Consider the following 56400-nt stretch of genomic DNA (forward strand, 5'->3'; position numbering starts at 1 on the left):
GTGGCATACGCCACCGCAAGCCTTTCATTCCGGTATGGTCTCGATCCCGATAACTTCGGAATCCCTGTCATCACAAGCCTGATCGACCTGATTGGTGCAGCCGCGCTCGTGACGGCGATAGGCCTGCTGTTGTAGTGAAAGAATGGAGAACGACGGTTAACAAACCATGATGGAACATGAATATCAGCCGATCAGCTTCAAAGATGTCCTCATAGAGATGAAAGACGTCTCCGAGCTGATGGTCGACCTTTCTTATTCAGCGATCCTCTTCGATAGCAAAGAGATAGCGCTCGAGGTGATCAACCTCGAGGAGAGGATGAACAATCTGGTCTACCAGGCCAGAATCCAGAGCGTCCTCGGCGCGAGAAGGATCGAAGAGGCCGAGGCGATGAGCGGCATGCTCCAGGTGGCCGAGGCTGCGGAGAGGATTGCGAACTCGGCCTCGGATATAGCAAAACTCATCTTAAAAGACATCCGGTTCCCCGCAAAACTCAAGCGCGTCTTCCCGGAGGCCGAGGAAATCGTCACCCGGGTTATCGTCAGCCAGGGAAGCGAGGTTGCCGGCCGCACGCTCGGCGACCTCAAGGTCCAGAGCACGACAGGTATGCAGGTGATCGCCATCCGGCGCGGAAAGGGCTGGATCTACGACCCCGACAGAACCACCCGGGTGGCGAGCGAGGACATCCTGATCGCGCGGGGACCGGAGGCCGGAGAAGAGCCCCTCTCCATGATGGCGGGGTCCGGGGAGCGTCCCCGGGTCGAGGCCTCGTCCGCGGGCGAGGTCGACGACCTCGACCGGGCGGTTCAGCTGATCATCGAGATGAAGAACCTCTCGGAGCTCTCCGTCGGGCTGGCATACACCTCCCTCCTCTTCAACAACATGGAGGTGGCGCACGAGGTGGTCGCTCTCGACAGCACGCTTGATGATATGCGCTGCGACCTGGACCTCTGGGTCCTTGAAGCGGCACGGAAGATCGAGGACGTGCGCTACCTTCGCGGCCTGTTGTATATGTCTTCGTTCGCGCAGGCGATCAGCGATTCGGCTCACTCGATCGTCGACGTCCTGCTACGCGACATCGAGATCCCGCCGATCTTCAAGAAGATCGTCCGGGAGTCGGACGAGATCATCACGCGGATGACCGTGACGCCGTCGTCGCCGCTTGTAGGCAGAACACTCAAGGAGATGTCGCTCGCGACGGTTACGGGGATGATCGTGCTCGCCATCAAGCACGGCGACCGATGGGTCTACCGCCCGGGAAAGAGCGTCAGGCTGGAGAGCGGGGATACCATCATAGCAAAGGGCAGGCGGGATGGTGAGTGCCGGCTCTACGAACTTGCCGGACACACCGCCGAGGTGTCCGAAGAATAAATCGGAGTATTACTATGGGAGATACGGAAGATACAATTGTTTACCGCCTCGGTGCGAACTGCAGTCTCGACGAGGTGGAGGAAGGAAAGACGTACCTCGGACGGGTGCAGGGATTTGCCCCGTTCGGCGTTTTTGTCCAGTTAAACGACCGGGTCAAAGGGCTCGTTCATAAGAGCAACGTGAAGGTGCAGCATAGCGAGCGCGACCCGATCATCGTTCACGTCCTCCAGATCCGGAGCAACGGCAACATCGATCTCGAGGAGGTCACGCCGACCGTCTACCAGACGGAGAACGTGACCCGGACGACGACGACCGTGCAGATTGCCGATATCGGGAAGAAGATCGGCAGGACCGTGCTGATCGAGGGCGAGATTGCCCAGATCAAGCAGACGTCGGGGCCGACGATCTTTACCCTCGTGGACGCATCAGGCACCGCGAACGCCGCAGCGTTCGTCGAGGCGGGCGTCCGCGCGTATCCCGAGGCGGAACTCGGGGATATCGTCGCCCTCACGGGCGAAGTGATGCAGCGCAACAACCAGCTCCAGATCGAGGTCTCGTCCATGACGGTCATGGAGCCGGAGGATGCGGCACGGGTCAGGGAGCGGATCGACGCGGCGCTTGACGAGCGTGCGGAGCCGCCCGACCTCCCGTTCCTGGTGGAGAGCGAGGTTCTCGAGGCCCTCCGGCCGCAGATGCGCAAAGTGGCAAAGGAGATCAGAAAGGCGGTCCTGACCGCACGGCCGATCATCCTCCGGCACCATGCGGATGCGGACGGCATATGCGCCGCCGTCGCCGTCGAGCAGGCGGTGACCGCGCTGATCCGGGAGAGCGGCGGGGACTTCGACGCGGAGTTCTTCCTCTTTAAGCGGTCCCCATCTAAGGCTCCGTTCTACGAGATTGAGGATATCACGCGGGATCTCGACTTCGCCCTCAAGGACAACGTCCGCTACGGGCAGAAGATGCCGATGATCCTCCTGATGGACAACGGGTCGACCGAGGAGGATATGCCGTCGCTGAAGGTGACCAGGATCTTCGGTCTCCCGGTGATGGTCGTCGACCACCACCACCCCGACGAGATCGTGGACGATTACCTGATCGGGCACGTCAACCCCTACCACGTGGGCGGCGACTACGGGATCACGGCCGGAATGCTGGGCACAGAGGTCGCCCGCATGGTCAACCCGGCGGTCGAGAACCAGATCCGGCACCTGCCGGCAATCGCGGGGCTCGGCGACCGGAGCGAAGCGCCGGAGCGTGCCCGCTACCTCGCGGTGGCCGCGCCCGAGTACTCGGAGGACGACTGCCGCGACATCGCGCTCGCGCTCGACTACGAGCAGTTCTGGCTCCGGTTCAGCGACGGAAGAGAGATTGTCAAGGACATCCTGAACCTCTCCGGCGAGCCCGAACGCCACGAACGGTTCGTTCACCTGCTGGTCGAAGAGGCGAACCGGGCGATCGAGGAGCAGGTTGAGACCAACATGCCCCACGTCGAGAGCCGGATGCTCCCGAATGGTGCTCACCTCTTCATGCTCGACGTGGAACTCTTCGCTCACCGGTTCACGTTCCCGCCGCCGGGTAAGACCTCGGGAGAGGTGCACGACCGTCTGGTCCGGCAGCACCCGGGAGAACCGGTCGTCACGATTGGGTTCGGGCCGGACTTTGCCGTCCTGCGCTCCCGGGGCGTCATGATGAATATCCCGCAGATGGTGCGCGAACTCCGTAGCGAGATCGTCGGCGGCGGCGTGAACGGCGGCGGCCACCTCGTCGTCGGGAGCATCAAGTTCGTGGAAGGGATGCGCGACGTGGTCATCGACAACCTGATCAAGAAGATTGGTGAAGCGCCAATCTGATCGCTACTTCTTTCTCGACGTGTTGCGGCCGGGCTGCTCGATCTCATCCGGAGTCCCGTCCGGGATCGGCTGCGTGCGGGCCCTTCGGGCGCCGGTGCTGCACTGTCGCTTCGTTCTCTTCTCAGGTAATCGCCGCTATGTTGTGAGTCACACCGGGCAGTTAACCGCCGATGCGATTTTGATAGTGACCGAAATATAAAAATAGGTTAATTTCCTACGGGAGTCCTCATGGCAGGAAACCGATGGACATGGAGAACGCTCCTGGTCGTGCTGCTCATGACGGCAACGGCCATTGCGTTCCCCGCAGCGGCCCAGAGCACGGCATCTGCGGAACCTCTGACCTGGACCCTCCCTCCGACACCCCCCGAAGAGATTCTTGAAGAAACTCCGGAAGAGACCCCGACGGAGACGCCTGAGGAGACCCTGGATGAGGAGACACCCCGGGAAACCCTGGAAGAAGAGACGACCCTGGTGGACGACGAGACCCCGATAGCGACCCTGGATAACGAGACGCCCCGGGAAACCCTGAACGATACAACCAACGAAACGACCAATGAGACGGTTTTCGAGACGACCAACGAGACCGGACCCGTCGTAATCGGGACGGATGAGGCAACACCGGCAGCGACGACGGAAGCAACACCTGAGAATACCTCCACGGCCGACCTGCCGACGTTCACGCCGCTACAGGCGGCACAGGTCAACGGGAGTGCGACACAGGCTGCCCCCCTCTCGCTCGCCGCCGTCGTCCTGGCCGTTGCAGTCGCCGGACTCCTCGTTGTGATCGGAAGGAACAGGAAGTGATGGCGGAAGCGGGGAGAACGGCAGCCGGAGCATGAGGCCAACCTATAGGGGGCATCGGGTGCGACCCGTCCCCCTCGCCCCGTACCTGCGCTCGCGGCGGCAGCCTGCACCGTCCGGGTTGGAGATCATGCTCCTCGCCCGACCGATCGACACGACGATGCCCACTAATATACAATGATTTGTATACTCTTCTTAAGATTCTACGATCGCAAATGGGTAGGTATAAATATTGATCTGGACAAAAAGCACTTGCTCACGAGGGAATCAGTCGATGTCGACAAAAGATCGTATCAAAGAGAAATATAGCGACACCCAGCGGAAGATCCTGTACCATCTCAAAACCGGGCTGCGAGCCGGCAAGTCTTACTTTAAATCCAAGTACATCGCAACCGATCTTGGCCTTTCCGCAAAAGAGGTCGGCATCAACCTTGCCATCCTCTCCGAGATCTGCGATGAGCTGGATATCAGGCGCTGGAGTTATTCCAACAGTACGACGTGGCGCGTCACCTCCCGTGCATCATAATTTTATCCTGGAACGCTCTATTTTACGGCATGAAGATCATTGAGTTCGAAGCACCCGTTGAGTTTGTGGCCAATATCAATGACCACAAGGATTGTCTCATGTCGCAGGACAAGAACTACGAAAACCCGGAGGTGCTCTGGTTCAACATCGATGTCCCCAAGGGGCACGGCGTGCAGGCCGGAGACCGGGTCAGGGTGACCGTCGAAAAGATCTGAGACACCATAACTACAACCGCATCGCCGGACATGCTCCGGGTTTCATCCGAGAGGGGTAAAGAAGTATTCAGGGAGCGTCTCCAGGGTGATGCGGTACGAATCCACTTCATCCACGCTGACGATGAGGTAAAAGTCCTTTCCTCCCCTCTCGACGTTTTTGACGATGCTTCCGGGGTAGTGCAGGTCGGCTCCCTCTACGATGGTCCCGCTCTCGAGTTCCACGAGTGCCATCCTGAAATGCGCCGCCTCGGGCCTTATCGTCGAGGAGACACTGCAGTTAATCCTCCATACCGCGTAGGGCACGTGGAAGACCTCGGTGATGCCGCCTCGCTCCTCCTCGATGTAAGCGAACGCAATGACCTTCTGATTACCCTTCCATGGCGGGTCGGAGCCTCCGTAGAGCGTGAGGTTGCCGGGGAGGTGGCAGCAGGGGTAGTCCCAGACCCTGGTTGCGTAGGAGAGCCTCTGGGGTTCGAGCGGCGCGGCCGGGGTCTCTGTGGGGAGAACGGTAACGGGAGGCGTCGGGGTGGGGATCTCGGGGATCTCCGACCCGGCCTCCGCTACCGGCGGCCGAAAGACCAGTGCCAGCACGGAGACGATGATCAGGGCGGCAAGAATGCTGAAGACGTCGCCTTTATCCACAGTTTTAAAAGGATGTACAGGGTAAAAGTTCTTCGGGTTTGGCTTCACGCTCCCGCCCGGAGATCGGCGGGTGACGCCTTTTGAGGGTTGAATTTATCCGGTTTTTTAGTAACCCTTCTCATGATTGAGGTTCGAAAACGGAACCGTTAATATGAAGCCGTGACTACGCTCCAGTGAGAGCATGGAAATCACTGAGGTGCGCACGTGGGTGATATTTTATCTGATTTCGTTCGTGGTGCTCCTTGCGGCGACCTTCATCACAACCCAGAGCGGTAGCCAGCTCTGGATCAGCCTGATGCTCATCATTGTCGTCGTCGGCGTAAACTTCTACCTGCTCTTCTCCGAGTTGAAGCGTCACAAGGCCAGGAAAGTCTTCATGCACCGGATGTCGCAGTTCGAGGAGACCGAGACGGACGTGGAATCCGGCTACCTCTGGTGACGTTCAGGCGGCGGCCCTGCGCAGTATCTTCTGCATGCTGTTGTACGGCACAAAGAGGTGCTCCACCTCTCTTGCCAGGTACTCGGTCTTGCCCATGATATAGTAGCCGTCGACGGCAAGCGCAGAGTAAAAAAGATGGGTAAGGTCGTTCTTCTGCTTCTCGGTAAAGTAGATGGTGACGTTGCGGCAGGTGACGGCGTCGAGGTACCGGGCGATGGGGACGCCCGACATCAGGTCGTGCTCCCGGAATTTAACCAGGCTTTTGATATGAGGGCGAATCTCGAACGTGCCGTCATCGTGGCTGATGAAGTGCTTGCGGAGTCTCTTCTCGTCGACGTTCTCAAGCGCCTTTCTGTCGTAAACTCCGGCGATGGCTTTCTGCAGCACCACGGTATCGATATCGGTCGCGTATATCGTTACGGTGACGTTTTTATGGAGAGTCATCAATTCGTGCGCGAGGATGGCGAGTGAGTAGGGTTCTTCACCCGTGGCGCAGCCGGCGCACCAGATCCGGATTGATTCTCTGCGGCGGGCGAGATCAGGCAGTATCTCCCGGCGTATCACTTCGAAGACCTCCGGGTCGCGGAAAAATTTTGTGACGTTGATGGTGAGGGCGTTCCTGAGCAGATCGAGTTCCTGCGGATTCGCGAGGAGGTACCTGTGATACGCCTCAAAATCTGTGGTGTTTGTCAGGCGCATCCGGGAGAGGATACGCCGCTTGATGTAATCTTCCTTGTAGTTCGAGCACTTGATCCGAACCAGTCTCTCGATGCTTCTCTGGAGCGATGCGAATTCATCCATGGAACAGTTTACTCATGCCGGGTGCTGGTTTACGGAAGCGATCTAGTGGTTTCCGAGATCGCTGCCGAGATCGCCGATTACTTTCTGGACGTCGAGCCAGATGATGAGGGTCTTTGCCTTCTCGTCCTCTTCGTCTCCTATTTTGATGATTGCCTTGACATAACTGCTGATAGACGATGTGATACCGTCACTGATGCGTTCGATCTGGTCGTTCCGGACCGATACGACGCTGTGAACGTCGTCGACGATGATCCCTACGTTCGACCCGTTCGTCACGTCCGGCATCAGCACGACGATCTTTCGGTTCTCGGACTCCTCCGATCCGGGGAGCCCGAGCAGATCGCGGAGGTCGATGATGTTCGTGATCTCGCCTCGCAGGTTGATGATGCCTGTAAGGTATTCGGGGGCACGGGGAAGGGGAGTGATCGGCATCATCTCCACGATCTCTCGTGCTATCTGGATGTCCAATGCGTAGTGCTCCTCCCCGAGCTGGAACTCCACCACGTCTACGGATGCTGCCATCGTTTCCTCCCTAGTTCAGCTTGAACTGCATCATTACCTTCTTGAGCTGTTCGGCCATGCTTGCCAGTTCGTGGGATGCGCTTCCGACCTCCTCGGTCGATGCGCTGACCTCTTCGGCGAGTGCCGCCATATCCTCGGTGCGGTCCAGGCTCTCCTTGGTCATGTGGGTGGACTCGTCCATCTTCTGCATGACGTTGTTGGTGGAGCCCGCCTGGTCTTCGGTGGCCTTGGTGATCTCGCTGATGCCGCGGGTGACCACCTCCACGCTGTCGACGATCCGGTTTAAGCCCACGATGACTTTGTCGACACTCTCAAGGCCGGCCTGGATCTCCTGGTGGGATGCCTGCATCGAGTCGGTGGTCTTTTCAGTGCTTGCCTGGATCGTCCGGATCAGGTCCTCGATATCCTGGCTCGCCCGCTTGGATTCTCCGGCAAGGTTTCTGATCTCGCCGGCGACCACGGCGAACCCGCGGCCGTGCTCCCCGGCACGGGCGGCCTCGATCGCGGCGTTCAGCGCGAGGAGGTTGGTCTGGTTCGCGATGTCGGCGATCAACTTGACGATGTTGTTGATCTCCCGCATCTGGTTGTTGAGGGTGCTGATCTCCCCCACGGTCTGCTTGGAGATCTCCTCGACGAGCTGCATCTTCTTCGTCGCGACTTCACCGAGCGTTGCCGCCTCGTTTCCTTCCTTGGAAGCCTTCGAGGCCTGCTCCATGACCGACTGCGACGTGCTTGCAATCTCCTCGATGGATGCCGAGAGGTCGTTGATATCCATCCCGATCTCTTCGATCTTCTCAAGCTGGCGGCGTGCGTCCTCGGACGACTGCTGCGTCGAGACGGCGACCTGCTCCGTCGCCCGGATGATCTCGTCGGTGCTCTTGCTGACCTCCTTCGTCGTCATGTCCACCTGCTGAGCGGCTTTCGCCACGTCGGCGAGAAGCGCGCGGATAGCGGTCAACGAGGCGTTGTAGTCGGTCTTGACTTCCCCGAGAGGATCGTCGGTTTCCGATTCCACGAACGCCGTCAGGTCGCCCTTTGCCATGGCGGCAAGCGCGTTCCCGAGTTCCCCGGCGCTCTCTCCAAGCCTCTCGCTCTCCCGCTTCGCGGTCTCCATCAGGTCGCGGATCTGGTCCTCCCTCTCCCGCTGCTCGGTCCAGTCGTTCCAGACGTAGAAGGCCAGCTCGATCTCGCCGTTCCGGTCGAGGATGGGGATGGCGTTTAAGGTGAGGTACTTCCTGACGCCGTCGGGCCACTTGACCATGACGTCCGTCCGGGCGAGTTTCTTCGTCTCGTAGCAGGCGTAGAAGTGGTCGCCCTCAAGGATGGTGATATCGTAGTCGTAGAGCTTCTTCGCGAGGGTCTCTTCGCGGGTGCCGCGCCACATCCGGGCGTACTCGTCGTTGATGTCGATCCGGCTCTTGTCCGCGCGGAGCGTCGCGATTGCGAGCGGGTTCTGCTGGATCATTGCGTCGACCCGGTGCTCGGTATCCTTGACCTCCTCCTCCTTCGCCTTGAGGTCGGTCCAGTCGTTCCAGACGTAGAAGGCCATCTCGATCTCGCCGTTTGCATCGAGGATGGGGATGGCATTCAGGGTGAGGTATTTCCTGACACCGTCGGGCCACTTGACCATGACGTCCGTCCGGGCGGGTTTCTTCGTCTCGTAGCAGGCGTAGAAGTGCTCGCCGTCGATGACCGTGATGTCGTAGTCGTAGAGTTTCTTTGCAAGCGTCTCTTCGCGGGTGCCGCGCCACATCCGGGCGTACTCGTCGTTGATGTCGATCCGGCTCTTGTCCGCGCGGAGCGTCGCGATTGCGAGCGGGTTCTGCTGGATCATCGTGTCGACGCTGTGCTTGAGTTTCTCGGCTTCTTCTTTCTCTACCTGCAGGTCGGTCCAGTCGTTCCAGACGTAGAAGGCCATCTCAATCTCGCCGTTTGCATCGAGGATGGGGATGGCGTTGAGGGTGAGGTACTTCCTGACGCCGTCGGGCCACTTGACCATGACGTCCGTCTGTGCCCGCTTCTTCGTCTCGTAGCAGGCGTAGAAGTGGTCGCCGCCGATGACGGTGATGTCGTAGTCGTAAAGCTTCTTCGCGAGGGTCTCTTCGCGGGTGCCGCGCCACATCCGGGCATACTCGTCGTTGATGTCGATCCTGCTCTTGTCCGGGCGGAGGAGCGCGATGGCAAGCGGGTTCTGCTGGATCATCGTGTCGATGCGATGCTGCATCCTCCGGATCTCGTCTTCCTCTTTGCGCTTTTCGGTGACGTCGTTATAGACGTTCAGGATCCCTGTCAGCTCGTTCTTCTCGTTCAGGAGCGGGATTCCGTGCTGTTCCAGGATGTAGGTGCCGGAGGGGAACTCGACCGTCACTTCGCCGGAAACTCGCATCTTCTCGGTGAGCACTTTCTTGATCCCGTCTCCTTTCTGATTGAGGACCTTGAAGTCTCGCAGGGTCATCGAGGTGATGCGCGACTGATCGATGCCGGTCAGTTCGAGGTATGCTTCGTTGGCCGTGACGATCTTCAGCTCGGTATCGACGACCAGGATGGGCATCGGGTTTTTCTGGATGATCGTCTCGGATCGACGCTGCAGTTCGGCGATTTTCTCCAGCTGGATCTGGATCTTTTCCTCTTCCTCCCGCTGCCTGGTGAGATCGTTATAGACGATGAGGATGCTCTCGACCGCATTCTCGTTGTCGAGCAGCGGGATGCCGTACTGCTCGAGGATATGGGTGCCCGAAGGCAGTTCGACGACGACCTCGGCATATACACGCTCCTTCCCCCGGATCGCCTGCCGGAGGCCCGAACCCTTCTGTGATGTGATCTTAAAGTCTCTCAGGCTCCTGCCGAGCACCTGATCCATCGGGATCCCGCTCATCTCGGCGTAGGCCGTATTTGCCATGGTCACCTTGAAGTCCGGGTTGACGACCAGGATGGGCATCGGGTTCTCCTGAATGATCGTATCGGATCCCTTCAGAAGCATCCTGGCCTCGTCCAGCCGGTGCTTGAGGCGCTGCTTCTCCTCCTGCTTCTTCTCGAGCAGCGCGTTGATCGAGGTGGCCAGCGGCCGGTAACTCTCCGGAACGCCGGCAAGGTCGATCTGCACGGAGTTGTCGCCGTCGATTCCTGCATGGAGTGCGGCCTCGATCGCTTCGGGGAGTACCGCTGCTCTCTGCTCCTGTGCCTGTCCTGTCATACCCGGCACGACCGGCCCGGTAAATAGTGCTTTCCTTCCAGGTTTCTCGTTCATCTATTACACCTCTTCATTATGCTTCCTGTCCTGCCCGGTGAGTGCAGTTGCTATCGCCCGGTATTTCCTGCCCGCGTCGCTCTCGGGTGCATAATGAGAGATTGGGAGGCCTTTTTGCTGTGTCTCGTAGATCACAGGAGAGTACGGGACCAGGAACACCTGTTTGAACGCTTTTTTTACCTCGGACTCAAACGCCTTCAGCCGCTCTCTTTCTTTCTCCTCTTCTGCGGATGAAGCGGGTGAGAAGATCCGCTTCAGGAAAAGTGCAAGCCCACCTGTTCCGGCCGCCGGGTTGCCCGACCCTTTCCAGCGGGTCAGGATGGCGAAGTCTGCAGCGACGTCTTCCCCGAGCATCTCCCTGATATCCCCAAAGACCGTAGAAAGGGCTTCCATGCCTTTCAGGGCGAACGTGCCGGAATCAAGGGTGACAACGGTGTGATCCGCTGCGACGAGCCCGTTGATGACAAACTGGCCCATGCTCGGAGGCGTGTCGATCAGGATGAAGTCGTAGGTGTCCCTCACCTGTGCGAGCGCACCCTTGAGCAGCCCTGCCCGGTTCTCGATACTGTAGAGATAGGGTTCAACCCCTACAAGATCCAGAGTTGCCGGAGCGAGGTGGATCCCCGAGGCCGTGGAGACGATCACATCGGTTATCCCGGCGTTGGGAAACCCTTCAAAGACGCTCATGAAGACGTCATACATGCTCAGTTCAAGGGTTGCGGGGTTGACCCCGAGCCCCGTGGTGGCATTGGCCTGCGGGTCGCAGTCTACGATCAGAACGCTCTTTCCATCTTTCTGGAGGTACCCAGCAACGTTGAGACATGATGTCGTCTTTCCTGTGCCACCTTTGTGGTGGGCGAACGCTATAACCGTGATATCCAGCACCCCTCAATACCTCTATTTGAAATAAGTATTATTAAACCTACTTTTATGCTGCTATATGTATTCTGGTCGTCTGGCGTTTTTTCGAAATATTCTTTCGTCCAGGAAGGTGAATTGAAGGTTTTTTTGCCATTGTATCCATGGGGATCCGGAGGCGGAAATAGAGCGTCGCATAAGCCGATCGCTGCCGGAAGATTTGACGCATAATGGAAAAACGAATTTTAACGAGGGAGATCGCCGTCGGTGGGGCATACAGCGGGTTTCCGGTCTCCGGGATCAATTGCGGCCCGGAGCCTCTGCACACGCTCTGAGATCGACGGCCGGTAGTCGGATTCGGAACGAAGAATTCCTGGGATCATGCCTTTACGGTGGGAGGACGACGCGCCGGCCAGTGGACAGGATAGGAGGTTCTGGAGGAGAACTCCGGGATCCCTGACCCGGTAGCAGCACCTCATTGCGTCGGCGGCGTACCGGTCGGCTACGAACTCTTCATCGCACATACGGTGGTAGTACGTCCGGTAGGCGAAGAAGGCGGTCAGGAGAAGGAGGGCGATGAAGACCGGCTTTGCAGCCGGAGACCCTCCCGCCTGCAGGGACGGGTGTCCGAGGAAGGCGAGGCAGAGGAGGATTGGGAGGGCCGGAAGGACTGAGAGAAAAGGTGAACCCTTCCTTACGTGTCCCTCTTCGTGGAGCAGCACAAACCGGAGCGTGTCGTCGCTTGCCCCCGAGAGGTTTCTCTCGTAGAATGAGTGCCGGTAGCGGATGCAGTTGAGCGCCGGGCATCCCCGCATGGAGACGGTGAGGGGGCATCTCACCAGCCTCCTCCTGCGGTCAATCAACCCCTTCTCCTGAAGTTCCCAAAATATCCGGTACAGGCGGGAATTGCGGTCGGCCTCACTCATTATAGTATGATTATAATAATGAGTATATATTAAATGTTGCTCCTGGACGAATCGCCGTTATTCCGGTAATTTCCTGATTTTACCCTCGATACTCTGTGAATGTGAGTTCCTCCCGGCGACGTGCCGGCCGGTCACCTGCGGAGAACGAACCCGGACGTGCGCCTGCACGGTCTCCATGAGCCCGGGCGAATTCCGTACCGCGTCCCCCGGTATCGAGTCCGGAATCTGAAACATTTGCAATCTCCGTTTTTTTCACAATATTTTAATAATAGCAACCAAAATTCTGAATGAATAGAGTGGAGGTGAATCTGGAGAACGGGAGAGGCCATACGGCCGTGCTTGCGCCGGCACGGCGTACGGCTCCCCGGTTCTCCGAGCGAATGCCCAGAACATATACGATTCTTCTGATACTGGCCCTTGCCGCCCTCGCCGGGGCTGCCGGCTGCCTCTCCACGTCGTTTGGGGAGGTGACCTACAGCGGCGACGCCCTGCAGGTCCATGTGGAGAACCCCGGCGAGCCCGTCGAGAACGCTGTGCTCCAGGTTACGATCATGGAGGTGAGTGCGCTCGAACAGCACGAGGCCTTCTCCGAAGCGCGGTATATCGACCTTGTTACGGGGGAGAACGAATACACGATCCGGGCAGACCTGCAGCCCGGCTCATACAAGGCCTTTCTGACCATATTCGTCGGCAGCGAGCGGAGAGCATCGGTCATCCGCGACCTGGAGGTAACAGCCTGACCCCGGCGGGACTTGCGGCGGCGCGGGGGCTCGAACCCGCGGATGCCGTCTTCTCCGGAGCGGAAGTCTTCAATCCGTTCGCGTGCTCCTGGGAGCGCGTTGACTTCGCGGTGAAAGACGGCCGCATCATCGGTTTCGGGGAGTACCGGGGGACGCGGGAGTACGACCTCTCGGGCGCTTACGTGGTGCCCGGGCTGATCGACGCTCACGTCCACATCGAGAGTTCGCTCCTCGCGCCGGCGGAGTACGCCCGGCTCGTTCTCGCGCACGGCACGACGACGGTGATCGCCGATCCCCACGAGATAGCAAACGTCTGCGGGGCGCCGGGGATCGAATACATGCTTGCCCAAGGAGCGCGGACGCCGCTCGATATCCTGGTCATGCTCCCCTCCTGCGTCCCGGCAACGCCCCTTGATATGGGCGGCGCCGTGCTCACGGCCGCAGACCTCGCCCGGTTCCGGGGGCGGGAAGGGGTCGTCGGGCTTGCCGAGGTGATGAACGTCCCCGGCGTCCTCTTCGGCGACGAGGACCTCCGGGCGAAGATGGATCTCTTCGAGGTCATCGACGGCCACGCGCCGTTCCTCTCGGGTAAAGACCTGAACGCCTACATCTACGCGGGCGTCCAGAGCGATCACGAGTGCACGGCGCTTTCTGAAGCGCGGGAGAAACTCCTCCGGGGCATGTACATCATGATCCGGGAGGGTTCGACGGAGCACAACCTCTGCGATCTCCTCCCGCTCGTCGACGCCTGCACGGCGCCGCGGTGCTGTTTTGCCACCGACGACCGGCACGCCGACATGCTCGCCGGGGAGGGGCATATCGATGACTGCATCAGGAAAGCGGTCTCAGGCGGCCTCGAGGTCGAGCAGGCGCTCCGTATGGCCACGCTCTCCGCCGCCGGGCGGTTCGGGCTCCATGACCGGGGCGCCCTTGCCCCGGGAAGGCTTGCCGACTTCTGCGTCGTCGACGACCCCGACCGCTTCGCGGTCATCCGGACGTTCAAGCGCGGTGTTGAGGTCATTGACGCCGGCTACCTGCCCCCTGCCTTCCCGGAGTCTCCCATGCACGCCCGCGTGCCGGAGCCCGGCGATATCCGGATAACCGGACGGGGGGAGGCGCGGGTGATCGGGATCGTGCCCGGCCAGATCACGACCCGGAACCTGCGCTGCTCCGTAGAGGCCGCCGGGCTCCCGGACCTCGACCGCGACATCCTCAAAGCGGTCGTCACCGACCGCTACCGGGGAAGCGGTTCCGGCGTCGGGCTTGTGCATGGGTTCGGTCTGAAGGAGGGGGCGATCGCCGGTTCGGTCTCCCACGACTCCCACAACATCGTCGCGGTCGGGGCCAGCGACGCCGATGTCGTCCGTGCCGTTGCCGAAGTGGTCCGGCTCGGCGGGGGCCTCGCGGTCGTCTCCGGGAGTAACGTAACCGCGCTCCCCCTCGAGTGCGCCGGGCTGATGTCGGCCCTTCCCTACGACGAGGTCGTGCGGCGGCTTGCGGCCCTCGAGGAGCATGCCCGGCGGCTCGGCGCGATCGCGAATCCCTTCATGTACCTCTCGTTCCTCGCGCTGACGGTCATCCCCGAGGTCCGGGTCACGGAGCGCGGGGTCTTCGACGTCGGGGCGTTTACGGACGTGCCGCTGTTTGAGGGGTAAGGGAGGGAAGTAGAGCATCTGGTGGTGCTCTTTTACCTGCCTCTCTTACCCTCCCCGGGATCCCGTCCAGAGCGTGCTGCCTCTGCCGCGGGGGGCTGAGCGTCGTCCGCATGGAGACTCGTCAGCGCGGGACAGGCCTCGGTCTGCGCTTCTACCACCGCCGGGCAGGTTCCTGTGCGCCAGTTCCTGATGGCGGAGGTGGCGATGGCCACCCCCAGGATCAAGATGATGACGGCCAGCGAGACCTCCACCGGGACGTGGTAGAGATCGGCGGCCAGCATCTTGATGCCGATAAAGCTGAGGATACCGGCCAGGCCGTACTTCAGGTAGCAGAAAGCGGCCATGAAGTGCGCCAGCGCAAAGTACATCGATCTCAGGCCGAGGATGGCAAACGCGTTGGAACTGAAGACGATGAACGAGTTGGTGGTGATACCGAGGATGGCGGGGATGGAATCCACCGCAAATACGATGTCGGTGGTCTCCACCACCAGCAGGGCCACGAGCATTGGGGTGGCCCAGATCACCATCCTGCCGTCCGCATCAGGCTTCCTGACGAAGAAACTGTCGCCTTCGTAGTCCCCGGTAACCGGCATGATCCTCCGGAATCCACGGACCAGAATGTTCTTGTCCGGTTCGACCGGTCTCTCTTCCTTTCCGGTCACCATCCTGATACCGGTGAAGATCAGGAAGGCGCCGAAGATATAGAGGACCCAGGAGAATGTCTCCACCAGCGCCACGCCTGCCATGATGAACGCCAGACGGAAGACCAGAGCCCCGATAATGCCGTAGAACAGCACCTTGTGCTGATCCTTTCGAGGTACACAGAATGCTGCGAAGACGATGACGAAGACGAAGAGGTTGTCGACGGAGAGCATCAGTTCCATGATGTAGCCGGTAGTGAACTCCAACCCGGACTGGCCCATCCAGAGATATATCCCGATATTGAAGAGCACCGCGGCGGTGACGAAGACGGCGACCTGCAGGAGCGCCTCGCGCGGCTTTATGACATGTGCTCTGCGGTTGAAGACGCCGAGGTCGAGTGCCAGGAGCGCCACTATGCTGACGATGAATATGATCCACGCTGTCTCTGTTACTGCTGTCATAAGTTCACCCTGTTCAGGATGTCTCGTTCTGGATGTTCCTGGATCACTTTACCCTGATCGGGCCACATCCCGGCCTTTCGTCGGTCTGTCCGTGCCCTGTCTTCCCGGATCATCTCCGCTCCAGTGATTAATTCCTTCTGCCGGTGGCCTGTTCCCCGTGTGGAGATAAGCGACTCTTCGAACCCTAAGACTGCAGACATCGATATCCTCCACGCGACGTTCTGCGCTGTGCTGAGGGTACATGCCATCCATACGGTTCTCACCAAAACCCCACCGCACCCGGCGCCAGCACCGCGATCAGGAGCAGGACCACCGGCTGGTGCAGGAAGTAGATGACGAGCGAGTGCCGGCCCAGGAACTCGAGCGGCCGGGCAAACGCCGGTTCCGCAACCGGGATTGAGATGTTCCGTTTTCCGTCCGGGTAGAAGAGACGGCCGCAGGCCATCCCGACCAGGACGAGGCCGAACCAGGGGAGGAGCGGGACGTAATCGAGGCTTGAAAAAGATTCCGGCCGGATACCGAGCCAGAGGAGCGGCCACGGGCCGGAGACGAGGCTTGCCGCGTAGCCGGCGATGAGGCAGGCGATGCTCGCGATGAGGAGTTTCTCCGTATCGAGCCGGACGAAGAGCGGCGCGAGCAGGATCGCAAGCCCGATGAAGTGCAGGATGCCGAAGACGATGTAGACGTTCGGTAGAAAGAGCCGGGTGACGGCGGTGATGATGAGGCCGTAGCCGAAGATAGTGAGGCCGCGCCGGACGTATTTGAGCGCGAGGCCGCGTCCATCGGGCCGTCGTGCTGCCCTGGCATAACTGATGGTGAAGGAGAGCCCGACGAGGAAGATGAACGTCGATGCGGTCAGGTAGGCGAGCGTCCGGAGAAACCCGCCGGAGACGTCGAGCGGCAGGACGCCGAAGAAGTCGAGGTCGAAGGCCGAGTGGAAGACGATCATCGTCACGACGGCGACGCCCCGGGCGAGGTCGATCTCCCAGTAACGCTCTCCCGGCATGATTCTCCGTCAGAAGAGCCTTCGCCGGACGGGGGCGCCGCAGGCGGGGCATGTCTTCGTATCGGTTATCTCCCGGCTCTGCTCCTCGGTGGGCTCGTTGTAGAGCCGGGAGAAGCCGCACTCCCTGCTGCACTCGATCACGACGAACGGACTACAGATCCTGCCCATCTCCTCTCACCCCGCCTTGATGCTGTAAGCGTATCATGAATTGCCTACAATTTCATGGTGGATTCATCCGATAAGAGTTTACCCCGGGGCCGGGGGAGGCACCATTATTCCACTGCCCGTTCTACTTCTTTCATGAGCGACCGTGACGAGCATATCGTAGAGGCCGCCGGCAGGTGCCGGGTCGTGATCCGGAACGGGCGGGTGGTCGAGGTCGGGACGCCGCAGATACAGGACTGCCCGCTGGCACGGCGGTTCGCCTGTCCTGTTCCGGAGATGACGCCGGAGGCGATCAAACGAAACATCGAGGGGCGTATCAGGTCGTTCGGGATGTGCACGCCGGAGCGCGAGGTCCTTGCCGGGCCGGACTTCGTCATCTTCGGGGCGTCGGAACTCCTGAGCAGCGCCGTCCGCCGGGGGGACCTCGACGCCGCGGTGATCGCTTCCGACGGGGCGGGAACGCTCGTTGCGACGAACCCCTCTCTCATCCAGGGGATCGGCGGCCGGATGTCGGGGCTCGTGAAGACGAGCCCGATCCGCGAGGTTATCGCGCGGATCGAGGAGAACGGAGGCGTCGTCCTCGATCCGGCAACCGCCGCGATCGACCAGACCGCCGGCGTCGCCCTGGCGGCAGAACTCGGCCATCGCCGGATAGCCGTGACCACCGCCGTTGCCGCCGAGGCGGCGGCCATCCGGGAGCGGTTCCCCGGTGCCGTGATCGTCGCCGTCCACATGACCGGGATCTCGCGGGAGGACGCCGCCCTGATGGCCCGCTCGGCCGATCTCCTCACCGCCTGTGCCTCGCGGCACATCCGGGAGGCGGCGGCGAAGACCGCGCTCCTGCAGGCGGGGACGTCGATTCCGGTCTTTGCGATGACGGCCGCGGGGAAAGCAATCATCCTTGGTAAAGTCGCGGAGACCGACCAGCAGATCATCGTCCACGGAGCGCGTCTCCCGGTGCCGGGCTCGCAGTCGCCCTCGCCGCTCTGTTGATCACCGGCGCGGTATGCCCACGTGGCCCGTAAGTTCGGCGAACTCGGCCAGAACGATATCGGCCTCTACATCTGCCGGGCTGCCGTCGCGCCAGTCGCCGTAGGCGGCGAACGCGGTCACCATCCCGAGATGCCTCCCGGGAGCGATATCGCGAATCAGGCTGTCGCCCACCATCATCGCCCGCGCCGGAGCCGCATCGAGCCGCCGGAGGGCGTAGAGGAGGGAGTCGGGCTCCGGTTTCCGCCTGCCCGAGACCTCCGGGGTCACCACGGTCTCGAAGTAATCGATGAGCCCGGTCTTATCGAGCCGCCGGCGTGCCTGGGATGCCTCCGCGTCGGTCACGACCGCGAGAGAGATCCCGGCGTCCCGGAGGCACCGGAGCGTCTCCTCGACGCCCGGGTACGCCTCGACCAGGCCGAGTTTCACGTCCTCGTAGGTGCGGCAGCAGACCTCGAACGCTCCGGGCTCATACATCCCGAGATCGCTCATGTAGTCGCGTATGTTCTCGTGATCCTCGAACCCGTGAATTCCCCGGAGGAACTGCGAGAAGAGTGCTTCGGGGTCGCCGGTTCCGAGATAGTCGACCACGCACCGGCACGCCTCCCGCTTTGCTCGCACAAAGTCAAAGAGGGTGTTGTCCATGTCGCAGAGGACCGCCTCTACCGCGTTATGCCGAGTGCCGTCAGGTTTCTGCATATCTTGAGTTCCCTCATGAATGCACGGTACGCCTCGTCGTCCCGGAAACGGACCTTCAGTTCGTCGAGGTCGTTGCCCTTCCCGCCGTACTCCCCGAAGATCGTGATGCCGTTGCAGTCCACGAACCCGAAGACGGCGGCGATGTTGAAGAGCAGCCGCCGGAACGCCTGCGCCGTGCAGGCTGTTGCCTCCAGTCTATATGGGCGGTCGAAGTAGAAGTACTCGAGCCCCTCGGCCATGCAGAGGTCGGCCATATAGATGTCGGCGGTCAGGAGAACCGGGAGGGCATACCGCTCATCCTCGAATTTCCGGAGCGCCCGGACGATATTGCGGTCGTTCTCCTCGGAGAGATGCGTATGCGGGCCCGGCGCCGCGATCTCCGTTGCCCGGTCGCGGATGGTGCGGTACTCCTTCAGCGCGAGGTACGCCGCTTTCCTCGACCGTTTCATCCGTTTGTTCTCGAGCTCCACGATATATTCCCGGCAGTCGGGCGCCAGTTCCGTCATCTCCCCGATCGCCTTTGCCGGGTACTTGCGGTTGATGGCATACGCGATCTCGTCCCGGACGGTATCGACGATCAGGTAGGAGGCGTGATCGATCCCGGGGTTGTTCGATGCAAACCCGTGGTAGAAGAGGTTCGTATCCAGGCCGAAGAAGACGGCTTTCTTGAGCTGCCTATACGATGCGAGCATCGATTCAAAGGCGGCCTGGTTCACGTAGCGGGCGATCCCGCTTGCGAACATGCACTCCTGGAGATCGGCGTAGGAGGGAAGTTCCGCGGAGACCGGCTCGTATTCGGCGAGCCAGTCCCGGAAGGTCTCGCGGGAGGCGGGCAGTTCGAGCGAAAACCCGGTTCCTTCGGGACGTGCGATCAGGATATCGCCCTCGTAGAGCGGGTACGTGACGCGGATCTCGTCGAGGCTGTTGATGAGAATCTGCAGATGATCTTCTTTGATGACCGCATCGTTCATTCCCTCGCCCCCGCATCCTCCATGATATCCCGGATCTGCTGGATCTGGCGCGGGATCATCATGTAGGGTTTTGCAACGTCGTCGGTGTTCTTCATGGCGAGATAATAGATGTGCCGGATATCGAGCCCCGCGACCGAGACCGCGATCAGCGCCCCGGCGACCGTGACCTTCCTGCCCGAGGTGATGTCGATCGCCACGTCAAATCCCTGCCGGATGAGGTCTCCGGCAAGCGACCGGATCGTCTGCCCGGCCCGTACGAAGTCCGCTTCGGGCAGGATCTCTGTTTCGATCGCAGGGGCGAACCCGTATCCTTCCGAGACGGTTCCTATCGCTTCGGCCGCGATCGATGCTTCCTGCGCGTAGGGTTCTTCGGTGACGATAACGACCCGTTCGGGGCGCAACCCCTTCTCGTGCAGGACTGCGTGGTAAGCGTTGACGAGCGCCCATGTCGAGCGTCCGAGAAGTGCTATGTAGGCGTCGCCGGAGGCGGGTGTCACGGGGTCGATCACTGCTTCAAGACTCACCCCGATGCTATATAGGCTTTGTCGGAGCCGCTCTCCCGGGATCGGGGTCTGCAGCCGGTATTCCGGGCCATGTGCTTCATAATTTTTGGATTATTGGCCCTGTACCCGCTTCCCCGGGAACTGCGCCGGGGTTCTTGCCTGATCATGACGGCATTTCACTTCCCGGGCTCCCTGAATACGCCTTTAACGCCGAATAAATCGGAAAATACCTCGAAATATTTGGTAAATATTTTAAGATCGATATCCCTATAGTGGTATAGAAGAGCGCGAAATTACCCGGAGAGATATGACCCATGGAGATACAAAAAGTGCGATTGCGGACACCGGAAGACATCTGGGGGTTGGCCGACCCGGAGCAGCAGAGGAAGACACGCCAGGACGCCATCGATGATGGGGATCTGATAGAGATCACCCGGATGGGGAGGGATCTGGGCATCACGTTCCCCCTCGCGGTCTCGGCACGGGCCGCACAGAGCATGGTTCCGTTCCCGAACATCCCGCAGGAGACCGTTACGGAGAACCTCTGGGACACCCTTCATGCGTTCAGGGACAAAGCCTGCACGACGACCGAGGGGGAGTTCGAGTTTCAGGTCAGCCTCTACCAGAACGGCCTTGTTCCCACACTGACCTTCAAGGCCGCGGTTTCGCCCGGGGACGACGGCGAACCGGTCATCACCATCATGCTGCCGGACGAGGACTGGGAGACGATCGGGTGCGGTCACCGCCACAGCACAGGCGACGCGATGCTCACCGTCGAAGACGTAGCCTCGACCCTGAACTTCACCCCCGGCCGTATCCGTGAGTTCATCCGGGAGGAGCGGATTCCGGCGGTCAAGTGCGGAGGCACCTGGCGGATCAAGCGCTCGGAACTCAACCGGATCATGAACGAAGGGTTCTGATCGGCTGTTTGGGGTTTTATTCGGGCGTCGATGGGTTCATTCGGCAGCAAGGCCGCACACCTGTGGGGGTCCCCGTTATGCCGCAGGTAGCGGTTGGTTGGTCACGGCGCTGCAATGATACAGGGGCCTCAGCCGCCGGGCGGTTATCCGTGGCAGGCTTACGGTCCTTGCTGCACCGCATCCGTGACCCCCGGCCCGGTGCGCCTCACCGGTGCGGTGCGGGCGCTGCCCGGGAACCCCGGGGCCCGGGAAGCTAATATTCGTTCCTGAAACAGGTGATATATAAAGATTTTTTTTATTTTCCCGGCAAGAGAAACAAACATATTTAATTTTTAGACGTATAGTTTTCATTATGTGCATCGAGGCCCGACGAGCATTCCCGGACAGCCAATCCGCCGATCCGGCAGCCGGAATCCGCGATGTAATGATGGTGTTGCCGGTATCTGCGGGCGGGTGCGTGCCCGGACCCGGTGACGACCGTTCGCCGTCTCAGACGTTACGTTACCTGATCTGCGCAATCTTCGGGATCATATGCCTTCTCCTCCTGCCCGGTGCGGGAGTGCCGGGTATGCCGGCGGTTGAGTCCGTATGCCCCATCGTGGCTCTGCCCGGGCTCTTCGGACCGAACGGCTCTTCGCTTATCAGGCACTGGATAAAGAGAGACGCCGAAGAGAGCGATGAAGAGGACGACCCAAAACCCCGGGTTGCCGGTGTGTCCGTCGAGGCACCCCCGGACGGGCATGTCCCGGCCGACAATAGGACGAGCGTCCTTGTGAGGCTTGAGAATGTCCCCGATGCCCTCCAGCGGTTCGATGTTCTCGTTTCGCCGGACGGGACGGCTGCCGCCCCTTCCCCGGCGGAGCCTCCCGTGGACTTCGCCTCCCCGGACGAGATCGATGCTCCCGTCTCGGCGGAGGGAGCAGAGGCTGAAGGAGTCTTCCCTGACTTTTCTCTCCCGGATGAACCGCCGTCGCTTGCTTCCGATGACCTGCCTGCCCCGTATCCCGGCTCCCTCAGCGACGAGGAACTCATGCAGATTCTCGAGTTCGACGACGATGCCTCCTCGCCCGGGATCGCCGAACTCGATCTGCCGGAAGAAGAGCCGGTGCCCGTGACCGCCGGGGGCGATGAACGCCCGGTGGAGTCGCTCATCAACGACCTCGGCAGTGACGATGCCGAGGTTCGCGGGCGTGCCGTCGGGGCCATCGCAGAGCGCGGGGCAGACGCCGTAGAGCCTCTGGTCCGGGCCCTTGCTCTTGCGGACGATCGGCGGCGATGGTGCGTCGCCGAAGCCCTCGCCCTGATCGGTGAGGATTCGATCCCTGCGCTGATTGCTGCGCTCGGGGACAGTACGGCGCAGATCGGGGCGGCAGCCACGCTCGTGCGCATCGGGAGTCCCGCCGTGCCGCCTCTCGTTGCAGCGCTTGCCGGCGATGACGGCGAGGTGCAGTTCGGTGCTCGCTACGCGCTCCGGGAGATCGGCGACGAGGCAATTCCCTCCCTTGTTGAGGCCCTCGATGCGTCCGAGCGGAGCATCCGAAGGTCGGCGGCTTCCGTCCTCCGGGAACTCGGGTGGAAGGCCCCCGACGACGCCGGGGCGATACGCTACCTCGTCGCCGACGAAGCGTGGCTCGATGTCGCGGATTACGGTGAAACTGCGGTCGAACCCCTCATCCGCATCCTGAAGTCCCCCGATAAGGAGGTGTGGTGGAACGCCGCCCGGACTCTCGGGGAGATCGGCGGAGCCGCGGTCGATCCCCTGGTCGGGTTTCTGCATGAAGCGGACGATGAGATCCGCCCGCTGGCGGCCATGGCGCTCACGGAGATCGGTTCTCCTGCGGTCGAACCGCTCATCGGGATGCTCTCCGTCCCCTCCCTCCGCGGAACGGCGGCGGCGGCCCTGGTGAAGATCGGCGAACCGGCGGCGGAGGCGTGTATCCGCGCCCTGGACTCCACGGACGGGGAGGCGGAGGAAACGCTTCGGAACGTTCTCGGTGCGCTCGGCGAGCCGGCGGTGCCGGCCCTGATCCAGTCGCTGACGTCCGGGCAGTCCCGTATCCGGTCCCGGGTAGCCGAAATTCTCGGCAGAATGAACTGGGAACCCTGGAGCGACACCGAGCGGGCCTGGTACCTGATTGCCCGGGAGGAGTGGATGGAACTTGCCCTGATGGGCCGGCCGGCCGTCGAGCCGCTGATCCGGACGCTCAACGGCGACGACGACCGTGTACGCTGCGAGGCTGCGGCGACGCTCGGCGAGATCGGCGATCCGGCGGCGCTAGGCCCGCTCGTGGATGCCCTCGCCGACGAGGCCGTCGCTCCGGTGGCGGCGGATGCCCTCGTTGCCATCGGAGAACCGGCCGTGGCGCCCGTTCTCGAGGTGCTCGAAGATGGGGCCGGGGCCGCCCGGGAGAACGCCGTCGAGGTTCTGGGCAGGCTCGGGACGCCCGAAGCGGTCCCGGCCATCGTCGAACTCGTCAGGACCGGCGAGGATCGCCTTCACCGGAAGGCCGTCGACGCCCTGATCGGCATCGGTGCGCCCGCGGTAGACGCTCTCATCCCCCTTCTCGGTGAGGAGGGCGACGGGCAGGCGGGGGCGACGGCCGCTCTCACCGGGATCGGCGATCCGGCACTCGAACCGCTTACCGGCGCACTCGGCGGCGAGAACTCGTCGATCCGGATGGGAGCCGCAAGAGTCCTCGAGAACCTCGAGTGGGCTCCCGAAGGGGGGACGGAGCAGGAGATCGTCTACCTGATCGCGCTGCAGCGATGGCCGGAGGTCGTGAGTCTCGGTGCTCCCGCCGTCGATCTCCTGACGGCGCGGCTCGGCGACCCCGACGAGGCGGTGCAGGCCGGAGTGATGGAGGCGCTGGCCGGCATCGGCGCTCCTGCGGTCCCCTCCCTGATCCGTCTGCTCGGCAGAAAGGAGCTCCGCGAACCGGCGGAAGAGACGCTTGTCGCGATCGGGGAACCGGCGGTGGAACCGCTGATCGAGGCCCTGGACAAGACCCGGCTCCGCAAGACGGCCGCCGGCGTGCTGGTCAGGATCGGGAGACCTGCAGCCGGCGCGCTCGTCCCGGTTCTCGGGCATCCCGAGATCGGGCAGACGGCAGCCGGGATATTCGAGGCGATGGGGGAGGCGTCCTTCGATGCGCTGGTCGAGGCGCTCGGGAACGACGATGCCTGATCCGGCAGCGGGCGGGAGATGTGCTCGCCGGTCTCGGGGAAGCGGCTGCGGCACCGCTCATCGGGGCGCTGGGGCATCCCGACGATACCCTCAGGCTCGGGGCGATCGATGCCCTCACCCGATTCGGGGACCCGGTCGTCGATCTGCTTACGCAGGCTCTCAACGATGAACGCTACCTGGTCCGGCTGGGCGCGGCTGAGGTCCTCGGCAGAGCCGGATGGGAGCCGCGGACCGAAAGCGAGACCGTCTGGTACCTGATCGCGAAGGAACAGTGGGCTTCCGTCGCCGGGATCGGGCCCGGTGCGGTCGAGCCGCTGATCCGGACGCTCAACGACCCCGACAGCGCCGTCCAGGTGGGTGCGGCACGCGCGCTCGGGATGATCGGGGGGCCTGCGGTCGCGAGGCTGATCTACGAGCTCCGCACGGAGCAGGACGGCACGCAGAGAAAGGCGGTCGAAGCGCTCAAGATGATCGGCGAACCGGCGGTCATCCCGCTCATCGACGCACTCCAGGACCGCGACTGGCAGATCCGCCTGGGTGCGGCGCGGGCTCTCGTTGGTATCGGCGATCCGGCCGTCGAACCGCTGGTCCGGGCGCTCCGCGCCGCTCCCCCGGCAATCAGGATGGGATCGGCCGCGACGCTCGGCAAGATCGGGAACCCGGCAGCCATCGAACCGCTGACCGATGCGCTCCTGCAGGACGACTGGCGCCTGGGGCGCGTCGTGGTGCGGGCGCTCGGCATGATGGGCGAGCCGGCGGTCAGGCCGCTCCTGCGCGTCCTCAGGGACGGGAACGACGCGTCCCGGAAGAGCGCGGTGGCGGCGCTCGTCCTGATCGGCGAGCCTGCGTGCCGCCTGCTCCCCGGTGTGCTCACCGACGAGCATTTCCGCGTCCGTGCCGGGGCCGCGGACGCTCTCGACCGCCTGGAATGGTCGCCCGCGACGGGAGAAGAGGCGGTCGTCTACCTGATCGCAAAGGAGCGATGGGGCGATCTCGCCCGGGCAGGACCGGCCGCGGTCGAACCGCTGCTTGCGGTGCTCGACGACCGCGACGACAGCATCCGGCGGCGGGCGGCGAAGGTCCTCGGGGAGATCGGCGACCCGCGTGCGGTTCCGGCGCTCATGAACCTCCTCCACGACGACTACTACAGCGTCCGGCGGGAGGCCGCGGCGGCAATCGTCGCCATAGGAGCCCCGGCGATGGAGCCGGTCGTAGCCGCACTCGGCGACCCGGACGGCGATGTCCGGAAACGTGCGGCGGACGTGCTCGCCGAGATCGGGGATGCACGGGCGATTGCGTCCCTCGAGGGCATCTTCGACGACGAGGACTGGTATGCCCGGAAAGCCGCCGAGAACGCGGTGGAGAGGATCCGGGCACGGACTGGAAATGAGACCGGCGACCTGTAGGTCGGCCCGGACTCTTTTCCTGTCGTTTACGGGTTTTTAGCGGGTTGGTTGCGAAAGATGCCGCTTCCTCATATCCGGTGTCGCGCTATTTCGCAACCATTATCTCTCCGGTTATGTGATCCTCCTATGATCCACCGTGAAACCCAACAGAGCCTTAATTGTCGCGATAACTCTGTCTATCACAATTTTTGCTGTCATTTCTGCAGGCTGCAGCGCGACCGGCGAGCAATCGCCGGAATCATCTACCCCCACTGCGGTTGCGGCACCTGCCGCCGAATGCCCGGCGCTCGTGTTTACGGACCGGGAGTTTGCTTTCGAGTTCCAGCGGACACTCGGCGCCTCGTATTCGGGCGAGGCCGATATCGGTGAGTGCCTGGCCACTGCGTCCCGGATCAAAGAAGGGGACTTCGAGAGCTGGTACTGCGAATGGAAAAAGACCGCGGACAACTTCAGGGCAGCGGGTGACGAGAGTCTCGCCGCCGGGCACAGGGTCACCGCAATGGAGGCGTACTACCGGGCCGCGACGTATTACCGCACGGCCGAGTTCTTCCTGCACGGCAACGGCACCGATCCCCGCATCGTGGAGACCTGAGGGAAGAGTCGGGAAACGTTTCGCGATGCGCTCGCACTCGACGTCGTCCCGTACGAGATCGTCGCCGTTCCGTACGAGAATACCACGCTGCCGGGTTACTTCTATGCGGTCGACGACTCCGGCAAACCCCGGCCGCTGCTCATCGTCCAGACCGGTTTTGACGGCTGCCAGGAGGAACTCCATCCGTACGCGATGGAAGGGATCAAACGCGGGTACAACGTCCTGACGTTCGAGGGGCCGGGCCAGGGCGAAGTGATACGGGTCCGGCATATCCCGTTCCGCCACGACTGGGAGAACGTGATCGGGCCCGTCGTGGACTACGCGGTGAGCCGGCCCGACGTCGACGAGGACCGGATTGCGCTCTGGGGGATCTCGCTCGGGGGCTACCTCGCCCCCCGCGGTGCCGCATACGAGCCCCGGATCACGGCGCTGATCGCGGACGGCGGCACCTACGATGTCGGACTGAATCTCCTCGCGAACCTGGAGGCCGGCGGGGGAGCGAACCTGACGGAAGTCGAGCTGCGGGAGTGGTTGCAGACGGATCCGGTCGAGTTCAACGATGCCATCCGCGATGCCATGGCCCATGATACCGGCACCCGATGGCTAAACGAGAACGGGATGTTCGTCTTCAACGCCGGTTCGCCGGCACGGTTCTGGGCGAAATGGATGGACTTTTCACTCGTCGGGGTTGCCGAAGAGATACGCTGCCCCACGCTGGTTTGTGCCGGTGCGGTCGACCACTTCGACCCCGACGGGGCGCAGGCAACGGCACTCTACGACCACCTCACCTGCGAGCGGGAACTGATGGTCTTCTCCGACGACTATGGTGCCGGGTCGCACTGCCAGCTTCGGGCGTTCGCGCAATCGTTTGGTGCCAAGTTCGACTGGCTTGACGATAAGATGGGGATGACGGATTTCCGTCCCGGAGAAGAATAGGGGTATCGGCCCTCTTTTTTTGAGTCTTACTTACCGGCGAACACGGTATCCGGCTGCCGTAAGACAACGGATGACGGCGTCATCCCATTCCGTGCCGGAGAGCCCGTTCAATGTCGGCTGCACCTCCTCCCAGAGCCGGCCGAGTTCGTCGGTGTCCGGGAGGAACGTTGTTTGGTACATCACGCGCCCGGCTCTTCTGCCCTGTGGATCGAGGATGAGAAGACGCCAGCAGCAGTAATCGCGGCAGATCTCGGGACGTGTCAGGTGGACGGTGCACCATGCCTTTCCCTTCTTCCCGTCGAATGCGACGTTCCCATGGGACGGAGCAGGAGAATCCCGGGGGGTTTCGAACCTCAGGAAGGGGCATGCGTCCGGCAGTTCCGCGATGCTGCTCGCATCCTCGAAGAGGGCGATCTTGTCCGGGTCGACCCGCACCTCCTTCACGTCCCCGCTGTAGGCGTTATACACGACAAAGGTGTAGTTGCCGCGCTCTTCGATGACCGTGTGGACGTTTCCCATGTTGCTGCAGCAGCTGCCGCACTGGCAGCACCTACATGCCATGGCGGGCGTCTCCCCGAACACCGGGCGGTTGGTGTACGAACATGCTCGTTATTCGATATTACGCATCGCAACGATGAAATACCTGCCGGAAACCCGCCCGGCCCACGTCTGCAGCCGGACCGTTCCGGATCTGGGGGAGCAACCCGGGCGCTGGCAGGTTGCCTGGTTCTTGGAAAGAAGAAAAATTCTTCCTGGAAGGACCCATAGCCTGGCGTCCTTGACTATCTGGACTGCCCTGGCACTGAACCCCTCCTCGATCCGGTTCGAAGGAGTCGAAACTGGCCCCTGGCTCACGGTTTGTGAGTATTGAGCAATATACAATCAGATTCTCGAACCGAAGACTGCGCTGCACCAGGAAAGATGCAGCAAACGGGAGCCGTTTCTGCGAAACAGGGGTTAGATCTTATTAATTCGTGAAAATCGAACCCTGCATGACCGGCAGGTCTTTCCGTTACAGTTATTATAGCCTGAGTAAATTCACTTGCATACTTTAAACCGGAGTTTCTTTTTCTAATGTCCCTATCCCCAGGTACCACGGAGAAGCGAACCAGTCTCACCAACCGCGACGAGAAGCAGGGCAACGCCGCCGAAGTCGAACGGCTCATCCGCGAGCGGACTGCAGAGCTCCGGGAAGAGAATGACGCGCTTCGGCGTGAAAACGCAGAACTCCGCCAGATCGAGATGATCTACGCCTCGGCGCCGGTTGGTCTGTGTCTGCTCGGCACGGATACCCGGTACCTGCATGTCAATCAACGGTTCGCGGAGATGGACGGGTTCTCCGTCGAGGAGCACATCGGCAAGAGAGTCCGCGAGCTGGTGCCGGACCTTGCGGATGCGGCTGAAGAGCTCGCCCGGGCGGTTGTCGCGACGGGGAAACCCGCGCTTGATATTGAGATACGGGGGGAAACACCGGCACAACCCGGGGAGCAGAGGCACTGGAACGAGTCCTGGCGGCCGGTAACCGATAATCAGGGACGCGTCATCGCGATCAGCATCGCCGCCGAGGACATCACCGAGCGGAAGCGGGCCGAGGAAGCCCTCCGGGAAAGTGAGGAACGGTTCACAGCGTTCATGGACAACAGCCCCGCAGTTGCATTCATGAAGGACGAACAGGGGCGCTACATATACTTGAACAAATTCGACGAGAGTCATTTTAATCGTCGACAGGGAGACTTGCGCGGTAAGACGGACTTTGAGTTATGGCCTTTGTATGTCGCCGAACAACTCTGGAAGAACGATCAAACCGTCCTCAAGGCAGGCAGTGCTATTGAAGTCGTGGAAGAGATGCCCAACCCGAAAGGAGGCATTACCTATTGGTGGACTTGCAAGTTTCCCTTCAAGGACGCGTCCGCGAAGAGGTATGTTGGAGGTATCGGAATCGATATCACCGACTGGAAACAGGCTGAAGCGGCCTTGCAGGAGAGCGAGGAGAAGTACCGGAACCTCGTGGAACTTGCGCCGGAACCGATCGTGGTGCACCGCCGGGGTGACGTTGTCTACGCCAATCCTTCCTGTGTCGCTTTTTTCGGGGCAGAAAAGCGGGAGGATCTCGTCGGCAAACCGGTCCTCCAGTTTGTCCACCCGGACGACCACGAAGTATTCAGGAAACGTAACCGCGAGATGACGGAGAAGGGTACGACCGTGCCCCTGCGCTCAGAGAGGTTTGTGAACCTCGACGGTCAGGTAGTCGATGTTGAGGTTGTTGCTACCCCCATCATGTATGAAAACCTGCCTTCGGTGATGGTCCTCTTCCGGGACATCACCGAGCGGAAGCGGGCCGAGGAAGCGTTTCAGCGATACGCCAAGAATCTGGGCCTGCTCCACCGCGATCTGGAGATCTCGAACCGGGAGGCGAACCTCTACCTGGACATCCTTACCCACGACATCGGCAATACCGAGAACGTCTCGAACCTTTATGCCGACCTGCTCATCGAGTCCCTTGACGGAGAGGCAGCCGGATACGCGAAAAAACTGCAGCGCAGCGTCCAGAAGAGCATAGAGATCCTGGGCACCGTCTCTACCATCCGCCGGATCCATCGGACAAAGACCGAGCTCAAACCAACGGACCTTGATGCCGCAGTCCGGGGGGTGATGAGCGATTATCCCACCAGTATCTTCCTCTATAACGGGGCAAACTACCAGGTTCAGGCGGACGACCTTCTCCCTGTGGTCTTCGACAACCTTATCGGCAATGCAATCAAGTTCGGCGGTGCTGACGTCGAGATCGCCATCCGGATTGAAGAAGATGATGGGTTCGTCCGGGTGTCAGTCGAGGATACCGGCCCCGGTATCCCGGACGATGATAAAAATGAGATCTTCCACTGCTACGAAATGAAGAAACGGGGCGTCGGCAAGGGACTTGGACTCTATCTGGTGAAGATCCTGGTCGAGCGATACGGCGGGACGATCTGGGCCGAGGACCGGGTGCCGGGCCGCCCGGATGAAGGCGCGGCGTTCAAGTTCACACTGAAACCCGTTGAGCAGGCTAGCGCCAACGGTTGGTGCCGGCACTGACATCCGCACCCCAAGAAACATCAGAGCGATTCTAACCTGATCTTCGGCTCCCACATTTTTGCCTGTTATCTAGGATCCGGAATCCGCATGCGGAGTCATAGGTGTCTTGAAAAAGTGCAACCGATGACCTACGATTGACAGACCGATTAAACGATTCCAGATGGTCTCGCGCCACCGTCTCCTCCACCCGCCGAAGGAGGGCCGGATCGGGATTGGTGCGGCTTTGCAGGACGTCCGCTTGAGACGTGGTCCCGAGCACGGTCGCCGGCGCCTTCGCCGTGATCTCCTCAGACCCGGTGCGGTTCTCGAGCATCGAGAGGATCCGCTTCCGGGAGGACCCGTCCGTCTTGTGCGCCGGGGGATCTCGATCCGGCAGGAACGGCTAGAATAATCGGAGAACTTGAAAACGGAGAGAATATGGCCCAACTAAATGCGAGGGGTGAGATTCGAACTCACGAACTCCTACGAGACCAGGCCCTCAACCTGGCGCCTTTGACCTGGCTTGGCAACCCTCGCCTGTTCTTCTCTATACAATGCGCTGCAACCAGAAATATCTTGCTCTGCCGGAACCCGGGCTTTCGCGGGCGCGGGACGGGGAGCCGTTTCCCGGGCGGATCCCTCCTGCTATACCTGTACCCCAGCGCATCGGAACCGCCTTCGATGTGTATTTATGCGCCCGGATCCAACGATCCCGCATGTGGGCTGACATCTCACGGGAGTTTGCCGATTCTCCGTCCCAGGGCAGGGTAGTCCGGTTTCTGCTGGAGAACGGGTTCGGCATCAACGAAGAGGGGCGCATCGTCTGCAACGGGATCGAGATCCCCGCGACGCACATCGGCAGGGCGATCGAGACCGACCGGAGAGTCGTCGACGCCACCGCCCGCCGCATCCTCGAGAATCCCGAACTCCGGGAGGTCTTTCTCCGGATGCGGGCCGCGCCCGACCTCACCCGGGTCGCCGAGGCCCTCGGCCTCTCGGTCATCACGCTCTACCCCAAGGACGCGCACCAGAAAGGGATCGTCGGCGCGGCGGTGGAAGTCCTCGTCGAGCACAACCTCTCTATCCGCCAGATCTTCGTCACCGACCCCTACCTCGCGGAGGAGCCCAGACTCGTGATGATCGTCGACGAACCGCGGATCCCGGCATCGGTCTACGAAGATATGCGGGCTCTTCCGCAGGTAAAACGGCTGGTCATCTGAAAAGTTCCATCTCCTGCGCGAGCCTGCGGATCCGCTCCCTCTGCCTCCGCGGAAGGGCGATTGCGTGCTGCAGCCGTTCTTCGAGCGCGATGACGCGGGTTCCCTTCACCAGGTTGTCCGCGTGAGCGACGATCTTCTCTTCGAGCGTGCGGGGCATGCAGTCGCGCGGGACGAGACCCAGCAGCGAAGACTCGTCGGCCGTCAGCCCGGCCCCGATGTGCCGTTCGACGATGGCGGCGACTTCCTCATCAAGACCGAACGACCGGCATATCTCGCCGCCCGCCCCGGCGTGGCGGAGGTCGTGTGTCACTCCCCGGCCGATGTCGTGGAGGAGGGCGCCGGTCTCGACCAGGTCGCGGTTTACAAGGGGATCGGACGCGTAAGCGAGCGCAAGGTCGCGCACCGCCCGGCAGTGTGCGATGACCCCCTCGGAACATCCCGCCCGCCTGAGAAGACTGATGCAGTCCTCTTCACGCACTCCCGAGGCTCTCCTTGATCCTGTCGATTCTCTTCCTGAGAGCGACGGCGAGGAGTTCGTTGTCGAAGTGTTCGAGCATCTCCTCGCAGTTCGGACACTCAAAGTTCCAGTTCGCCGCGTCCGTGAAGGTGTAGATGACGCTGCAGTTCCTGCACATGTAGAAGTCGTTCTTCTCCTCGTAGGCGAGCCGGGCGTCGAGGTGCTCGAGCGCGTCCCGGACCTGCTCTTCGAGCACGTCGTGGATACGGTCGAGGCGGAGGTGCCAGAGGTAGGTGAGCCAGCCGGTCTCGGTGTTCTTCAGCCGCCGGTACTCGGCGAGGCGCCGCTCGTAGAGCGTGTAGAGGGTGTGGCGGACGGTGTTGAGGTTGACCCCGGTCATCTCGGCAAGTTCCTCGTCACTGTGCTCTCCTCCTTCGGGGAACCGCCTGAGAAGTTCGATTCCCTCCTCCCCGATCATGCGCAGGATATAGGCGTTGATTGCCGGATCATCCAACAGTTCAGTGACGGATACCATGGTCAAATCTCTCCTGTAATTGGATAAACGTATAAGAGTATATATACCGCATCGATGTCTACCATACTCTGTTCTTAATCTTTAATTCACTTTTCCCGTCCTGGGGGGGCGGACTCATTGGCCGATCAGTCTTCGGGCGGCCGCGGTGTTCCTCTCGAGGTCGGCGTACGCCTCCTCTTCCGTCTCGCCGCAGCCGTAGACGCTCACGACGGCGTGCCCCTCCTCGAACCCGGTTCCGGGCCAGGGGATATCGGCGACGCGTGGCGCAAGGCCCGAGAGGTCGGCATCGAGGCGCATATCCCGCTCGGCAAAGAGGATCCGCCTGACCGCGACCTGCCGCGGCGCGGGCACCGCCGCCGGTATCACCCCGCGGCAGGCGTTCATGTGCATGGCAAAGACGCTCTTTTTGGTCGCCATCTCGACGGTATCCAGGGTGGCCTGGAACCGGGGATTGATCTCGATCGCCCAAGGTTTCTCCCCTGTCACAAAATCGATCCCGATTGAGCCCACGCACCCGCTTGCGGCGGCAATCCGCTCCGCCGCCGCGATCATCTCCCCGGCAAGGGGATGGGAGAACGGGGTGACCGATCCGGCAAACCCGTGCGCGGATTCCCCCCCGCCACGGAGGATCTGCCGGTTGACCGCGATCGCCCGCGCCCGCCGGCCGTCCGCGACGCAGGAGACGCTTGAGGGGATCCCGTCGACGAGGGCCTGCGCGATATAGGGCACGTCCGGCCAGGCATCCTCCCACCGGCGGAGTTCTTCCTCCGCTCTCACGACCGCGTTCCTCCATCCCCCCGCGCCGCGCCGCGGCTTGATCATCGCCGGGTAACAGTCGTCCCGGGCGAGGGGGGGAACCGGCACGTCCAGCCCCTCGAAGAACCGCTGGATCTCCAGTTTGTCGAGGAACCGCTCCACCTTCGCGGGCGGCGTGCCGCAGAGCGGGATCGTCGTCCCGACGGCCTCCGCGCCCGAGGCGACGACCAGCGCGTCGACCGGATGGCGGGCGGCGAGTTCAGTGATCTTCTCCGGGAGTTCGTCGAGTTCGTCGAACGAGATACAGTCCTCCGTGTACCAGCCGAGATCCTGGTCGCAGAAGTGGTCGACGGCGTAGACCGTGTAACCGGCCCGGCGGGCCGACTGCGCCACATGCCGCGTGGCGAACCCCGCAACCAGAACCCGGCCCTTCACCGCTCCACCGTCTTCTTTCCGATCTTCGTCGGTTCGATCCGGATCTTTGCGTCCGGGTACTCCCGGTTGAGCTCCTTCCCCTCGAAGAGGTGGTCGAGGAAGAGAGCGAGGCTCGATATCTCGGAGTGGGGCTGGGTGGTCACCGAGACGTTGTAGTCGGCGAGCCCGTAGATGTCGCCCGGCACCTTCTCCGCCCCCACCACGACGAGCACCCGCTCCTCTGTGCGGATCTCGTCGATGACGTCGGTCATCCGGAGCCCGTACATCGTGAGGTGGGCGACCTTGCCGCCGGCGGCCTTCCAGTCCTGGATGCACCGGCGCCACTTCACGTCGTTCTCGATGAAGAAGTCTCCTCCCCACCGGTCTGCCACGTCCGTTATGCTCGAAGCGACACCGGGGTCGTCTGCGGCGAGGTACATCCCCCGGGCACCGAGCGCCCGCGCCGCGAGCCCGACGTGGGTCGTCACCCGCTGGTCGCGTTCGGGCCGGTGGCCTATCCGGAGCACGGCTACTTCGGGCATGCCGCTCACTCCTCTCTCCTCGTCGCCCGGATGACGCCGTTTTCGATGACGAACGGCAGGTCTTCTCTGGTATGGCGGCACTGGCACTCGATCAGCGACTCCTGGATGGAGAGAAGGCGCACCGTCTTCCCCGACCGTCTGATGAGAAGATGATGTTCAAGACGCTCGAGCGATGCCGTCACCGCACCGGGTTCGAATCCGGTGGCTGCTACCAGGTCTTCGACCGTAATGCCTTCGGTTTCGGGAATCCGGTGATATACGGCCCAGTCCAGATCTTCCTCACGCACACCTATTCTTTTTTCCGGGGAGACCGATATAGTTATTCATGCACCGTTCCGGCTCCGTTAGCCGCTATCGGCGCGGTTTTTTTGCCGGTGCGCGATGAAGGTGCAGGTGGGAACCGGGTATGACCGACTATGTGGAACTGGCGGAACTTGCCGACAGCCTCTTTGAGGCAAGCGACGACGACGACGAGCTTCTCGCGAAGATACTGGATACGCTTGACGAAGAGACCCGGAGAGCGCTTCTCTCCTCCGACCTCCTCAACGCGTACCAGGTCTTTTACTACTACTTCCGGGAGACGCCGGACGAGTTGACGATGGAGCGGTTGCAGCTCCACGCGGCGTCCGACCTCGCACGAGGGCTCGTCATCGACGAGGTCGACCTCTACGAGGTGATCTTTTCGATGGAAGACGGGGAGCCGGTCGTCATCCTCACCGACGGGGAGAATACGCTCGCACGGTTCAGCGGCCCGGAGGCATACGCGAAGATTGCCCTCTACATGGAGGAATGCCTCTAGCCCCAGTACTTCGCTAATTTCGGCATCTGCAATTGACTCATGCAGCCTCGCATAGCGACCTAACCCGGGATCGGCAGCACCCGGGCACCGGACTTCGCGCTCTTCGCGCGAGGCCATATTACTGTCTTCGCCCATTAACTCACGCGAAGCCGCGAAGAACGCGAAGGGAGGTCGATGGGTTGACCTCTTGAAGATGACCTCAACCGTTTTAGCGAAGTACTGAGCCCGGCAACTTGCCGGCTGTGATCAGCCGCTCGTCCACTTTTGCCCGCACGATCGGCGGAAGATCCCCCCACCGGACGACCGCGTCGCCGATGACGGCGAGCACGCCCGAAACACCGGTTCCCGTGAGGGCGTCGAGAACCGAGGTGTCGTCCCCCGTGATACGGTTGCAGATCGCCGTCGCCCATGCGTCCGCGGCGGCGACGTCGGGGGCAAAGACCGTCACGGCGTCGGCGGTGCCGAAACTGATCGACGGGCCTACCGTCGCCGACGAGGTGCAGATGCCGAGGGTCTCATTCTGCGGCGGGAGCAGGAACGCGAACCGTCCGCTCAGGGGTGATGCTCCCGCATAGATGCCGATCTTCACCTCGCGGTCGCTCACGAGAGCGATATCCCCGCCGTTGTCGACGAGGCCGAACGCCGCGCCGGCCCCGACCATCGCCTCCACCCCGGCCCGGGCTATGGCGCCCGCCACCGCCGCCATCGGCCCGACCCCGGCCTCCGCGGCTGCTCGGGCCATGCTCGCCGGGACGTTTGCAGGGTTCTTCGGGGTATACGGCTCGAGCGTTGCCGAAAAATAGGGATCTTGGGCAATCTGCCGCTCGACTTCCTGCCGGGCGGCCAGCATGCCGGATTTCGCCGCCTCGATATGCCCACGATCGTCCGCGAGGATCGTCGTGATCGTCTGCCGGAACTCAAAGTGCTCCCGGATCATCCCTGTTGCGAGAGGGCGCCGTGCGGGCACGCCCGGATGCACTTGCCGCAGAGTACGCAGCGTTCGGAATTCACCCGGAGCCGCCAGTCTTCGTCGAATGAGAAGACCTCCTGGGGACAGACGCTGATGCATGCCCCGCAGTCGACGCACTCCTCCTCGTCGCGGACGACGGCGTTCTCCATCACGCGGACGGTGACCGCCATCTCCTCAAGGCGCCGCCGGACCAGGTCGGCGTCCTTATCCGGGACGTCGATCAGCATCTCGCCGGCCATCGAGTCGATGTTGGCCTTCTCGACGTTGATGAGGACGCCGGTTTCCTTCACCACCCGGGCGATCACCGGTTCTCTTCCCGGATCGGTTTTCCCTTTCCGGGAGAACGCCAGCAGGAGTTTCATCGCCGCCGCCTCCCGCCGAAGAGTTTCCCGAGGTCGATCGCCGAGAGGATCCCGACCACCCGGTTCGTCGCGTCAACCACGGGAAGGGCGCTGATGTTGTTTTGCTCCAGTTTCCTGGCGGCGATATCCACCGGCTCGTCGGGCGTCGTCTTGATCACCTTCCGGGTCATGATGTCCTTCACCTGCTGCAGTTTCCCGTCCGTCACCACCGCCTTCGAGACGTCGTAGGTGGTGATGATCCCGACCAGTGCGCCGCTGCCGTCGAGGACCGGCAGGTGGTTCGTCTCGTCTTTGAGGAGCCGCTTTGCCGCCACCCGGATCTCCTCGTCTTCCGTGATGCTGATCACCTGCCGGTTCATGATGTCGCGGACGCGGGGAGTGACGGCGGTCTCCCGCATCGGCCTCGCACGCTTTGCCGGGTCGATCCGGCGGGTGGGGAGCGCAAGTTCCATCTTCCCCCTCTCGATCCAGTCCTTGAGTTCCGTCGCGACCGCCCGGGCCCGGCGGTAGCTGGAGAGCGACGACGTCCGGACGGTCTCGCCGCCGATCTCGACCGATCCGCTCTTGAGGTCGGCGTAACTGACCTTCGCAAGCGACGGCCGGTCACGCCGCGGCGTGCCGAAATCGATGATGTCGGTCAGGATATCCTCGTCCCGCACCGCGGTGCTCCGGACGATCCCGGTATCGAGGACCGGTATCGGGATGCCGACGCCGACGTACATCGTCACGCCGTAGCCGTTCATCACCGCGGCGCGCAGGAACTCCTGGCGCATTTGCTTCATGTCCCCGGACACCATCAGGTTCCCGAATCCGCCCCCGGCGGAGTGCTGGGTGCCTTCTCCGACGATCATGCCCTCTCCCCCGGCAAGGAAGATCGGGACGCCGCTCCCGATGACCCGGAAGCCGGGGTCGTTAGCGAGCGGCGAGAGGGTTCCTGCGCCGGAGTAGGAGACGTTGCCGCACCGCGGGAGGAGCGTCCCCATGTAGGTGCTGAGCGTCCGGTCGGTGGCGTTCGAGGCTGCGTTGTAGCGCTGGAAGGCGTTTCTCGGGTTGACCATGACCGCCTGGTTCATGTCCTCGAGCAGCAGCTCTGTGGTGATGCTCCGGCGCGGGTAGCAGTCGGTCCCGCGGGAGGTCGCCCGCAGTTCGACGGTGCCCCCCGCGACGAGTTCCTCGAGGACGTGGGCGCCGCCGTAGAGGCTGTCTTTGGATTCTGCCTCCTGGGTTGCGCCCAGGTAGGCGTCGACCGCCGCGATTCCTGCGTATGCTTCCACGTCGTTGAGCCAGACGCGCTCCATCCGGATGGGGGGGTCGGCGTGCCCGAAGTTGAAGAAGGCACCGGTAGAGCACATTGCCCCGAACGTCCCGGTCGTGACGACGTCGACCTCCGCCAGTGCCCCTTCCTCGCCCAGTTCGTCGACGATACCCGGCATCTCTTCGGCGGTAACCACTCGTGCGGTACCGTCGCGTATCCGGGCATTGATGAGGTCGAGGGACTTTTCCATGAACGTATATTCATTTTGGAATATTTATAGGTGTTGATTATTACTTTAGGTAATATTTTGTCGGGATAATGAACCCTGCCGGCAACGATCCGTCGGGGAGATTCGCGACTCTCGAAAAAAAGTGGGTTTTTTGTGTTTCAGTCCCGCCTGCGCAGCGCAACGAGGAGCCCGAGGACGCCGAGCGCGCCTATCGCGGCAAAGGGCGCCACGCCCGCGTGGGGAGCCTGGGTCGGCACGGGCGAGAGCGAGGCCGAGGCCGAGGCGGTGCTTCCGGCACCGACCTGGACGCTGGTCGACCAGTCGCCGTAGCCGCCGAGCGCCACCCTGACCGCATGGGTGCCGGTGGCAACGCCGTCGACGGTCAGCGGGGTGATACCCTTATAGGCGTTGTCGATGTAGACCTCGGCCCCCGACGGGGAGGAGGTGACCGAGATCGAGCCCGTCGAGGTCGGCTGGCCGGGCTGGAGCGTCGCGGTGACATGGCTCGTGGTCGCTCCGCTGACGACGACTCCCGTCGTGTAGTCCTGGTAGCCGGAGAGAGCAACCCTCACCGTGTGAGAGCCGACCGGGACGTTCGAGACCGTGTACACTCCTGCCGTGGGGGTCTTACCCTGGTACTTGTCGTCGAGGAAGACGTCCGCGCCTGCCGGGTAGGAGACCACGTCGATGGCGCCGGTGGTCTCGGAGGGAACGGACGTCAGGTAGGCGTTGACGTAGCTGGTCACGCCGGGGCTCACGGTCACGCTCGACTTCCAGTCGTAGTAGCCGGAGAGATCAAGCTCGATGTTGTGTTTCTTTGCCGAGACGCTCGTGAGCGTCAGGGGCGTCCGGCCCTTGTAGGTTCCGTCCATGTAGACGTAGGCACCGGACGGGCTGGAGGCGACCTTGATCGCGCCGTACTGCTCGATCGGTGTCAGGGTGAACTGGATGTTCGACTGCTGCCCCGCTTTAACCGTGACGGTGCTGTGGTCGGACTGGTAGCCTGACCGTTCGGCGTCAAGGGAGTAGGTGCCGGGGACGAGGTTCTTGATCGTGAGCGGTGCAGTGCCCTGGTAGTTCCCGTTCAGATAGATTGCCACACCCGAGGGACTCGACGTGACGTGGATCGAACCGGCGGTCTCGACCGGCTGCAGCGTCGCGTAGACGTCTACGGTCTGGCCCGCTGCGGGGCCCGAGGGCAGGCTGCCGGAGTAGGACTGATAGCCGCTCTTCTCGACACGGTAGGAGTTGTAGGGCGCCCCGGTGGTGTAGACCGGGACGTCGAGCGCCCCGCCGTAGGTGGTACCCTGGTACTGGCCGTCGAAGTAGACGTCGGCACCGTCGACGTTGCAGTGAACGCGATACCATCCTTCATCTCCTCCCAGTGCAGATACGGCGGTGATGCCGGTGCAGAGAACGAGGAGCGTCATTCCAATGATAAGAGGTTTGAGCATGTTCTGTCTCCGAAAGACGATGATCGTGTCTCGGTTTTTTCAGAGATAATTATTTCTATTTGATCTATTCCATACCCTCCGTCTTTATATGATAATGATTCATTTGCTCCCGAATTATGTATGAAACTCCCCGGGAAATGAAAATTTATTCGACGGTTTCCGGGGTGCGGGGCGGCGTCCTCGTTCACCCTTTTATCCCGTGAGATCCATACGGAGTACTGTATGGATATCGAGAGGTTCATCGCCGCACTGGAGCAGGTCGCTCCGCCCGAACTGGCCGAGGAGTACGATGCAGGGAGGATCGGCCTCGTCGTCGAGGGAAGAGAAGAGATCGGAACCGTCTGCTGTGCGCTCGATGCCACGCAGAAGGTGGTGGATGCCGCCGCCCGTGCCGGCGCGGATATGCTGGTCGTCCACCATACCCCCCTCTGGAGCCCGGTCACGACGGTCCGGGGGCCGACGTCGCGCCTGCTCCGGACGCTCCTTGCCGCCGACATGAACCTCTACGTCATGCACACGAACTTCGACCATGCCGAGGGCGGCGTCAACGACGTCCTCGCGGCCCGGCTCGGTTTCACCGGAGTGGAGCGGATGGCCGCCGGCCTCGTCGGCGACTGCTCCCTCGACGCGGAAGAGATCGCCCGCCGGCTCCCGGGCGGAGGGATCCGGGTCTACGGCGAGGTCGGGACGATCCGGCGCCTCGCCGTCGTGGGGGGAAGCGGGTTCGATCCCGACCTGATCCGTGAGGCCGCCGGTCTCGGGGCGGAAGCGTTCCTCTCGGCGGAACTCAAGCACAGCGTGGCCCGTGCGTCGTCCATTCCCTGCCTTGAGGCCACTCACTACGCGCTCGAGGCCCCGGCCATGGAGGCTCTCGCGTCCCGCATGGGGTGGCATTATATCCCAGATCCGCCACACGTAGTGGTAGTTCCATGAGGGGTATCTGGCAGAAGATGGAGCGCGACCGGGTGCTGACGCCGGAGTTCCGCGCCTGCATCGAGCGCGTCTACGGCGAGCGAGGGAAAAAAGCGCTCGAAGCCGTCGATGCAGGGCAGGTGAAGCGGTATCTCGACTTCTTCGTCGTGGTGGGCCGGAGCAGCGAGTATATCGTCGAAGGAGACTTCTGCACCTGCAGCGACTTTCTCTTCCGGGGGCGCGAATGCTGGCACATCCTTGCGGTGCGCATCGCCGAGCGGACAGGGTTATATGAATCCTACGATCTCTGGTATCAGGACACCTGGAAAACTTAAACAATCCGCACAAACAACTATATCGGTCACAATCATACCAGATTATGCTGCGTGATTTTCAATGCTCGAGGAAGAATATACGCTCGATTATTTCAGGTCAGAGGGGTTTGAGCGGAAGGTCTGCAAGAGTTGCGGAGCGGCCTTCTGGACCCGGGACCCCGAACAGGAGTTCTGCGGCGACGCCCCGTGCGTGACGTATAACTTCATCGGCAACCCGGTCTTCAAGCCTCATAACGTTAGCGAGATGCGGGAGGCATTCCTCTCGTTCTTCGAGCGGCACGGTCATACACGCCTCGAACGATATCCCGTAGCCGCCCGGTGGAGAGACGACATCTACCTCACCATCGCGTCCATCGCCGATTTTCAGCCGTTCGTCACGAGCGGGGTCGTTCCCCCGCCGGCGAACCCGCTGACCATCTCCCAGCCCTGCATCCGGTTAAACGACCTCGACTCCGTCGGAAGGTCGGGGCGCCACCTGACGCTCTTTGAGATGATGGCGCACCACGCCTTCAACACCCCGGAGGAGCAGATCTACTGGAAGGACGAGACGGTCGCCCTCTGTGACGAGTTCATCAAGTCTATCGGGGGCGATCCCGCCCGGGTCAGCTACAAGGAGCACCCGTGGTACGGCGGCGGGAACGCCGGAGCGTCCGTCGAGGTGCTCATCGGCGGTCTCGAGGTCGCGACGCTGGTCTTTATGAACCTGGGGCGGCAGAAGACCGATCAGCCGCCCGTCGACGTGAACGGGGTGCCTTACTACCCGATGCGGCTGAATATCGTGGACACCGGCTACGGCCTTGAGCGGTTCGTCTGGGCCTCGAAGGGTTCGCCGACGATCTACGATGCGGTCTTCCCGGAGATGGTGAGCCGCCTGATGCGGTCGGCCCGTCTCGAGGACCTCCTCGACAACCCGGAGTTCACGAAGATCATGGGGCTCAGCGCCCGGTTCGCCGGAGTTATGGACATCTCCGGGACGAACCTCTACAACCTCAGGAAAAAGGTCGCCGAGGCGATCGACGTACCCGTCGAACGGCTCGAGCGGATCGTCGTTCCGATCGAGAAGGTCTACTCGATCGCCGACCACACCCGCTGCCTCGCCTACATGCTCGGGGACTGCATCGTCCCCTCGAACGTTCGCGAGGGCTACCTCGCCCGGCTCGTGCTTCGCCGGACGTTGCGGATGATGAACGACCTCTCGACGGACGACGCCCTCGCGGACCTGATCGAAGCACAGATGGAGGTCGTGGGGGTCGAGAACTTCGAGCAGGACGTGGACGCGGTCCGGGAGATCGTGGAGAACGAGGAGGCGCGGTACGCAAGCACGCTCGAGCGCGGGGCCCGGATCGTCCAGAAGATCGCCCGGAACTACAAGGCAAAGAGTTCCCGGGTTCCCCTCGAGGAGGTCGTCACCCTCTACGACTCGCACGGCATCCCGCCCGAGATGATACAGGACGTCGCCGCCGCCGAGGGTGCCGTCGTGGAGATCCCCGACAACTTCTACTCGCTGATCGCCGAGACGCACTCGGAGGCGCAGAAGGAGGCGCGGGGAGAAGACCCGCTCGACGCCTACCGCGAGCGTGCGGTCTCTCTCCCCCCGACGAAGAAGCTCTACTACGAACTCCCGAACGAGGTCGAGTTCGAGGCGATGGTGCTGGATTACTTCGACGGGATGGCGGTGCTGGACCAGACGCTCTTCTACCCCGAGGGCGGCGGCCAGCCGTCCGATACCGGCACACTGGTGACGTCCGAGAGCATGGTGCGGGTGGAGGAGGTCGTGAAACTCGGCGAGGTGATCCTCCACCGGGTCACGGGCGGCTGCCTGAAGCGCGGCGAGCGGGTGAAGGGCATGGTGGATGAGGAGCGCCGGTGGTCGCTGATGCGCCACCACACGGCGACCCACGTTCTCCTGCACGCCTCCCAGCAGGTGCTCGGCGTCCACGTGCACCAGGCGGGCGCCCAGAAGGGAAGCGAGGCTTCCCGCCTGGACATCCGGCACTACAAGCACATCACGCCCGAAGAACTCAGGAGGATCGAGCTTGTGGCGAACCGCCTGGTCATGGCCGATACGCCGGTCTACGTTCACGTCGAGGAGCGGACGAAGGCCGAGCAGAAGTACGGGTTCTGCCTCTACCAGGGCGGCGTCCCGCCGGGCCGGGAGATCAGGACGGTGCAGGTCGGCGCCGACGTGCAGGCGTGTGCGGGAACGCACGTCCGGACGACCGGCGAGATCGGGCCGATCCGGATCCTCGGCGTCGAGCATATCCAGGACGGCGTCGAGCGGCTGGTCTTTGCGGCCGGTATCGCCGCCGTGCATGCCGTGCAGCACCTGGCCGACCTCCTCCAGGAGTCCGCCGACGTGGTGAGCGTCCAGCCCGAGAACCTGCCGGCGACGGTAACGCGCTTTTTCTCGGAATGGAAAGAACAGAAGAAGGAGATTGAACGTCTCCAGAAGAAAGTGGTGGACCTCGAGATGCAGAATCTCGACGGCGAGGTTGTGGACGGGGTCCGGGTCGTCGTCAGAACGCTCGATGCGACCCATAAGGAACTCGTCGCACTCGCCACGACCGTCGCCGACGAGGGCGGCGTGGCGCTCTTTGCATCGGGTGACGGCACCGTGAAGGTGGTGGCGACGTCGGGCGCCTCGACGGTGAACGCCGTCGATATCGTGCGGGAGGTCTGCGGTATCCTCGGCGGAAAGGGCGGCGGCAAGCCGAACCTTGCGCAGGGCGCGGGCCCGGACGCCTCCCGTCTCGATGAAGCGCTCGATTACGGGCGCAACAGAATTATCGAAGCACTCCATGGCGAATGATGTTGTAGTTATCCAGCCGGGCGATGAAAAGGCACAGAAGATCGCCCGGGCGATGGCGAGCCAGACGGCAAACGCGATCATCCAGGCCTTCGGCGGCGGGCCGCTGACGTCGTCGGAGGTCGCCCGGCGGATGAAGATCCCCATCACCACCGCTTCTTACCACATCGAGAACCTTCTCGACGCCGGGCTTCTCGAGGTTATGGAGACCCGCTGGAGCGAGAAGGGACGCGAGGTGAAGGTCTACGGCCTTGCGAACCAGGTTCTCATCATCGCGTCGCCGGCAAGCGATCTCCGGTCGGTGCTGCAGAAGTACGCGACGCTCTTTGGAATCATCGTCCTCGCGAGCCTCGGGCTCTGGTCGATCCTCCCTGCGGTGCTGTCGTTCGGCGGCTATACTCCCGTCTCACGGGTGATGTCCGAGAACGGGGATAAATACGCCGGCGGCACCGGGGAGGACGTCTCGACGCTCCAGTCTCCCGTCCCTGCCGTGGATGCCGCCGGGGCGCTGCCGGTCCACGATATGGTGATGGGCTTCTTCTTCGGTGCCTGCGCGGTGCTGTTCGCGCTGCTGGTCTACGAGGTCTACTACTGGTGGCGTGCATCCCCGCGCGATCGGGTGGAAAAAGAGCAGAAATGATATAAAAATAAGGTCCGGCGAGGGGGTTTGGAGGGTCTTTATCGCCGCCCCCTTGCAACTCCGGCCTCCGGCTGTTTTCCGGTTCCTGCTTCGACTTTTGCTCCGCACTTGGGACAACGCGTCTTCTTCGGGTTGATCTCCGCTCCGCAACTGTAGCATTTCGGCATGGTGTATCACCACACTGTGCCTGATTGGATTCTGATATCATAAGGCTATCTCATGGCGATTTCGGCCATAGTCGGGGCTGCAGGTTGAAAACGTCCCGAAGCGCGGCCGAAATGCGGTTAGAGGCGATCTCATGATGCTCATGTGCCCGTACGGGTGCCGGGCCGATCTCCGGTTGTTTCCGTCTCCACCGGGGAGAAGGTCTTCTTTTTGAAAGCGGGCGAAGATCCGGTTGCCCCGGTCTTCCGTACGGTCGGCGTATCATACTCCCCGGTTTTCCGGATCATTCCACTTAATATCCAAAAAGATCGGTTTTATGAGATTTTTTGTGTCCGGCATATATTTGAATATGGATAATAATATATCGCCTGCTCGTCAACCATGATCCATGCTCGGCGTCGTCCCGGGTATCGACCCGGAGTTCCTCTCTCTGGTTGTCGTCCCGGTCTTCATCTTTCTCGCACGCATCTGCGACGTCACCATCGGGACGATGCGGATCATCTTTGTCTCGCGCGGGATGAAGGTGGCCGCCCCAATCCTCGGGTTCGCCGAGATCTTTATCTGGATCGTCGCTATCGGCCAGATCTTTCAGAACCTCACGAACCCGCTCAACTACTTTGCCTATGCGGCCGGGTTCGCCGCCGGGAACTACATCGGGATGCTCGTCGAGGAGCGGCTGGCGATGGGGCTTGCGCTCATCCGGATCATCACCCAGCGCGACGCGACCAACCTCATCGACTACCTCCGCGCCGCAGGCTACGGGGTGACCGTCCTCGACGCCCACGGGAAACAGGGGCCGGGCAAGGTCATCTTCTCGGTGGTCAAGCGCAAAAACATGGGCGACGTCGAGGATGCCATCCACGAGTTCAACCCCAAGGCGTTCTACTCGATAGAGGACGTCCGGCGGGCGGCGGAGGGGACGTTCCCGGTCGCTGTGCCGGGCCCGACCCCGTTTTCCTTCGGAAGGGTCATCCGGAGGGGGAAGTGACCCCTCCGTAGGTTATCCGGTAGACGGCGTTCGCCCGGTCGTCCGAGACCAGGATTGAGCCGTCGTTCGCGATCTCGACGTCCACCGGCCGCCCCCAGGCGTCGCCTCCCTGGAGCCACCCCTCCGCGAAGACCTCATAGGAGAGGGGGGTGCTGTTCTCGAGTTCGACCATCGTCACCCGGTAGCCGATAGGTTCCAGCCGGTTCCAGGAGCCGTGCTCGGCGATGAAGATCCTGTTCCGGTATCCTTCCGGGAACTGCCCGCCGTCATAGAACCGCATCCCGAGCGCGGCGACGTGCGGGCCGAGTTCCTGCTCGGGCGGCGTGAATTCACTGCACGGCTGCTCCTCCCCGAACTCCGGGTCGGGGATCGCCGCGCCGTGACAGTAGGGGAACCCGAAATGCATCCCCGCTTCCGGCGCCCGGTTGAGTTCGTCCGGCGGGATGTCGTCGCCGAGCCAGTCGCGGCCGTTGTCGGTGAACCATAACTCGCCGGTCCCGGGGTGCCAGTCGAACCCCACGGTGTTCCGGATGCCCCGGGCATAGATCTCAAGATCGGTTCCGTCCGGGCTCATCCGGAAGATGGTGCCGAACCGCTCGTCTTCGGGGTCGCAGACGTTGCAGGGGGCGCCCACGGGGATGTAGAGGTTCCCGTCGGGGCCGAACGCGATGAACTTCCACCCGTGCGACGCGTCGTCCGGGAAGGCGTCGCTCACCACCGCCGGCTCGGGCGGGTTCTCGAGGTTCGCCTCGATCCCGTCGTAGCGGAGGATGCGGCTGATCTCGGCGACGTAAAGGGAGCCGTTACGGAACGCGACGCCGTTCGGGGAGTCGAGACCGCTTGCGATCGTGATCACCTCATCGCCCCTCCCGTCGCCGTCGCGGTCGGGTACGGCGTAGACGTTTCCCGGGCCGCGGCTCCCGACGAAGAGCGTCCCGTTCGGCGAGAGGGTCATCGACCGCGCCCCGGTAACGTTTCCGGCGTAGACGTCGATCGCAAACCCCGGCGGAAGGGTGATCGTATCGAGCGGCAGGGTGCCCGTGGTGCCGCCCGGCGGCATCACGACGGCCACGGCGATGCCGAGAAGGGCAATCACCGCAACGGCGGCAAGGATGAGAACGGTCCGGCGTGACATACGTCATCTCCGGACTCCTGATGGCGGGAGGGTATATAGGGGTTACTCACGCAAACCGCCGGATGCCGGCGAGCGGCGGGAGGACGACCGCCTCGCCGTCGACCTCCACCACCGGCTGCAGGCTTCCCGCATCCACGCGGCGGAGGATGGGGGAGAGGAAGTCCCGGCTCCTTGCGTAGTTGATCATGACCCCCGGGGAGAGCGGGTTATAGGCCGGCAACACGATGATGTCTTTGCCCCTCACCATGCCCTCCCCGTAGAGGAAGCAGGGGAACCGGGCCATATCGATCTCGATCACCGGGTGATCGTGGCCGATGACGAGCGTCCCGTGGTCGTCGACCGCCTGATCGCCATGAACCACCGTGTAGCCGCCGCGGTCGTAGCGCTCGACCGTCCCTCCTTTGATTGCCGGCAGCATGACGTCGTGCGATCCCCGGACGAGGACGACCTCGCATTTGGCCTTGAGCGTCGCGAGGATCGTCTCAAACGACTCCTTTACGTCCCGGCTCACCCGGTCGAAGGCGTGGAAGATGTCCCCGTCGAGGACGAAGACCTCCGGCTTGAACCGGCCGAGGATCGCCTCGAACCGCTCAAGCAGCGTCTCCTCCTCGTGGAGCGGGAAGTGGAGCCCCTGCCGGTAGAGCGCCTCCGCAAGCCCGATATGGACGTCGGAGACGACGCAGAGGGATTGTTCCCTGACGTAGAGCGCGCCCTTGTAAAAGCCGAACCGGGAGAGGAGGTCGGCCTCCGTGACCGCGTTCATGCCGCCGCCTCACCCCCGATGCTGCTCATCACCCGGCGCTGGAACTCGCGGAGCATCGAGAGTTTGTCCTGCGCGTAGACCGCGTCGGAGACGCCGAGCGTCGCAATCCCGAACGCGAGCGGGCTCGGGGACGCGGCGCGGGTCAGGACGACCTCGATCTCACCGGCACCGATCCCGTCGACGATCCGCCGGATGTTCTCCGCCTCGAACCGGTCATCGATCACCTCCCGGTAGGTCTCCCGCATCACGGCGAAGCCGTCGAGCCGTTTGGCAAACGAGATCAGCATATCGGCGCTCACCTGCTGGCGCCGGGCGCTCCTTCGCCGCCCCATGTAGTTACGGAGGATCATGAACGACCGGGCTGCGTTGATCCGGAAGACCCTCTTCAAGAGCTGGGTGTCCCCGACGGCCTCCTCGAGGATCTCGTTGCACTCGTCGGCCCGGATGCCCCGGAGGATGCGTGCGGGGTCGGCCCGCTTCTCGAGCGGGATCGAGACTAAAAATCCGGTATCGCTGATCCCGACCGAGACGTTCGTCGTCACGTCCCGGGCGATCGTGAAGGCGACGATCCGGGAGAACCCGTCGTTGAACCGCAGCCCGTAGTTGGTCATGAAGTAGTAGAGCCGGCGATGGTTCTCCCGGTCGACCTGCTCCTCGACGACGATCCGGCCCGGCGTCGGGACGGCTTCGTCGCCCATGTAGAGCACCTGCTGCTCGAAGATCGCGCAGATGCTCCGGGCGCTGTTCTCGTCGATGGGGTAGTCGGCGAGGAGGGTCTCGACGATCTCTTCCGTTACCGCCCTCTCCATCGCGCGAAGCATCATCTCCTTGAACCGGAGGACGTGCAGGCCGAGATCGAACGAGAGCGGGAGTTTTTCGGAGAACCAGCTCGGGATCGTCGGCCGGTCGGTCGTCGGGTCGACGTAGAGTTTCCCGCCCCGGCGGTAGGCGAACCGGTAGCGCCGCCCGCCGAGGACGAAGACGTCGCCTTTGTTCATCCGCTCGAGGTACTTCTCGTCCAGGTTGCCGGCAAAGACCCCGTCCCGGGTGAGGACGTCGCAGGAGAACTCGTCCGGGATCGTCCCGGAGTTGAGGAAGTAGATCATCCGGGCGTTCCGCCCCCGTTTTCGCACCGTCCCTTCCTCCTCGTCGTGCCAGATCTTCGCGTAGATCCGGCGCTCCTCGAGCCCCGCGTACTCCCCGGCGAGGTAGCGGACGACGCTCATCAGGTCCTCCTCCCCAAGGTCGCGGTAACAGTACGACCGGCGGACCACCTCGAGCATTCCATCGATCCGCGTCTCCCCATCGAGCGCCATTCCGAAGACGTGCTGCGTGAGAACGTCGAGACAGTTCTCCGGGATATGAATTCTGTCCACGAACCCGTTCTGCCCCTCCCGGAGCATCACCGCGCACTCCACGAGTTCGTCGCGGTCGAGGACGACGATCCGCCCCTTCACCACCTCGCCGAGGCGGTGCCCGGCCCGCCCGACCCGCTGGAGGAGCGCCGCGACGGATTTCGGGGAGCCCACCTGGAGGACGAGGTCGACGTGCGGCATGTCGACCCCGAGTTCGAGCGACGTCGAGGTCGTCACCACCTTCACCCTCCCGGACTTGAGCCGCTCCTCGACGGAGAGCCTTCCGTCCGTTCCCATCGAGCCGTGGTGGCAGCCGGTGTTCTCCTCCGTATACCATTCGGGGTAGCGGACGCGGAGGTTGTGGAGGATCCGCTCGGCGCCGTTTCTGGTGTTCGTGAAGACGAGCGTGTTGCTGTGCTCCTGGACGAGCCGGTGGATCGTCGAATAGAGGTGCCGCGCGAGGTCTTCGGGGGTGGTGTCGATGAGGTCGGGAACCGGGCAGAGGAGCTGTAGGTCGAACTCCCGCGCGAACCGGGTATCGACGATCTCCACCTCGCGCCCGGCGCCGACCAGGAACCGGCCGACCTCGGCGAGGGGCTCGATCGTCGCCGAGCACCCGATCCGGGTAAAGCCGCCGCCCGCTTCCTTCACCAGTTCCTCGAGCCGCTCGAGGCTCACCGAGAGATGGACGCCGCGTTTCGAACCCGCGAGAGAGTGAATCTCGTCGACGACAACCCACCGGACCGTCCGGAGGCTCTCGCGGAACTTCGGGGAGTTCAAGAGGATTCCGAGGGTCTCGGGGGTGATGTTGAGGATGTGGGGGGGTTTCCTCGCCATCTTCGCCTTATCCGCCCGCGAGACGTCCCCGTGCCGGATGGCGTGGCGGAGCGGGGTGTGGTCGATCCCGTGCTCGCGGGCGATCCCGGCGATTCCGTCGAGCGGCAGGCTGAGGTTCTTGTGGATGTCGTTTGCAAGCGACTTGAGCGGCGAGACATAAAGGCAGTAGACGCTGTCTTCGAGCGCCCCCGCCCGTGCCCGGACGAAGAGGTCGTCGATGATTGCAAGAAACGCCGAGAGGGTCTTTCCCGACCCGGTCGGCGAACAGATGAGGACGTTCTTTCTCTCGTGGATGAGCGGGACCGCCATCCGTTGCGGCGGGGTGAACCGCCCGTCCAGCCTTCGTATGCACCATTCCCGTACGTTCTCGTCGAGGAGACCGAGGATCTCCTCGTTCGAATGCCTTTCCGGCCGCTTCTCCATCCTGTTACCTCTTGTCGTCCCCGGGGTCCCGCCGTGCGCCCTCCCGCATAGCGATGCGGGGAACGGCAGGCCCGCGTAATCCCTGATCCGCTCCTTGTCCGGGAGAATTTACCCACATCGGCTCTATGGGGCGTCGAAGTGGGGATATGGTGCTGCAGAAATGAGTTCTGGCAGCCGTAATGCTCCTGTTGCGGCCGGAGCGATGCGCCGAATTTTGTATGTATTTTGCGATCATCCAAAATAGCCTTTTGCGTCTTTGGGGTTGATCGGCCGGGGTGGGTGGGTGATATTTTGCGGGTTTGTTGTGCCTTTATGGCGATTCATGCATGATTCCTACGGTATTGGATCCCCGGCGGATCCCGCCCGACAGCCGACCGCGGTTCGCGCCCTCCTTTTCGCTGGAGGGTGTATGTTGCCGCCCTTTTCGGCAATGCCCGCCCTCCTTCTCCCCCCGGTTCCGGTAAACCCGGGGGAAGAGGGCGGGCACCCCCGTCCCGGAGTTTCTGGGATATTCTAATGTATGATCTGGTAAAACCTAACAGCGGAACTACGATGACAAATCACCCGGTTAAGAACATGATGCGGTTGATGGCGACCAAGATCAGGACAATCGCGGACGTGATGTCCGACGACGAGATCGATGCGCTCCTCGCCGAGATCCTGAACGCGAACCGTATCTACACCATGGGCGCCGGGCGCTCCGGGCTCGTAGCGAAATCGTTTGCCATGCGCCTGATGCACCTCGGGCTTTCCGCATTCGTCGTCGGAGAGACCGTGACCCCGGCCATGAAGCCGGGAGACGTCATTATCGTCTTCTCCGGGTCCGGCGCGACCAAGACGGTTGCGGATATCTCCGAGACCGCAAAAGAGATCGGCGGGAGGATCTGCCTCATCACCTCGAAGAAAGACTCGAGGATCGGCCGCATCGCCGACTGTATCGTCATCATCGAGAGCCAGCGGGATAAGGTGGCCGACGAGTCTGCGGAGTTCGAGATCCGGCAGATGATGGGCGAGCACAAATCGTTCGCACCGCTCGGCACCATCTTCGAGACGACCGCGATGGTCTTTGCGGACGCGATCATATCCCGGCTGATGGAGATCACCCAGTGCCGGCCCGAAGACCTCCAGTGCCGCCACGCAAACATTGAGTGAGATAATCATGAACGAACACAGGTATGCCGACCGGGTCAAAGGGGTGGAGATGTCGGGTATCCGCAAGCTCTTCGAAGCCGGAGGGCCGGACGCGATCAACCTCGGCATCGGGCAGCCGGACTTCGATACCCCCGACCACATCAAGATGGCCGCGATCGCCGCTATCAGGGAGGGAAGAACGGGGTACACCCCGAACACCGGGATACCGGAGCTCCGGGAAGCTATCTGCGAGAAGCTCGCACGCGAAAACAGCCTCGCCTGCCGGCCGGAGCAGGTCATGGTCACGGCGGGGGGGAGCGAGGCGCTCCACCTCGTGATGGAGGCGCTCGTCAACCCGGGCGACCGCGTCCTCTTCACCGACCCGGGTTTCGTCTCCTACGCCGCCCTTGCGACATTGGCCGGCGGAAAACCCGAGGGCATCGGGCTCGATGGGACCCTGCACATCGACGTCGAGCAGGCAAAAGAGCAGATGGACGGGGCACGGGTCTTCGTCCTGAACTCTCCCACAAACCCGACGGGCGCGGTCGAGAGCGAGGAGTCGATCCGCGCCCTCGTGGAGTACGCAAACGATCGGGGCGTCACTGTCGTATCCGACGAGGTCTACGAGCACTTTATCTACGAGAAAGAGCACGTCAGCGCGGCCCGGTTCGGCGACGACGTCATCACCGTCAACGCCGCGAGCAAGACCTACGCCATGACCGGGTGGCGGGTCGGCTACCTTGCGGCACCCGGGGACTATATCCCGGAGTTCCTCAAGGTACACCAGTACGCCCAGGCGTGCGCGACCTCGATATCGCAGTATGCCGCGCTCGCCGCATACACCGGCGACCAGGAGCCGGTCGCCCGGATGCGGAGCGAGTACCGCGCCCGGCGCGACCTCCTCTACGACGGGCTGACCGGTCTCGGGTTCGATTTCCCCCGGCCGGAAGGTGCGTTCTACATGTTCGTCCCGATGGGGCGAAACCTTATCGAGAAGGCCGTCGATGCGGGCGTCATCATCGTGCCGGGTTCGGCGTTCGGCACGAGGGCACCCGAATATGCACGCTTCAGCTACGCGACCTCCCGGGAGAACCTCTCCCGTGCGGTCGGGCGGCTCGGGGAACTGATGGGGTGAGAGAAGAATGGTGAAAGAGTTACTCAGGAAGTTATCCGACGCCCACGGCGTCTCGAGCAGCGAAGGAAACATCAGGGATATCGTCAGGGCCGAACTTGCAGGGGTGGTCGACGAGTTCCGCGAGGACACGATGGGGAACCTTGTCGCCGTGAAGCGCGGCGGCGATTTCTCCATCATGATTGCCGCCCACATGGACGAGATCGGGCTGATGGTGCAGTACATCGACGAGAAGGGGTTCATCCGGGTCGTCCCCATCGGGGGCTGGTACGGGCCGGTGCTCTACTGCCAGCGGGTGGTGCTGCACGGGAAGAACGGCCCGGTCCCGGGCGTCCTCGGCGCAAAGCCCCCCCACGTCATGAAAGAGGAGGAGCGCAAGAAAGAGATCAAGATCGAGAATCTGTTCGTCGACGTGGGCGCGACGAGCGAGGAGGAGGTGAAGAACCTCGGGATCGAGATCGGCACCCCGATCACCACCGACCGCGAGTTCACGGACCTTGCCGGCACCCGCGTCACGGGAAAGGCGCTCGATAACCGGGTCGGCGTCGCGATGCTCATCCGGGCCATGCAGCAGGCGGACTCCCCGCACACGATCTACGGCGTCTTCACCGTCCAGGAGGAGCTGGGGCTGAAGGGAGCAAAGGTGAGCGCCTACTCCTTAAACCCCGACTGCGCGATCGCGACCGACGTCACCATCCCCGGCGACCACCCGGGGATCGAGAAGAAGGACGCGAGCGTCGAGATGGGCAAGGGCCCGGTCCTGGTTCTCGTCAGCGCGAGCGGGCGCGGGTTGATGGCCGATCCGAGGATGACCGCGTGGCTCCGCGAGACCGCGGAGAAGAACGACATCCCCTGCCAGCTCGAGGTCGGCACCGGCGGCAACACCGACGCGACGATCATCCACCTGGAGCGGGGCGGTATCCCGAGCATCCCGCTCTCGATCGCCGCCCGCTACATCCACTCCCCGGTCGAGGTGGTCGATGCCGCCGACGTCGAGGCGGGGGTCCGGCTCCTCGTCGAGGCGCTGAAGAGCAAACCTGCGCTCTGAAGAACCCTCTTTTTTTGACCATTCCCCTGCAGAAAATGCTATACCGTCCCCCGTGCAGTGCGGGGTATGAGCGACGGATTCCTGCAGGAGATCCTTTTTGGCGACCCTGCTTTCCTGGTACGCGTCCTGATCGTCGGCGTATGCGCGTACGTGGCCCTTGTGATCATCGTTCGCCTCTCGGGGAAGCGGACGCTCTCGTCGATGAACGCCTTCGACTTCATCGTGAACGTGGCCGTCGGCTCGATCCTTGCCTCGACGATCGTCTCAAGAGACGTCTCGCTTGCGGAGGGGTTGCTCGCCCTTGGTATCCTGATCGTGCTGCAATACGTCGTCTCCTGGTCGTCCGTCAGGTCGGATGGGGTGCAGAAAGTCGTAAAGTCGGAGCCCCGCCTCCTCTTCCACGCGGGAGAGTTCCTGCACGGCGCGATGCGGCGGGAGCGGATTGCCGAGAGCGAGATCCGGCAGGCGCTACGGTCGGAGGGCGTCGCATCCCTCGAGGGCGTGCACGCAATCGTCCTCGAGACGAACGGGAACCTCTCGGTGCTGACGAAGGGCGGGGACGGTCCGGGAGTGCTCGTCGATGTGGCACGACCACGCCGGTGAGTCCGAAGGATTGGTGTGCCCGGGAGGCGGGGTCGTGACCGGGGTGCTTTTCGGTTTCATGGGTGCAGCATTTTTGGTGTTCTCAGGCCTTAACCGCCTTGGCCTGTGAACTGCTGCATCATGATGATGCACCTTCCGGTTGATCCCTCTCCCAGGCAAAACCCCCCGTAGCTCTCGAAGGTTATAGTTCTTGTCCGGCCATGAGCATAACAATTGTTCGGCGCCGATACACCCGCCGGCGCCCTGATCGCCTCATTCTTCGACGATGATGACCGCGACCGGGCACGAATCGGCGGCCTCCAGTGCGCAGTCGGCGAGGTCGTCGGGCACCTCGCCCTCCGCGGGGTTGCCGCCGACCCGGTACTTCTCCGTGATCGAGCTCAGGCCGTCGTTTGGATCCTCTTCAAAGACGTCCGGGCAGAGTGTCCAGCACGACTCGCAGCTGGTGCATCCCGGCCTGTCGATGGTAACTTTCACCACTCTCCATACCTCCTCTGGAGCTCCGGGAGGGTACTCTTCCATGTTAAACGTGACGGAGGCGGACGGTCTGTATGGTTTTCCGGCCGGACAAAGTATAACGCTTCCCGGGCCAGATGAGAGAAGAATCATGCAGAATACCGCCTGGATTACCCTGTTCTTTGCCGGGCTCCTGGAGACCGGCTGGGCGCTCGGCCTCAAGTATACCGAAGGGTTCACGAAGGTCTGGCCGTCGGTGGCGACCCTCGCCGTGATGGCCGGGAGCATCTACCTCCTCTCGCGGTCGCTCTCCGGCCTTCCGCTCGGGACAGCGTATGCCGTCTGGACGGGCATCGGGGCGGTCGGAACGGTCATTGCCGGTATCGTGATCTTCGGCGAATCAAGGAGCGTCGTCCGCCTCCTCTGCATCCTCCTGATTGTATCGGGGATCGTGGGGCTGCGGTTCTGTTCGGATGCGTGAGGGAGCCGGTGCCGGGGTGTATCCCCTCTATTACACATCCTGGGGGATTTGGGCGCTCATCTCGCCGTCCAGTGCATCGAGAAACGCGACGAGGAACGCGTGCCTCTCTTCGGCGATGCTCCGGGCGGTCGTTGTGTACATGCGGTCTCTCAGGTTCAGCAGTTTGTCATGGAAGTGGCCGGTTGCGTCCGCGATGCCCCCTCCGTGCTCTCCGGCCCGGATAAACGTCCTCGCGATCCCGATCGCGCCCATCGCGTCGAGGTTGTCCGCGTCGGAGAGCACCCGGGCCTCCGGGGTTTCGGGAGCGATACCCGAGGAGTACCGGTGCGCACGGATGGCGTGGACGATGCCCGGGATGCAATCCTCGGGGTAGCGGACGGAGCGGAGGTAGGACTCCGCCATCCGCGCTCCCTCTTCTTCGTGGGGGACGCCCGTCTCCTCCTCGAGGGGCCGGGCGATGTCGTGGAAGAGAGCGGCCGGGATGAGGATCGCCATATCCGCACCCTCGCGGGCGCCGATCGTCTTGCAGAGGCGCACGACCCTCTCCGTATGGTCGAACCCGTGCGCCCCCGATTCACGGAGCGCCGCCCTGACGTAATCGAGCATCGCGGCCATCTCTTCGTTCATGATACACGTCTGTTGTTCCGGGGTTGAATACGATTCCTTTTTGGTCGGCCGTTTCGGCGGTCGTGCCCTCATAGGGCAGGCCCTTCGAGTCCACGATATCAACCGCGTGGAGTTTATCTCCACGCAACCGCGGTCGCGAGTCCCGGCCGGGGGCATGGTGTCCCTGGCGGCATCCCCGTGCGCGAGTGCTACCCATATTGTTATAAATCATATTTAGTGGAATTTCCAGGCAAGAATCCAATTATTTATTAGAGTACAGGCGCAGGTTCTTCTTACCGCAGGGGGGCGGCCCCGGGGGAGCCATGTACGACGGTATCGTTCAGACAGTGACACTCGCTGCCGGCCTGCTCGGCGAGATGGTCCCGATGATGATCGCCGGGGTCTTCCTCGCCGAGGTGCTCGTCGCCCTGAATATCGCCGGTCGGATTGCTGCTCTCTCCCGTCCGCTCACCTCGTTCGCCTGCCTGCGGGAGGAGTGCGGCACCAGTTTCCTCATGGCCTTCGTCTCTCCTCCTGCTGCGAGCGCCATGCTGGTGGATTTCCACGAAAAGGAGATCATCAGCCGCAAGGAGCTGATCATCGCGGCCGTCATGAACTCGTTTCCGACGGTCGTCATGCACTGGCGCTACCTCCTCCCGGTCTACATCCCGCTCCTCGGCATCCCCGGCCTCATTTACTTCGTCCTGCTGATGCTCGTCGGCCTGCTAAAGACCGCGTTCATCATGGTCATCGGCCGAACCATCCTCACTCCCCCCCAATGCACCCCGGTCATAATGGCGGAGGAGCCGGTCGTCACGCTCCGGGAGGCGCTACGGACGGCGTGGACGTCCTCAAAAAAGACCCTCGTGCGCCTGCTCTCGATCACCGTCCCCACCATCGTCCTCGTCGCGTTCCTCATCAACGCCGGCGTCTTTGACCGACTTGCCGGGTTGATGCAGGGTGTGGGTGCGGTATTCCCCGTGCCGCCGGAGGGGTTCGCCATCATCGCGGCGCAGTTCGGCAGTTTCGTCGCGGGCGCGAGCGTCGCCTCCACCCTGCTCGCCGCGGGGGATATGACCTGGCAGCAGATCGTCCTCACGCTCCTCGTCGGCAATGTGCTTACGAGCGTGACGCGGAGCATCCGCTGGCTCGGCTCTTCTTACGTCGCCATTTTCGGGATGCGGACGGGAACGGAGATCATGCTCGTCTCGACGGTGCTCCGGAACGGGATCATGGTTCTGCTGGTCGCGGCGCTGGCTTACGGGTTCGGGTGGGGGTGAGGTGCGGCTTACCCGCCCTGCACCTCTCGCACCGCCCGTATCTCCGGTATCTCCATCCCGCCGAGCAGTTCGACGATAGCCTGCACGTAGGGCTCCTGACGGGTGCAGCTCGGGGATGCGCGGGGATCGCTGCGCTGCCCTCGCCGCCCCATCTTCGCGTGGCCGGTGGCGACGTAGTGCAGGAAGTCCTC

General features: G+C 62.6%; 57 protein-coding genes and 1 tRNA gene (1 of these 58 only partly in view). 29 read left to right on the forward strand and 29 right to left on the reverse strand.

What is annotated here, in order from left to right; all coding sequences use genetic code 11:
* The 6 genes from EI28_RS13415 to EI28_RS05680 all read left to right on the forward strand — a co-directional run bounded on the left by EI28_RS13415 (position 1) and on the right by EI28_RS05680 (position 4761).
* A complete protein-coding gene (locus tag EI28_RS13415; protein ID WP_231476619.1) occupies positions 1-135 on the forward strand; it encodes a magnesium transporter in 135 nt (44 codons plus the stop codon).
* 31 nt (positions 136-166) lie between these two features.
* Positions 167-1369, forward strand: coding sequence for a potassium channel family protein (locus EI28_RS05660; RefSeq protein ID WP_048113384.1), 1203 nt, complete (start codon positions 167-169; stop codon positions 1367-1369).
* A gap of 14 nt (positions 1370-1383) precedes the next feature.
* The gene (locus EI28_RS05665) at positions 1384-3219 is read left to right on the forward strand and encodes a DHH family phosphoesterase (RefSeq protein ID WP_048113386.1); all 1836 of its coding nucleotides are present in this window, start codon (positions 1384-1386) and stop codon (positions 3217-3219) included.
* A 228-nt stretch (positions 3220-3447) separates the two neighbouring features.
* Entirely contained in the window at positions 3448-4023 is a 576-nt protein-coding gene (locus tag EI28_RS05670; RefSeq protein WP_048113389.1) for a hypothetical protein, read from the forward strand.
* A 271-nt stretch (positions 4024-4294) separates the two neighbouring features.
* Positions 4295-4546 (forward strand): hypothetical protein, encoded by a 252-nt coding sequence (locus tag EI28_RS05675; RefSeq protein ID WP_011844389.1) that lies wholly within the window; start codon positions 4295-4297, stop codon positions 4544-4546.
* A 29-nt stretch (positions 4547-4575) separates the two neighbouring features.
* Entirely contained in the window at positions 4576-4761 is a 186-nt protein-coding gene (locus EI28_RS05680; RefSeq protein WP_048113391.1) for a hypothetical protein, read from the forward strand.
* A gap of 42 nt (positions 4762-4803) precedes the next feature.
* Here EI28_RS05680 and EI28_RS05685 read toward each other — a convergent pair whose 3' ends face one another.
* Complete coding sequence (locus EI28_RS05685) at positions 4804-5403, reverse strand: hypothetical protein (RefSeq protein WP_048113393.1); 600 nt, start codon at positions 5401-5403, stop codon at positions 4804-4806.
* Positions 5404-5584: 181 nt separating this feature from the next.
* On the opposite strand from EI28_RS05685, the gene EI28_RS05690 reads away from it, so the two are divergent.
* The gene (locus EI28_RS05690; protein WP_048113395.1) at positions 5585-5842 is read left to right on the forward strand and encodes a hypothetical protein; all 258 of its coding nucleotides are present in this window, start codon (positions 5585-5587) and stop codon (positions 5840-5842) included.
* A 3-nt stretch (positions 5843-5845) separates the two neighbouring features.
* On the opposite strand, the gene EI28_RS05695 is transcribed toward EI28_RS05690, so the two are convergent.
* The 5 genes from EI28_RS05695 to EI28_RS05715 form a co-directional block, all read right to left on the reverse strand.
* Entirely contained in the window at positions 5846-6643 is a 798-nt protein-coding gene (locus tag EI28_RS05695; RefSeq protein WP_048113397.1) for a protein-glutamate O-methyltransferase CheR, read from the reverse strand.
* Between the two features lie 42 nt (positions 6644-6685).
* Positions 6686-7165, reverse strand: coding sequence for a chemotaxis protein CheW (locus tag EI28_RS05700; RefSeq protein WP_048113399.1), 480 nt, complete (start codon positions 7163-7165; stop codon positions 6686-6688).
* 10 nt (positions 7166-7175) lie between these two features.
* Positions 7176-10358 (reverse strand): methyl-accepting chemotaxis protein, encoded by a 3183-nt coding sequence (locus EI28_RS05705; RefSeq protein ID WP_231476609.1) that lies wholly within the window; start codon positions 10356-10358, stop codon positions 7176-7178.
* Between the two features lie 57 nt (positions 10359-10415).
* Positions 10416-11297 (reverse strand): ParA family protein, encoded by an 882-nt coding sequence (locus tag EI28_RS05710; protein WP_048113403.1) that lies wholly within the window; start codon positions 11295-11297, stop codon positions 10416-10418.
* A gap of 218 nt (positions 11298-11515) precedes the next feature.
* Positions 11516-12196, reverse strand: a complete 681-nt coding sequence (locus EI28_RS05715) for a M48 family metalloprotease (RefSeq protein WP_231476610.1) — start codon at positions 12194-12196, stop codon at positions 11516-11518.
* Between the two features lie 287 nt (positions 12197-12483).
* On the opposite strand from EI28_RS05715, the gene EI28_RS05720 reads away from it, so the two are divergent.
* Both EI28_RS05720 and ade read left to right on the forward strand, forming a co-directional pair.
* Positions 12484-12936, forward strand: a complete 453-nt coding sequence (locus EI28_RS05720; protein WP_048113405.1) for a hypothetical protein — start codon at positions 12484-12486, stop codon at positions 12934-12936.
* Positions 12933-14591, forward strand: a complete 1659-nt coding sequence (gene ade / locus EI28_RS05725; protein ID WP_048113406.1) for an adenine deaminase — start codon at positions 12933-12935, stop codon at positions 14589-14591. Before EI28_RS05720 ends, ade begins: the two co-directional genes overlap by 4 nt.
* A gap of 32 nt (positions 14592-14623) precedes the next feature.
* Here ade and EI28_RS05730 read toward each other — a convergent pair whose 3' ends face one another.
* The 3 genes from EI28_RS05730 to EI28_RS14385 all read right to left on the reverse strand — a co-directional run bounded on the left by EI28_RS05730 (position 14624) and on the right by EI28_RS14385 (position 16868).
* Positions 14624-15694 (reverse strand): TerC family protein, encoded by a 1071-nt coding sequence (locus tag EI28_RS05730; RefSeq protein WP_082223093.1) that lies wholly within the window; start codon positions 15692-15694, stop codon positions 14624-14626.
* A gap of 259 nt (positions 15695-15953) precedes the next feature.
* Positions 15954-16700, reverse strand: a complete 747-nt coding sequence (locus tag EI28_RS05740; protein ID WP_048113408.1) for a heparan-alpha-glucosaminide N-acetyltransferase — start codon at positions 16698-16700, stop codon at positions 15954-15956.
* 9 nt (positions 16701-16709) lie between these two features.
* Positions 16710-16868, reverse strand: coding sequence for a hypothetical protein (locus tag EI28_RS14385; RefSeq protein WP_011844377.1), 159 nt, complete (start codon positions 16866-16868; stop codon positions 16710-16712).
* A 132-nt stretch (positions 16869-17000) separates the two neighbouring features.
* Between EI28_RS14385 and EI28_RS05745 the strand changes: the two genes are divergently transcribed.
* The gene (locus EI28_RS05745) at positions 17001-17858 is read left to right on the forward strand and encodes a methanogenesis marker 8 protein (RefSeq protein ID WP_048113410.1); all 858 of its coding nucleotides are present in this window, start codon (positions 17001-17003) and stop codon (positions 17856-17858) included.
* On the opposite strand, the gene EI28_RS05750 is transcribed toward EI28_RS05745, so the two are convergent.
* Genes EI28_RS05750 through EI28_RS05760 form a run of 3 tightly spaced genes read right to left on the reverse strand, consistent with a single transcriptional unit; the run spans position 17859 to position 20049 of the window.
* Entirely contained in the window at positions 17859-18554 is a 696-nt protein-coding gene (locus EI28_RS05750; RefSeq protein WP_048113412.1) for an HAD family hydrolase, read from the reverse strand. It lies immediately after the preceding gene.
* A complete protein-coding gene (locus EI28_RS05755; protein ID WP_048113414.1) occupies positions 18518-19525 on the reverse strand; it encodes a hypothetical protein in 1008 nt (335 codons plus the stop codon). Before EI28_RS05755 ends, EI28_RS05750 begins: the two co-directional genes overlap by 37 nt.
* Positions 19522-20049, reverse strand: a complete 528-nt coding sequence (locus tag EI28_RS05760) for a hypothetical protein (protein ID WP_231476612.1) — start codon at positions 20047-20049, stop codon at positions 19522-19524. Before EI28_RS05760 ends, EI28_RS05755 begins: the two co-directional genes overlap by 4 nt.
* Before the next feature lie 293 nt (positions 20050-20342).
* Here EI28_RS05760 and EI28_RS05765 point away from each other — a divergent pair, with 293 nt between their 5' ends.
* The 5 genes from EI28_RS05765 (at position 20343) to EI28_RS14770 (ending at position 27066) form a co-directional block, all read left to right on the forward strand.
* Positions 20343-20948 (forward strand): helix-turn-helix domain-containing protein, encoded by a 606-nt coding sequence (locus EI28_RS05765; protein WP_048113416.1) that lies wholly within the window; start codon positions 20343-20345, stop codon positions 20946-20948.
* 352 nt (positions 20949-21300) lie between these two features.
* Positions 21301-24132, forward strand: a complete 2832-nt coding sequence (locus EI28_RS05770; protein ID WP_231476613.1) for a HEAT repeat domain-containing protein — start codon at positions 21301-21303, stop codon at positions 24130-24132.
* A 20-nt stretch (positions 24133-24152) separates the two neighbouring features.
* Positions 24153-25538: a HEAT repeat domain-containing protein gene (locus EI28_RS14760; protein ID WP_048113420.1), complete on the forward strand. Its 1386-nt coding sequence runs from the start codon at positions 24153-24155 to the stop codon at positions 25536-25538.
* 289 nt (positions 25539-25827) lie between these two features.
* Positions 25828-26130, forward strand: a complete 303-nt coding sequence (locus tag EI28_RS14765) for a hypothetical protein (RefSeq protein ID WP_231476614.1) — start codon at positions 25828-25830, stop codon at positions 26128-26130.
* Positions 26131-26322: 192 nt separating this feature from the next.
* A complete protein-coding gene (locus EI28_RS14770) occupies positions 26323-27066 on the forward strand; it encodes a S9 family peptidase (RefSeq protein ID WP_231476615.1) in 744 nt (247 codons plus the stop codon).
* Between the two features lie 30 nt (positions 27067-27096).
* Here EI28_RS14770 and EI28_RS05785 read toward each other — a convergent pair whose 3' ends face one another.
* Positions 27097-27627, reverse strand: a complete 531-nt coding sequence (locus tag EI28_RS05785; protein WP_048113421.1) for a hypothetical protein — start codon at positions 27625-27627, stop codon at positions 27097-27099.
* A gap of 513 nt (positions 27628-28140) precedes the next feature.
* On the opposite strand from EI28_RS05785, the gene EI28_RS13140 reads away from it, so the two are divergent.
* Positions 28141-30141, forward strand: coding sequence for a PAS domain S-box protein (locus EI28_RS13140; RefSeq protein ID WP_052379682.1), 2001 nt, complete (start codon positions 28141-28143; stop codon positions 30139-30141).
* Positions 30142-30572: 431 nt separating this feature from the next.
* On the opposite strand, the gene EI28_RS05795 is transcribed toward EI28_RS13140, so the two are convergent.
* Positions 30573-30657 (reverse strand) — tRNA-Leu (locus EI28_RS05795).
* 179 nt (positions 30658-30836) lie between these two features.
* On the opposite strand from EI28_RS05795, the gene EI28_RS05800 reads away from it, so the two are divergent.
* Complete coding sequence (locus EI28_RS05800; protein ID WP_011844366.1) at positions 30837-31340, forward strand: hypothetical protein; 504 nt, start codon at positions 30837-30839, stop codon at positions 31338-31340.
* Here EI28_RS05800 and EI28_RS05805 read toward each other — a convergent pair.
* The 5 genes from EI28_RS05805 to EI28_RS05825 all read right to left on the reverse strand — a co-directional run bounded on the left by EI28_RS05805 (position 31333) and on the right by EI28_RS05825 (position 34331).
* On the reverse strand, positions 31333-31818 hold the full coding sequence (locus EI28_RS05805; RefSeq protein WP_048113423.1) for an HDIG domain-containing metalloprotein: 486 nt from the start codon (positions 31816-31818) through the stop codon (positions 31333-31335). The two genes, EI28_RS05800 and EI28_RS05805, sit on opposite strands and share 8 nt — an antisense overlap.
* A complete protein-coding gene (locus EI28_RS05810; RefSeq protein ID WP_048113425.1) occupies positions 31811-32332 on the reverse strand; it encodes a transcription factor in 522 nt (173 codons plus the stop codon). The genes EI28_RS05805 and EI28_RS05810 overlap by 8 nt, the downstream gene beginning before the upstream one ends.
* Positions 32333-32446: 114 nt before the next feature.
* Positions 32447-33523, reverse strand: coding sequence for an ATP-grasp domain-containing protein (locus EI28_RS05815; RefSeq protein WP_048113431.1), 1077 nt, complete (start codon positions 33521-33523; stop codon positions 32447-32449).
* Complete coding sequence (locus tag EI28_RS05820) at positions 33520-34044, reverse strand: tRNA (cytidine(56)-2'-O)-methyltransferase (protein ID WP_048113433.1); 525 nt, start codon at positions 34042-34044, stop codon at positions 33520-33522. Before EI28_RS05820 ends, EI28_RS05815 begins: the two co-directional genes overlap by 4 nt.
* Positions 34045-34049: 5 nt before the next feature.
* Positions 34050-34331 (reverse strand): hypothetical protein, encoded by a 282-nt coding sequence (locus EI28_RS05825; protein WP_048113435.1) that lies wholly within the window; start codon positions 34329-34331, stop codon positions 34050-34052.
* A gap of 119 nt (positions 34332-34450) precedes the next feature.
* On the opposite strand from EI28_RS05825, the gene EI28_RS05830 reads away from it, so the two are divergent.
* Positions 34451-34843 (forward strand): hypothetical protein, encoded by a 393-nt coding sequence (locus EI28_RS05830; protein WP_048113437.1) that lies wholly within the window; start codon positions 34451-34453, stop codon positions 34841-34843.
* Positions 34844-35051: 208 nt separating this feature from the next.
* Here the strand turns inward: EI28_RS05830 and EI28_RS05835 are convergent, their stop codons facing one another.
* From EI28_RS05835 to EI28_RS05850, 4 genes are all read right to left on the reverse strand, one after another.
* Positions 35052-35780: a UPF0280 family protein gene (locus EI28_RS05835; RefSeq protein WP_048113439.1), complete on the reverse strand. Its 729-nt coding sequence runs from the start codon at positions 35778-35780 to the stop codon at positions 35052-35054.
* Complete coding sequence (locus tag EI28_RS05840; RefSeq protein ID WP_048113441.1) at positions 35777-36175, reverse strand: 4Fe-4S binding protein; 399 nt, start codon at positions 36173-36175, stop codon at positions 35777-35779. Before EI28_RS05840 ends, EI28_RS05835 begins: the two co-directional genes overlap by 4 nt.
* Complete coding sequence (locus EI28_RS05845; RefSeq protein WP_048113442.1) at positions 36172-37680, reverse strand: homocysteine biosynthesis protein; 1509 nt, start codon at positions 37678-37680, stop codon at positions 36172-36174. The genes EI28_RS05840 and EI28_RS05845 overlap by 4 nt, the downstream gene beginning before the upstream one ends.
* A gap of 137 nt (positions 37681-37817) precedes the next feature.
* Positions 37818-39113, reverse strand: coding sequence for a PEGA domain-containing protein (locus tag EI28_RS05850; RefSeq protein ID WP_048113444.1), 1296 nt, complete (start codon positions 39111-39113; stop codon positions 37818-37820).
* Between the two features lie 222 nt (positions 39114-39335).
* On the opposite strand from EI28_RS05850, the gene EI28_RS05855 reads away from it, so the two are divergent.
* From EI28_RS05855 to EI28_RS05875, 5 genes are all read left to right on the forward strand, one after another.
* Positions 39336-40046 (forward strand): Nif3-like dinuclear metal center hexameric protein, encoded by a 711-nt coding sequence (locus tag EI28_RS05855; protein ID WP_048113445.1) that lies wholly within the window; start codon positions 39336-39338, stop codon positions 40044-40046.
* On the forward strand, positions 40043-40360 hold the full coding sequence (locus EI28_RS05860; protein WP_011844354.1) for an SWIM zinc finger family protein: 318 nt from the start codon (positions 40043-40045) through the stop codon (positions 40358-40360). The genes EI28_RS05855 and EI28_RS05860 overlap by 4 nt, the downstream gene beginning before the upstream one ends.
* A 61-nt stretch (positions 40361-40421) precedes the next feature.
* Positions 40422-43169 carry an alanine--tRNA ligase gene (gene alaS, locus EI28_RS05865; protein ID WP_048113446.1) on the forward strand — a complete coding sequence of 916 codons (2748 nt, stop codon included), beginning with the start codon at positions 40422-40424 and terminating at the stop codon, positions 43167-43169.
* Positions 43159-43806, forward strand: a complete 648-nt coding sequence (locus tag EI28_RS05870; RefSeq protein ID WP_048113447.1) for a transcriptional regulator — start codon at positions 43159-43161, stop codon at positions 43804-43806. The genes alaS and EI28_RS05870 overlap by 11 nt, the downstream gene beginning before the upstream one ends.
* Positions 43807-44359: 553 nt before the next feature.
* A complete protein-coding gene (locus EI28_RS05875) occupies positions 44360-44959 on the forward strand; it encodes a DUF2179 domain-containing protein (RefSeq protein ID WP_048113448.1) in 600 nt (199 codons plus the stop codon).
* On the opposite strand, the gene EI28_RS05880 is transcribed toward EI28_RS05875, so the two are convergent.
* The 3 genes from EI28_RS05880 to EI28_RS05890 are packed head-to-tail and all read right to left on the reverse strand — an operon-like array spanning position 44940 to position 49472.
* Positions 44940-46094, reverse strand: a complete 1155-nt coding sequence (locus EI28_RS05880) for a sorbosone dehydrogenase family protein (RefSeq protein WP_048113449.1) — start codon at positions 46092-46094, stop codon at positions 44940-44942. The two genes, EI28_RS05875 and EI28_RS05880, sit on opposite strands and share 20 nt — an antisense overlap.
* Positions 46095-46140: 46 nt before the next feature.
* Positions 46141-46857 carry a metallophosphoesterase gene (locus tag EI28_RS05885; protein ID WP_048113450.1) on the reverse strand — a complete coding sequence of 239 codons (717 nt, stop codon included), beginning with the start codon at positions 46855-46857 and terminating at the stop codon, positions 46141-46143.
* Positions 46854-49472: an ATP-dependent helicase gene (locus tag EI28_RS05890; RefSeq protein ID WP_048113453.1), complete on the reverse strand. Its 2619-nt coding sequence runs from the start codon at positions 49470-49472 to the stop codon at positions 46854-46856. The genes EI28_RS05885 and EI28_RS05890 overlap by 4 nt, the downstream gene beginning before the upstream one ends.
* A 552-nt stretch (positions 49473-50024) precedes the next feature.
* On the opposite strand from EI28_RS05890, the gene hxlB reads away from it, so the two are divergent.
* The 4 genes from hxlB (at position 50025) to EI28_RS05910 (ending at position 53386) form a co-directional block, all read left to right on the forward strand.
* Entirely contained in the window at positions 50025-50624 is a 600-nt protein-coding gene (gene hxlB / locus EI28_RS05895) for a 6-phospho-3-hexuloisomerase (protein WP_048113455.1), read from the forward strand.
* Positions 50625-50631: 7 nt separating this feature from the next.
* Positions 50632-51738: a pyridoxal phosphate-dependent aminotransferase gene (locus EI28_RS05900; protein ID WP_048113502.1), complete on the forward strand. Its 1107-nt coding sequence runs from the start codon at positions 50632-50634 to the stop codon at positions 51736-51738.
* Positions 51739-51745: 7 nt separating this feature from the next.
* Positions 51746-52783, forward strand: coding sequence for a M42 family metallopeptidase (locus EI28_RS05905; protein WP_048113457.1), 1038 nt, complete (start codon positions 51746-51748; stop codon positions 52781-52783).
* A 66-nt stretch (positions 52784-52849) separates the two neighbouring features.
* Positions 52850-53386, forward strand: coding sequence for a DUF421 domain-containing protein (locus EI28_RS05910; protein WP_048113459.1), 537 nt, complete (start codon positions 52850-52852; stop codon positions 53384-53386).
* A gap of 252 nt (positions 53387-53638) precedes the next feature.
* On the opposite strand, the gene EI28_RS05915 is transcribed toward EI28_RS05910, so the two are convergent.
* Positions 53639-53866, reverse strand: coding sequence for a ferredoxin (locus tag EI28_RS05915; RefSeq protein ID WP_082223094.1), 228 nt, complete (start codon positions 53864-53866; stop codon positions 53639-53641).
* Positions 53867-53993: 127 nt separating this feature from the next.
* Between EI28_RS05915 and EI28_RS05920 the strand changes: the two genes are divergently transcribed.
* Positions 53994-54323, forward strand: a complete 330-nt coding sequence (locus EI28_RS05920) for a multidrug efflux SMR transporter (RefSeq protein WP_048113463.1) — start codon at positions 53994-53996, stop codon at positions 54321-54323.
* A 30-nt stretch (positions 54324-54353) separates the two neighbouring features.
* Here EI28_RS05920 and EI28_RS05925 read toward each other — a convergent pair whose 3' ends face one another.
* The gene (locus EI28_RS05925) at positions 54354-54950 is read right to left on the reverse strand and encodes an HD domain-containing protein (RefSeq protein ID WP_048113465.1); all 597 of its coding nucleotides are present in this window, start codon (positions 54948-54950) and stop codon (positions 54354-54356) included.
* A gap of 302 nt (positions 54951-55252) precedes the next feature.
* Between EI28_RS05925 and EI28_RS05930 the strand changes: the two genes are divergently transcribed.
* On the forward strand, positions 55253-56209 hold the full coding sequence (locus tag EI28_RS05930; protein ID WP_048113467.1) for a nucleoside recognition protein: 957 nt from the start codon (positions 55253-55255) through the stop codon (positions 56207-56209).
* Between the two features lie 8 nt (positions 56210-56217).
* Here the strand turns inward: EI28_RS05930 and EI28_RS05935 are convergent, their stop codons facing one another.
* Positions 56218-56400: the final stretch of a hypothetical protein gene (locus EI28_RS05935; RefSeq protein ID WP_048113469.1), read on the reverse strand. The gene runs 237 nt beyond the window's last position; the window shows 183 of its 420 coding nt (coding positions 238-420); its start codon lies off the right edge, out of view — the gene reads right to left on this strand; the stop codon is at positions 56218-56220.

The organism is Methanoculleus sp. MH98A, assembly GCF_000691865.1.
Taxonomy (GTDB): Archaea; Halobacteriota; Methanomicrobia; order Methanomicrobiales; family Methanoculleaceae; genus Methanoculleus.

Coding starts and splice junctions, on each gene's coding strand:
- EI28_RS05820 (WP_048113433.1), bottom strand. CDS start 34,044: ATGCCCGAAGTAGCCGTGCTCCGGATAGGCCACCGGCCCGAACGCGAC.
- EI28_RS05920 (WP_048113463.1), top strand. CDS start 53,994: ATGCAGAATACCGCCTGGATTACCCTGTTCTTTGCCGGGCTCCTGGAG.
- EI28_RS05910 (WP_048113459.1), top strand. CDS start 52,850: ATGAGCGACGGATTCCTGCAGGAGATCCTTTTTGGCGACCCTGCTTTC.
- EI28_RS05905 (WP_048113457.1), top strand. CDS start 51,746: ATGGTGAAAGAGTTACTCAGGAAGTTATCCGACGCCCACGGCGTCTCG.
- EI28_RS05870 (WP_048113447.1), top strand. CDS start 43,159: ATGGCGAATGATGTTGTAGTTATCCAGCCGGGCGATGAAAAGGCACAG.
- EI28_RS05850 (WP_048113444.1), bottom strand. CDS start 39,113: ATGCTCAAACCTCTTATCATTGGAATGACGCTCCTCGTTCTCTGCACC.
- EI28_RS05890 (WP_048113453.1), bottom strand. CDS start 49,472: ATGGAGAAGCGGCCGGAAAGGCATTCGAACGAGGAGATCCTCGGTCTC.
- EI28_RS05675 (WP_011844389.1), top strand. CDS start 4,295: ATGTCGACAAAAGATCGTATCAAAGAGAAATATAGCGACACCCAGCGG.
- EI28_RS05740 (WP_048113408.1), bottom strand. CDS start 16,700: ATGCCGGGAGAGCGTTACTGGGAGATCGACCTCGCCCGGGGCGTCGCC.
- EI28_RS14385 (WP_011844377.1), bottom strand. CDS start 16,868: ATGGGCAGGATCTGTAGTCCGTTCGTCGTGATCGAGTGCAGCAGGGAG.
- EI28_RS05880 (WP_048113449.1), bottom strand. CDS start 46,094: ATGTCACGCCGGACCGTTCTCATCCTTGCCGCCGTTGCGGTGATTGCC.
- EI28_RS05835 (WP_048113439.1), bottom strand. CDS start 35,780: ATGATCCGGGAGCACTTTGAGTTCCGGCAGACGATCACGACGATCCTC.
- hxlB (WP_048113455.1), top strand. CDS start 50,025: ATGACAAATCACCCGGTTAAGAACATGATGCGGTTGATGGCGACCAAG.
- EI28_RS05715 (WP_231476610.1), bottom strand. CDS start 12,196: ATGAGTGAGGCCGACCGCAATTCCCGCCTGTACCGGATATTTTGGGAA.
- EI28_RS05875 (WP_048113448.1), top strand. CDS start 44,360: ATGCTCGGCGTCGTCCCGGGTATCGACCCGGAGTTCCTCTCTCTGGTT.
- EI28_RS05745 (WP_048113410.1), top strand. CDS start 17,001: ATGAGCGACCGTGACGAGCATATCGTAGAGGCCGCCGGCAGGTGCCGG.
- EI28_RS05840 (WP_048113441.1), bottom strand. CDS start 36,175: ATGAAACTCCTGCTGGCGTTCTCCCGGAAAGGGAAAACCGATCCGGGA.
- EI28_RS05930 (WP_048113467.1), top strand. CDS start 55,253: ATGTACGACGGTATCGTTCAGACAGTGACACTCGCTGCCGGCCTGCTC.
- EI28_RS05680 (WP_048113391.1), top strand. CDS start 4,576: ATGAAGATCATTGAGTTCGAAGCACCCGTTGAGTTTGTGGCCAATATC.
- EI28_RS05925 (WP_048113465.1), bottom strand. CDS start 54,950: ATGAACGAAGAGATGGCCGCGATGCTCGATTACGTCAGGGCGGCGCTC.
- EI28_RS05785 (WP_048113421.1), bottom strand. CDS start 27,627: ATGGCATGTAGGTGCTGCCAGTGCGGCAGCTGCTGCAGCAACATGGGA.
- EI28_RS05755 (WP_048113414.1), bottom strand. CDS start 19,525: ATGAACGATGCGGTCATCAAAGAAGATCATCTGCAGATTCTCATCAAC.
- EI28_RS05690 (WP_048113395.1), top strand. CDS start 5,585: ATGGAAATCACTGAGGTGCGCACGTGGGTGATATTTTATCTGATTTCG.
- EI28_RS05765 (WP_048113416.1), top strand. CDS start 20,343: ATGGAGATACAAAAAGTGCGATTGCGGACACCGGAAGACATCTGGGGG.
- EI28_RS05665 (WP_048113386.1), top strand. CDS start 1,384: ATGGGAGATACGGAAGATACAATTGTTTACCGCCTCGGTGCGAACTGC.
- EI28_RS05885 (WP_048113450.1), bottom strand. CDS start 46,857: ATGAACGCGGTCACGGAGGCCGACCTCCTCTCCCGGTTCGGCTTTTAC.
- EI28_RS05720 (WP_048113405.1), top strand. CDS start 12,484: ATGAATAGAGTGGAGGTGAATCTGGAGAACGGGAGAGGCCATACGGCC.
- EI28_RS05845 (WP_048113442.1), bottom strand. CDS start 37,680: ATGGAAAAGTCCCTCGACCTCATCAATGCCCGGATACGCGACGGTACC.
- alaS (WP_048113446.1), top strand. CDS start 40,422: ATGCTCGAGGAAGAATATACGCTCGATTATTTCAGGTCAGAGGGGTTT.
- EI28_RS05660 (WP_048113384.1), top strand. CDS start 167: ATGATGGAACATGAATATCAGCCGATCAGCTTCAAAGATGTCCTCATA.
- EI28_RS05830 (WP_048113437.1), top strand. CDS start 34,451: ATGACCGACTATGTGGAACTGGCGGAACTTGCCGACAGCCTCTTTGAG.
- EI28_RS05750 (WP_048113412.1), bottom strand. CDS start 18,554: ATGCAGAAACCTGACGGCACTCGGCATAACGCGGTAGAGGCGGTCCTC.
- EI28_RS05860 (WP_011844354.1), top strand. CDS start 40,043: ATGAGGGGTATCTGGCAGAAGATGGAGCGCGACCGGGTGCTGACGCCG.
- EI28_RS05810 (WP_048113425.1), bottom strand. CDS start 32,332: ATGGTATCCGTCACTGAACTGTTGGATGATCCGGCAATCAACGCCTAT.
- EI28_RS05670 (WP_048113389.1), top strand. CDS start 3,448: ATGGCAGGAAACCGATGGACATGGAGAACGCTCCTGGTCGTGCTGCTC.
- EI28_RS14770 (WP_231476615.1), top strand. CDS start 26,323: ATGGAAGGGATCAAACGCGGGTACAACGTCCTGACGTTCGAGGGGCCG.
- EI28_RS13140 (WP_052379682.1), top strand. CDS start 28,141: ATGTCCCTATCCCCAGGTACCACGGAGAAGCGAACCAGTCTCACCAAC.
- EI28_RS05770 (WP_231476613.1), top strand. CDS start 21,301: ATGTGCATCGAGGCCCGACGAGCATTCCCGGACAGCCAATCCGCCGAT.
- EI28_RS05705 (WP_231476609.1), bottom strand. CDS start 10,358: ATGACAGGACAGGCACAGGAGCAGAGAGCAGCGGTACTCCCCGAAGCG.
- EI28_RS05800 (WP_011844366.1), top strand. CDS start 30,837: ATGTGGGCTGACATCTCACGGGAGTTTGCCGATTCTCCGTCCCAGGGC.
- EI28_RS05855 (WP_048113445.1), top strand. CDS start 39,336: ATGGATATCGAGAGGTTCATCGCCGCACTGGAGCAGGTCGCTCCGCCC.
- EI28_RS05700 (WP_048113399.1), bottom strand. CDS start 7,165: ATGGCAGCATCCGTAGACGTGGTGGAGTTCCAGCTCGGGGAGGAGCAC.
- EI28_RS05730 (WP_082223093.1), bottom strand. CDS start 15,694: ATGACAGCAGTAACAGAGACAGCGTGGATCATATTCATCGTCAGCATA.
- EI28_RS05695 (WP_048113397.1), bottom strand. CDS start 6,643: ATGGATGAATTCGCATCGCTCCAGAGAAGCATCGAGAGACTGGTTCGG.
- EI28_RS05900 (WP_048113502.1), top strand. CDS start 50,632: ATGAACGAACACAGGTATGCCGACCGGGTCAAAGGGGTGGAGATGTCG.